Here is a 57671-nt window from a genome sequence, read left to right on the forward strand (position 1 = left end):
GACGACGAGCGATAGGCTGAGTTTGCTCTAAAGCTAGTAACTGGAGGCATTTAGAACCGATTCAGACCTACAATCCAGCGGCCAATTGTTGCTATGGTTGCGTCGTCAAGCTCGGGGCTGGGGGATCGCATAAGCTGGCTTACCGGATAACCCTCTTGGCGTAGCTGTCCGATATCGTGCTTCACCAAAGTGGCGAATGTCGAGTTTTGAGGAATGATAGACAGCACCGCTAATTGGCCAGAAGGTGCATTTTCTGGAATCTGGAGGGTCCGGGGGAGCGGGGCATTATCGGAGATCACGCCGCTGAAAATCCGTCGCGATTTAAAGGCCAGCGCGTAGGCTAATTGGCCTCCCTTGTCCTGGCCAGCCAATACTGTCTGTCGCGGATGAGGCCGGAAGCGGGATGTTGCTAAGCGAGTCAACTGTTCGAGATATTCCAGATCATCGGATTGCCAGCCGGAATCCGCTCCAGGTCGCGCCACAACTAAGATTATTCCTTCCCGTTGACAACTCTCTTGCCAAGATTCGAAAAGTGCCTGCTCTTCGTCTTCCTTGCCTGATCCGAGCCAGATAACCAGTCCCGGGCGCTGTGATTCCGGCGTCTTGGGCTCCAGAAAGTGAGCCTCTTGGGGGAACTCTGGTAATTTGAGCAATTGTGGTTCCAGCGGTTCCATTGGCTGAATGTCACCAATGGTCGCAGACAATTTTGCCAGAATCTGTTCGGGGAGGGTGGATAGCTTCGATTGCAGTGTCAGCTCGTCACTTCCACGCAAGAGCGCTATTTTGACCGCTTCTCCGGGTTGCAAGTTTTGCAGAGCGGCCCGTGCTTCGGGGAGCGAATGTATAGGGTGTATGCCGATTTTTCTGATGCGATCCAGGGGGAGAATTCCTGCCTCTGCTGCAGGGCTTGCTGGCCAAACTTCTCCGACTTCGACACCTTCGTCATCACTGCTGGTCGCCGGTAGGATGCCAAGAAACGAATGGCGAAATGGGGCAAGTTTGTCGGCTAGCGTGATTTCAGAATCAAATTCCTCGGCCGAGTCACCCGTACCGCGTCGCACGGAGAGGGTAACCTTCTCACCTGCATAACGTGGCTTAAGAAGGAACTGCAGTTGCGCCTGGGTTTCGACTGGGGTGCCATTCATGGCGATGATTGTGTCGTTCTGTTGCCATCCTGCTTCTGCAGCTGGTGATGATGGCCACACAGTTGTGATTGTCGGTGGCTCGACGTAGGAACTGCCGGACTTCAGGCCGACTCCCATCTTGCCAGGGAGGAGGTCACTTCCTTTTCGCCAGCGATTAAGAACAGAATTCACATGTTCCAACGGTACGGCGAATCCGATTCCTGAGTCGTAGAACTCTGTTCCAGCGACTTCGCTCTCTGGCCCTGTGCCATCTGACTGCGGAGACATAGGGACGAGCACCCCGTAAACTCGACCACGAATATCCACCAACGGCCCACCGTAGTTGGCCGCCGAGATGTTTGCGTCGGTTTGCACTACTCGGCCTTGCATGCGGTCGAGTGCACTGACGATTCCTAAGGAGACATCAACTTCGTCGGTCTGAAATGTCCGCCCCAGGGCGATGGTCCACTGGCCTACTGCCATTTCAGGGGTAGGAACAGCAGTGGGAACCGGCAAGGGTTCGTCTGCCGACACTTTCAAGAGCACCAGCATGCGATTGAAGTCGCGAGCGACTAGCTCGGCAGGCACCTGTTTGCCGCCGGGTAGTCGCACAAGTATCGAACTGGGCTTTTGCGCAAAGTTAAAAGCGCTAGAAACGATGAATCCGTCTTCGGAGATAATCAGTCCGGTAAGCGGGCCTTGGCTGAGCTGTGTCTTGCCAACACGATCTAGCCCCCCCACCGTAAGTATCTGCACCACCGAATCGGCCACAGCAGCGGTCGCCTGATGAATAGCTGCATCGAGAAGGGCATAATTTTGCTCTGACGCAGGGAGAGTATCCGAGCGCACGAGGCAAAGCCCCCAGGCCAATATCAGCACGTGTGAGAGCTTATTCTTCGGCATGCTCGCCTTCCGCTTGCAGAGTGACTACGACGAGCTCACCATCGCGAAGTAAGCTCACTTCGATTTCCTCGCGCTCGTCATGGTACGTCAGTTCTTCCAGTAATGCACGGCAGGAAGCGATCTGTCGACCTCCAACAAACACGATCAAGTCGTCAGCCCGTAGTCCAGCCTTTTCAGCGGGAGAACCTGTTCGCACGGCGTCGAGGTAGGGAGGGGTAATGGGCAAGACGTCGGGCACAAGTCGCATGCCTAAACGTTCGGTAGTAAGTGACTGCTCAGGTAATTGGGAAGGTGGCTCCCAGGTGGTATCATGCCCGGCAAGCAACTCGTTGACACTTGAGGAGAAGCTAGCCGTCGGGAGTGCGTAGTTGAGCCAGGTTCCTGTGACACGACTCTTGACTTCTTTGCCCAGCAGACCCAGCAGGCGACCCTGCCAATCAACGAGAGCCCCCCCAGCTGCGCCAGGGTTATTTGCGTAGGCATCCACCACATAAACGTTGTCACGATAAACGGTCGCGAATGCACCTCGCCGCGCATCAAGCGGAGCGATCGCTGTGATCGCCCCTTGCAAGACACTCACCGGCTCATCGCCCGTCGCAATGCCGTAAAGATTACTCAATGCCAGAACCCGATCTCCCACTTGGGCTGTCGCTTGATTTTGCAGATCGAAGTGGGGAAACGATTCATCCTCAATTGGAAGTTTGAGCAGGGCAAGTTCACGGATTGGGTCACTACCCAGATACTCTGGCTTGAAACTGCGGCCATCGTCCAGAACGATGGCCAGGTCGTCGGTATCGAGTACATAACTCCGGGCAGTCAGTACATGACCAGAAGGAGAAATCAGAATTCCCGTCTGGTATGCCTCTAGTTGTTTCAGGCCTCCCGCACCGAAAATCTTGACAACCTTGGTCTGCGCTGAACGAATCACATCGGATAGTGGAGTTTCGGCAGCGCACGAAAACATATCTACAACGGACATGACCACCAAAGTGGCCAGCAAAGTCGTGAGCTTTTTAGGTAAGATCAATTCGTTCCCCCCTCTTGTAAGGGGTGATCGCCATCCGTCTGCCAAGAATCTACGCTCAACTCAGCGAAGATCTTGTCGCCATACTTAACTTGCCAGCGTGCCGGTAGTCGCCTGCCAGAGAATTCCGAGAAATCGGCAAAACGAATCTCACAGGGATCAGAGTCATCGGCAGGTATCAGCTCCAGACCCACGAGATCACCATCATCTGGCAGAAACATAAAGCGGATTTCAACTCCACCATGAATCCCCACCAGACAATCGAGTAGTTCACCCTCAGGCCCGGATGGCAACTGCCCCAGGTAATAGACTTCGCCGAATTGCTGTAAGCCTTTGTCGATCATGCGCTGCCAGAGATGCACAGCTAAGAGTAATCCTCCCGAACCGGGAGGACTGAGTTGCGAGTCAAAACCACCGGTGAAGAGTGCCCCCGTCTTACCGGTCGGCATACGCATTTCACCTTGGGTGCCAGTGAGTCGAATTTCAAATCGATCGTCATCGGGGAGCGCACCGGCAAGCTGCCAGTTGGTCCCCATTTTTTCTAGGGCGTTTTTGCCGAGGTAGCTTTCCCAAAGCTGTTTTTGCCGCTGTTGGTTGTACCAATAATTGGCGTAACCGCGGACTTCTTCGTAGCGGGACTGTACAGCTAACGGCAAGTCAGGCTTGTCGGGCATCAAATCGCGGATGTTCGGAAGTGGCGATTCGTCTTCGTTTTCGTCCGGCTTGGGAGGCTTTCCTTCAGGTGGTTCACTTGGTTGCTCGGCCTGTTGCTGGATCAGATCGACTAACTGGGCAGGGTCATGCAGTCCGGGAAGCCGGAGTTGAACTGAGTAGGTCTTTCCATCACGCCGAAACACCAAAGGAACTATCCAATCGCGTGGATAGGTTCCTAGGGCCGTTTTCAGCGCGTTGGCCGTGCGAATCTCCCGACCGGCAAACCTCACTATCTGGTCGTTATAGCGCAACCCACGGCGGTAGGCATCGCAGTCCTCAAGAATATCATCGACAACGACGCGACCAAGCTCCTCGGTAGAGACGGTAAATCCGAGTGATGCGTGGTCAACAATGCGTCCGCTTTTAAGGTGGGTCACAAACCGTTTAATTTGATTTATCGAGATGGCATATCCGACTCCGACGTTTACGCGGCCGCGCTTTTCGAAGGAGCCGCGTCCGTTGATCCCGATCAGGCGTCCTTCAGCGTCAAAGAGTGCCCCCCCGGAGTTACCCGGATTGATGGCAGCATCGGTTTGCAGGCAGTCGGCATACTCCAGCAGCGTTCCCGCAGGATACTGATAGCGGTGGACTCCGGAGATCATGCCCCAACTAATCGAAGGGTGGAATTTATCGGCCAGCAGAAAGGGGTTGCCGGCCGTAAATGCCCAGTCACCGACCTTCACTTGGTCGCTGTCTCCCAACTCTGCAACTGGAAAATCTTCCCGTCCCAAGAGTTGAATCAAGGCGACATCTCCCACAGGATCAACGCCTACGACCACCGCGTCGTAGAGTTGGCCGTCGTTCAACCCACATTTCATCGCCGCGCCGCAAGGGGCGACAACATGAAAATTGGTGAGGGCAAATCCATCTGGCGAAATTAGTACTCCAGAACCACCTCCTTGTCCCGAAGACTCGAAAATCGCCACCGTCGCAGCAGAGGCTTTTGCAATGACTCCCACCCGCTCTTGCTCAATTGCAAGCAATTCTGGCGCAGGATTGGTCGGCGCTCCAGTGGCAACGGATTGCAGAGCGACGCAGAAAAAACCTAAGTGGGTCAAGATACGTATCATTTGACGAATCGCGCCTCCACCAGATGGAGACGATCTCCCAAATCCAGGTTGGAACCGTAGTCCACGTACACTTTCATTAGTCGCTTGCCGGCGATTTCCACATCGATAGGAACTGGGGGCTGATTTCCAGCTATCGTGCTTTCGAATAGGGTCTCCCCATCCGCTTCGACAACGAGTGTGACATTGCCCTGCGCGAGTGTTTCGGGGTCGATTCCTGCGATCGCCACAAAACGGCGCATACCTCGAGGCAGACGATATTCTGACTCGGTGCGGCTGCGCATTGCTAGTCCCTTGCGATATGCTTGCAGGACGCTGCTGTCCCCGTCACCTACCCTGGGCCAAGAAAGTGTTAGTGGCGAGCCTTCAAACGAGGTATCTCGGCGCGGCACGCCCAGTCGTTTTACGTGACTGTCCAATGTCGGGAGTTCGATCAGGGGAGTCCAGTCTTCCCGAATTGGCTTCAGGTCACTGAGGTAGGTTAATTTACCCACCGAGTAGTCCGCGGTTTGAATCGCACCCAGGGGAATCTGCAACGCAATGCCCATAGGAGTCGTGATGCGGAGTTCACCTGCTTCTCGAACAATTTCAACTGCCGGAAGCCGATAACCCTGAGCGAGATTCAGCCAACAGATTGGTACAGCTTGTTGCTTTCGGATTGCATGATAGTAGGTAATCGCGGCAACTTTTGAACGCTTGACGGGAATGGTATCCCCCTCCCAGCCAAAGTTGATTTCTGTGGAAGTGATGTTGTTGATCACTCCACTCAAAAAGTTCATTTCGGCAGAGTCCTTCTTCACAATGACCAACACATCCCCAGTAAAGTCCTTACTCTGCCAGGTCGGCAACCAAGATTCTTTCGAAATGTTCTCATTCGGAAACTCTACAAATCGTATCTGTTCTGTCGGAATCGAGAGTGGACTTGTTGCTAGAAGTGTTTCGACAGTTGCCATTCGCTCAGTAACTTCAAAACGAGAAACTGGAATTCGCGACCCATCGACTAGCTCCAGCGTCATTCCTGCGGCTGTCGGAGCCTTCCTCGAATCTTCAAACTCAACCCGCAAAAGTTCGTTTACTGGGAACTTTACAACTTGAGATGGCTGCCGGAGGGATACGGCTTCGGTTGTCCACTCATTAAGCTTCCCAACTGAATCCGATCCGTCCACAGTAGTTGCAATTGCCGTCGGCGGTTCTTCACTCCGAGCGACATTCATCCCTTGGAGCTTAATGAGTCCGAGCAGACAGCAATAGATTACGACTCTGAACATAGATTCTCTTTTGAAGTGCTACGGCTTTTGTTGCTTGGAATCTTCGTCAGCCAGATCTCGAAAATACTGCTCAATCAATTGCCTGTAGTGAGCTGGGAATTCACGCCCGATCTGCTGCATAGCTTCTTCACGCTCTTTGGGGGGAAGATCTCCCCAACCGGCCTGATGGCCGATATCCTTCTTGTCAACTTTTCCGGGGGCCTTGAGCGAGGGGAGTTGGCTGTCCTGCATCGGAGTAGAACTCTGTGCGGAGCCGCTGCCTGACCCGGATTGCTGTTGCTGCTGCTCTTCGATTTTCTTGATGAGACCATCAAGCGAATCAACGACCCCTTTTTCGACGACCTGGACCTGTTTGCCAGCTTGACCCAAGTTCAAGCGTCGTCGCACATCGTTCATGCGTCGAGAAACATGGTCCAAGGACTCATCCTCCAGGCCGGCAAGATCTTTCTCAACCAGTTCGGCAACCTGACGATAGCGTACAGGAATCGTTTCAGCTTGTTCCAGGAGTTCCACCAAGGCTGCCCGACTTCGATCTGGCTCAACTACTTGATGGTGAGCCACCATACGACAGAACAACAGACTTGCAGGGTCCACCACATCTTCAACTTGCAAGTCACCTAATAAAACTAGAACGTCGTCATACCTTGTGTGCTGTGTTAGCCAGCGCGCTACATAGAGTCGAACATTGTTCTGAACCATTTCCGGGAGCTGACTGGAAGAGAGCCAAAGCAAATCCGGAGGAAGTGGCTCGAAGGACTGTTCATTACACTGAGCCATCAAGTTAGCAATTTGAGGGTTCGTCATCGCAGCAGTTTCAACAACCAAATCCAACATCGCAGGGCCATCCAATTCCCGCAACGAAAGCGATGGCCACAATGACCGGGCTTCCTGAGCCAAGACCGGGTCAGCTGTCGTAGAGTCAATCCAGGTGAAGACTTGCTCTCGAACTGTCTCGTAAGAAGGTGGGTACCAGGAGGGTTCGAATGAGAGCTGGGCGCTTGCGATGGCAGTTGCGAAGAAGCAAGCCAGGCTTAGGATCACAAACAGGCTCAGTCGAATTGTTTTTGGTTTGTCGTTGTGCATGACTAACGATTGACCCCCTGATAGAGATCGCGGGTAGCCTCAAAGATGTGGTGCTGGCGCTCTGCGAGCTTGTCAAGCGCCTCGAGCAGTTCAAGGTCCATTGCTTGTTCACCTTTGAGTATTGAATCGTAAAATTCGGTACGGCGATTCACGCGGTTCTGCAATGCTCGAATCATACGCAATTCGGCTAATTGGTCTACTAGAGGTTGTTCTCCCGGCTGACCTTCTCCGGATTGTTGGCTGGACTGTTTCTCGCGAAGTTCTTTCAGGGCTTGCTGCAAAGCGGCCAGCATTTCCTCCAGAGTTTCAATAATATCCTGTTCTACCGCTTGGGTGATCTTATCAGTCTTGACACTTCTCAGGCGGCTGGCCACCGTTTGCATGTCTTCGCGGACCTGTTGGAGGGCCTCGGGAAAGGCCACCGATGAGCCATCTTCTTTGAGCAGGATTAGTGCACGATCTACTTCCCCGACAATTTGATCTTCTTTGCGACCCAGCGAGGCAGATGCGATTTCGAGCTCATGTTCGGCAGTGCGGCCGATAGATTCTTCGAGTTTAATTGTTTGATCGTAGATATTGTTCTGAGCCTCAAGCATCTTGCGCAAACGCGCCTCTAGCATGACCAACATCCGCTCCATCTCTTCCTCGCGGAGTTGTCGCAGTATCTTTTCCAACTCTGCTTTGGCTTGCTCCAGTTCTCGCAGTGCCTGCTCCTGCTTTTCTACGGCTTCGCTGCGTTGGGCTTCTTTGAGCCGCTCTTGGGCCTGCTGCATTCGTTGTTGTGCCTGCTTGAGTCTCTCTACCGCGCTGTCGGCAGGGCTCTGCTGTTGTTCCTCAGGTGAGTCCTGCGGCGTATCGCTAGATTCTCCTCCCTGGCTCTGGGATGGTTGCCCAGAAGATTTGCTTGGCTTTCCTTCTGAAGGTTTTCCTGAAGATGGTGATGACTGCGCTGGCGAAGATTCAGATGGAGAAGATTCAGATGGAGAAGATTCAGATGGAGAAGATTCACTCGGGGACGATTCACCTGGAGAGGACTCCGAACCTTCTTCGGGTTTTCCCTTGGGAGAGGAAGATCTACTTTCCGGGTTTTCAACCTCGGCACCGCTGGGCGACTTTTTTGAAGACCCTTCGGTCTCGGCAATCGTATCGCCAAGTTTGCCGGCAGAGTCCGCTGTCCGCTGCTGATCGTCGATAAGTTCGTCCTGCGAGTCGCCTCCTGCTGTGCGGGCTTTGATTCCTCGCTGCTGACGAATTAGCTTATTGAGCTCGGCCAGGTATTTCTTGATCCGTTTCGCCTCGGAATCGATCTGTCGGTCGCGGTCTTCCTGGAGCAATAATTCGAGCATCGCCTGCAATTCCGAGTGCAACGTCTTTTGAGTCGCGGTGGCTTCGCTGAGTCGATCTTGCTGTAGAGAGTCGACGATTGTCTGGAACTGTTCGGGCAATTCTTTCTCGCGACTCTTGGCAACCATTTGTCGCAATAGCTCAGCACGGCGAGGCTGAGTCGATTTCGACAATTCTGCTAACCGCCCAGCCAAAAGTTCCAACCGATCGTACTGCTCGGCGAGACTGGCTTCCTTTTCGGCCAGGGGCTCGTTCGCCTCGACCGCTAAAGCAGTGGAGGCAGTCGTTGCTGAAATTAGCACGAGCCAGACGAGTGGCAGACTAAAACGGCGAAGGCGTAAGCGATAGCTCATGGTGTACTCTGATATCACACTTACTGGAAAAAAGTTATTCATCGTCCAAGAGGCTCCGGAGTTTCTCCAGTTGCTTGATGCGTGTCGCCTCGTTCAGATCCTTTTGTTCGGCGACGATTCCACGCAATAACTCCACTAATTCATTGTAACTCTCTAATTCCAGCATTCGGTCTAAAATCCGCTGCATTGCCTCAATTACTACGTCGGATTGGATGATTGCCGCGGATTGGACCCGTGATTTCTCATCTCCCGAGTCGATAACAGCGGGTAGTTCTTGGAGTTGACTCTCAAGTTCCGACATGAGCTTATCAGCGATTTCATGCAACGGCGCAGCGATGTTGTTTTGCAAACGCTCGGTCAATTCTTCGGTGTCAATCCGATTGTTCTGTAGTTCCACGACAATATCTTCAAAACCTTCAGCCACTCCCAAGGTTTCGAATGTTAACTGCGTGATGTTTTGCAAGGCTCCACTGACGCGGAGCTTGTCACGTTCACGGCGCAAGTTTACTTCTTCGTTCTCGAGAGGCTCATCTTCCGTTGATTGGGGTTTAATTTCGATCCGGGTGAGCAAATCATGAGTGGCGATCATCTTTTCATGGATTGCCTCAAAGCGCTGGCGGAGACCCAGTTCGCGCTTTTCCAATAAAGAACGCAATTGGGATTCGGTCACTACGTCAAGCACGAACCGCTGACTCGATCCAACGTGGGGCTCGGACTGCAGGTCGTAAGCATCTTGGGCTTTTACGGAAAGTGTAAGTTGCTGCCCTGGTTCAAGAGGCAGGGCACGCTGCTGCGAATGTTCTGACGTTTCGGCCAGATCCAATCGTCCGAGCTCGGTGTTTTCTCGACCGCTGTAAGCTGAAGTGGAAAGCTTGCGTCGCTGGGGTTCTAGCTTGTCGGTCTGCCCTTCTATCCAGGCAGAAGTTACGGCGTAGTCATCACGAATGGTACCAACGAGGGGAATCGTGGCCTGCGGTGTAACTGCTGTTCCGATGCCTCGTAACTGTACCGAGACCTCGGGGATTTCGTCTGGAATCACCGAAACCATCAGGCGATAGGGTTCTCGATTGCTCACCCCGTCGGTGTCATGGACATCGAGAAGTAAGACACGGTCAGCCTGAGCCATGTCTAAGGGAATTGAAAACCGACGCGGGTTATCCGATGAAAGTTCTGCGATGAGTTCTTCCTTCGTTACCGAATCGTAGACCTGCACTTCGCGGAGGGGCTTATTGATTTCAACTAGGCAAACCGACGAAGTCCCTTGAGGGATCTCCACGCGTCCGCTGAATGGGATTGCCTGAGGAAAGCGTTGCAAGTAGTCAGGGAACGCGCATTCTAGCTCGGTCTTCACGATCTGTGGTCGCTCGACGACATGTAGGTGCAGATCGCGGATGCGATCGTCTCCCCCGATCACGTCGAAGCTGATATCTGCGGCGAGATTTTTGAATTCGTATTGAAAATCCTGCACGTCACCATTACCTGATGCGGCATCGCCAACTTGGGTCATCGAATCACGACCGCGACGGCCATCCGGCAATCGGTAGCGAATTTCTACTTCTGGGGGGGCAATGTGCCCCTCCTGGAGTGAGGCGAGGACATCGAGATTGAAATTGTCGTCACGCGCGACATTCATCGTCCGTTTGCCATCGACTTCGTCGAAACCCACGACCGTCAGTTCCACTTTGCGGGGCCAGGGAACATCTGATAACTGCACCCGTTGTAGAAAAAACTCAAAGGCTTCTGCCTGTAAGAGAGCGAAACCAACTAGCGAGCCGACGAGCAAAATGGCCAGAATTGCTTTCAGTATGAGGGGCCGGTAGCGAAACACCTGACTTAGTTCCACCTGGGAGAGTTTCTGGCTGGCTTCGGCGGAAGTATGTTCGAACAATTCGTTCTGTGTCTGAGAAAATGCTTTGGACTGGTGCTCGCCTTGGATGGTGGTCACCAAACTTTGTTCGATGTGGGGAAAGGTTCGCTCGACCAACAATGCGAGGCTGCTGTCCGAGAGGCGGGCGAATAACCTCGAAAAAAGTGCTTTCCAAGAAACAAACGCTAGCCCGGCGGTGATGCCGAGTCCCATCAGCATGCGTAGTGTCGTCGACGGTTCGAAGTACCAGTCCAAGAATAATGTCAACCAAAAAGCGATGCAGAGGAGAATAACCACTGTTGCGATCCCTTCGAGCAGGACATACCCGCGCACCAGCCACCGCAATGACCGCACCTTGCGGCGGACTATTTTGGGAATCGTAAATGGTAAAGCAACTGTTGACATGTGTTTATTCAAGCAAGTTTCATCAAACGGCGAAGCAACCATTCCAGGCAAAGCGCTCCACAGATAACCCCTAGCAAAATCTTGTTGAGCCACTCGGTAAAGTCACGATCTGGCGTGCCGTGAATGATGCGAGTTTCCGCACGACTTTCGATCAATTCGTCGATTGCACGCGAGTCGTTTTCTCCGAGGATAGCTTCATCTAAGCTGGTGTAGTATTTGCCTTTCGACACTTTTGCCAGTTGCGAAAGCAATTCATCGTTGCGCTGGGGGTTTTCAAACTCCAGGTCCGGCAAGATCGCTTGAATCCGGCGGACCAATAGATCGTCGATTGTGTCGGGCACGGCAAGTTCAATGCGAAAGGAGCCAGCCTTATTGACAGTGAACTGACCGATAAAATTCCCTGGGCGACTCTTGTCGGCTTTCAGCAGGAGTTTCTGTCCCTTACCCTGATCACCCACAACTCTTGCTAGTACACTGTCGGCCAGGAGTGGTTCGCGGCTTGCTGCCAGAAGTTGTGCCCTGACGATCACTTCGCTGCCTACCGTGTATCGGTCTTGTTCGACAAGCAGACGACCTCGCGTGGATCCTTTGAGGAGTCTGCCCTGGCTGATATGGCGTATGAGGCGGGTTGTGAGGACTTCAAAGTAACTTGGATCCAGCGCCCGCAGTCGCCACAGCTCGCCGCTTCCTAGATAAAAAACTCGTCCGCCACCATAAAACTGTTCAGCCATGTAGACTGGATACTCTGCGGTAATACTTGCGTCGGGATCGCCATAGTAACCCAAGACTCTTGCTCCTGGCTTGGGACCCTTCACAGCATAGCAACCATAAACACCGGGAAATTCTGCCCAAAGCAGGCCGCTTTCTGCCGCGTTCTCAGTAAGCGAAAGAAAGTCTGCTTCCTCTCCCTCACGGGTAAACAGAATAGGCCAGGGGGTTTTCGAACCGTAGAGACCGTCGTCGAGCAATGTCAACCTGCGCTGAAACTCTACGGGGTAGAGAGACCGAATCTTGGCGTGCTCGGGGCTTTGTGACCAACTCAATGTGTAGATAGGCCCCGCTACGACAATCAAGCCCCCTGCCTCTTCAGCGACCCAGGACTCCAGGAGATCAACCTGGCGGGCATCGAGGAATTCCCAGTTGGGATCAAATGCCACGATACAATCGTAGTCATACAATTCCTCTTTCGTTTGTGGAAAGCCGTGCAATATCTGATCCGCCTCTTGAGACAGGCCACTCGTGGCCGATTGCACCCAGACATCGACTTGCATATGTCGATCTCTGAACAACTGGTTCCGTAGGAACTGGTAATCACGGCTTGCTCCTCCGGCAATGAGTAGTACTCGTGTACTTGCTTCGACAACCTCTACCTCTACCTCCCGTCGATTGTCGCCCGCATATTGATCTCCCTGGGGGGCAACGACCTTGAGTTCCAAGATCAAACTGCCGATGGCCGCGGGCTCGATTTCAAATTCCACGGGGACGACTTGTTGTTCGTCGGTGAAAGTGACATTCTTTTCTTCGACCAGCGTGCTGAGAGCATTTTGCGAATCGGCTTCACGAGCGAATAGTTGCACGTGCACTGAGCGGCCCGCAAAGCCTTCTCCCTGCACGATGCCATTAATAGTGGTACGATCCTCAGGATAAACGCGAGCGGGAGCGTTGAGCTCTTGAATTCGCACATTTCGACGTGGCTCATTGGATCCAATTCCTACGGTGTAAATCGGCACCGAGGAGCGTTGCTCTGAGTCGAACAACGAGAGCGCATCAACTCCCGTGTTCTGATCGCCATCGGTGATGACGATCACACCGGCGAGCTGGCCTGTTCGCTGTTTCTTCAATGTATTTCGTAGAGCATCACCAAGCCGGGTTTCCCTGCCGCGAGGTTCGAGCATCACCGACCAATCGAGTTCTTCTGTGTTATCGGCTTCAACTTGTGGAAGCTGAGGGTCGAGAGTAGTTCGGGTCCAGCTTGCCACAGGATGAGATTCTCGATCAAAAGTTATCAGCTCCACTTTGTGCTTCTGACGCAAGGCTGCCAGGAATTCAGATTCCTTCAATGATTTCTCGACGGCTTTGCCTCGCGATACAGACTGCCCCTCGGCATTCTGTAAATCGGCAACCGACATACTCTGGCTGGTATCGACAAGAATGGCGACCTGTGAATCTGAGACGACTTGCTGATCAATCCGCTTTTCGAGGCCCAAGAAGAAAAGAATCGCTCCCAGCCAAGCCGTGATTCGCAAGACCGGAAAGAGAACTCGCAGCCAGGGAGAGAGTGACACGCTCTCCCGACGATAGAGCCAAGTCACACAAGCAATAATTAGTAACACGCCCACCGCCAACAAGAACCATAGCAGGCGAGGATCGTCAAACTGGTCGACTCTTCGCAGATTCCAAGTGACAAACTCGCGAGCAACATCGCTCGACCCAGTCGCGGCCGAGAACATAGATTGCACGAGCATCATCGACTGACTCCCTTCACTCGACCATGGTAACTTGCTCTATAAGCGAGCCACTGCTCAGCCACCAGGGCCGCGAGAAGTAATGCCAAAAGAGTATCACCGAGTCGGAAGCCGGCAAGTTGCTCATCGGCTGCCGTGAGTTGCGAGGCGAGCGAATACTGGTAGTCGATAGCTTCGAGTTGGGTAGCCAATTTATCGCGGTCAAGTTGGTTCAGATCTCCCTCAACCGAGTCCACGTTAACCGCGACGAGCTTACGGTCGGCTTCCTGCTGCAGAGGGGACAGTTCGAACTGCCAAACACCACTGACTTTGCTGAGGCCAGCATCAACCAAATAGTTGCCTGACTCGGCGCGGGCCGAAAGGTTAATGACTTCTTCTTGCCCACTCCGCGGCACCCGAACCATCACTTCTGGCTTGTATTCTGCTTCAGGGAGAGTGAAGCTCAGTTGGCTTCCTACTTCCTGGGTATCGAAATCGCGACGTGCAGAAGTCAAATAGCCCGCAAGTTCATTGGCAAAAACCGGGAAGACCGGATTCACACACCAATTACTCCATACTCCAAGAGAAGTCGGTTCGGGAGAGAGTTTGCAGAGTTGCACCACGACATGGCCCTTGCCCAGTTGCTTTTCGACAACGAATGGCGCGTCGTTCCGCAATCGAGCAAGTACTCTTATTTGTTCAGGGCTTTCTCCGAGGCCGGAGATTGCATAATAAAAGTTCACCCTCGCTACGGAGAGAAAACTGTTTCGCTGGCCTGCGAAAATACGAAAAACTGGATGGTCCTCGACCGAGACATCGGGCGTTTCTTCATCACCAACACTGAGCAGTTGAGTAGGCACATCGAGTTCAACGGGTATCAACCCCGTCCCATCACGATAGAGCCGCTCGTTATAAAAGGACGGCTGAACATCCGGCCCAAGGAATAGGGCGACTCCCCCTCCAGCTCGCACGTAGTCCTCCAATGCGGTGACTTCGGTTTCATCCAGGCGAGGAACATCGAGCAGAAAAATGGCAGCAAAATTGTCAAGCTGATCGTGGTTCCTGAGAAAGCTTGGCGGTTCGACCCGAGGACTCCAACCCGGTTTGGCCGAACCACCGGGACTCAAAGCGGTGCGGAGGTAATAGGCATCATCACCTGCTCCCGAGCCGTCGATCACAAGCAGCGGAAAACTATTGGGCACATCGCAAGCAAAGTAGCGGGAATTGTCGGTTGCCAAGGCGTCGCCGGGCAACTGAGCCGTGACTTGATGCGGACCAGCGTCAGGAAAAGCAACGCGAAAACGCCGGGTGACCGTTTGCCCAGGGCCAATCTCGTCGAATTCAACCGCAGGCAGTTTCTGACCATCTTGCGTCACTGCTACAGGCACAGCCACCGCTTGCTTATCGCTGAAATTGGTTACGCCAAGTTCCATCCAAGTCTCAACACCTGCCGCGCGAATCCCCGCTTCTGGCTCCAATTTACTTATAGCCAGATTAGGGTGGGTTTGGTTAATACATTGAACCAATTGCAGGTCAGCGACTTCCTGACGGAGTTGCCCCAATAGTTGCTTGGTTTGATTATTATCTAACCATTGGCGGCTGCGAAAATCAGAAATGACATAGAGTATTCGCGATTCACCAGGCTCTCTTTCCGGCAAGGCCAGCGCTGCTTGAAATGCCTCGCTGGGCCCCACTGCAGTTTCTGTCACCGATTCACTTTCTAGATAGGAATTGACTTCTTCAATAACGCCACGGTCGAGAGACCTACTGGCGAATTCCATTTCCTTTCCCGCTGAAAGATCGGTGGCAACGGAAAAACGTAGGAGTGTCAACTTCTGGGTTCCCGGATTGGCTGTGGCTTGTTCCAGAATCTGGCTGACAGCACCTTTGGCCTCATCCCAGCCAGTGGTATCCTGAGAGCGGTCCGACATCGAATAACTGTCATCGACCAATAAGACATGATGCGTGACGCCGCTTCCCAAGAGGCTTCCCCATTGGGACATAAGGATGGGGCCTGCCAACATTAGTACCACGAGAGCAATCGCCGTGGTTCGCAGCATAAGCAAAAGTAGCTGTCGCAGCATGATCCATTTTTTGTTTCGCTTCTGGCTTTCGAGCAGGAAATCCATAGCCGCCCAATTCACGCGCTGATGCCGGCGTAGGTTGATCAGATGGATCACCAACGGCAAGGCCACCAAGGGGAGGCCAATGGTCAACAGTGATTGAAACAAAAAACTCAAAACGGTACGTCCTCAGTAACACTCAGTCTGGATTGAAGGTCAGCGCATTCGCTCGGCTGCTGTGCGGTAACACAAAAAGGCTGCCAGTGCCGCATCCAGCGGGTCGCTCGTGCGAATGAGTGCATAGTCGATTTCATGTTTAGCGCAGCCATGCCGCAGGTCCGATAGGAATCGATCAAGCGCTGCTAGATATCCGTCACGCAGAGCGCGAGGGTTGCAATTCAAATGGTCGGGTAGTTCCAGCCCCTCAAATCGCGTGGGACCATCGAATGGGAAATCTAGCTCATCATCATCCATGATGTGAAGCACCAGTACGTCGTGTCCCCGCTGTCGCAATAGGCGCAAGCCTCGCAAGGTTGACTGAACGTCCCCCAATAGATCGGAGACAACGACCATCATTCCACGCCGAGGGCTGCTTTCCGCAATTTCCCGTAGCACCGCTCCGGCATCAGTCTTCTGGTCGGGCTTGTTCGCATCCAGAGTCCGGACGATCGAGTGCAAGTGTTTCTGCGAACTATTCAGCGGAGAACGCGCTCTAATGTGGTCATCAAACGCGATGCAGGCCACTGAGTCGTGTTGTTTGAGCAACAAATACGCCAGGCTCGTGGCAGCCGTCGCGGCATACTCGTACTTGTTTAAGGGGCCTTTGCCATATTGCATGCTGGCCGAGACATCGACCAACATCGTACACCGCATGTTGGTCTCTTCTTCAAACTGCTTGACGTACAACCGGTCTTGTTTCGCCCAGACCTTCCAATCGACATGGCGCAGATCGTCGCCAGGAACATATTGTCGATGCTGTAAGAACTCCACAGACTGTCCGAAGTAAGGGCTGCGATGCATACCGGTCTGGAGCCCTTCGACGATGTGCCGAGCGCGGAGTTCGAGTCGACTGATTCGCCGGATGGCTTCAGGATGCAAAAATCGCTTGGAATCGGGCGTCATTTGCGAATTCATCCTCCTGGGTCGGGGTGGCGTCGAGCAGAGAAGAGATCACATCATCTGACGTGATGCCATCGCTTTCAGCAGCAAAGTTTACGACGATCCGGTGTCGTAGGACGGGTTTGGCTAAGGCCTGAATATCGGCCACTGTGACATGCGACCGGCGATTCATCAGGGCCCGTGCCTTGGCACCAATTATCAAGAATTGCACAGCCCGAGGTCCGGCTCCCCATGCCAGTTGATCGGCAATGAAATCGGGGACCCCTTCTTCGCTCACACGAGTCTGACGGACTAGCGAAAGCGTATAGCGAATGACATGGTCCGACACGGGTACTTCTCTAACCAATTTTTGCAGAGCGAGGATTTCCTCGGGTGCAACGACGGGTCTGATCGAGTCGATGAGCGTTGAGGTCGTGCGACGCGCTACCTCAAACTCTTCGTCAAAACTAGGGTACGTCACCAACACCTTGAACATGAACCGATCTTGCTGGGCTTCGGGAAGAGGGTAAGTTCCCTCTTGCTCGATCGGATTCTGCGTGGCCAACACAAAGAAGGGGTCAGACAGTTGGTGTCGCACGCGCCCGACCGTCACCTGGCGTTCTTGCATCGCTTCGAGCAAGGCGGCCTGGGTCTTCGGTGGCGTGCGATTGATTTCATCTGCCAGGATAATGTTGGAAAAAAGTGGTCCTTCGAGAAAACGGAGATCTCGCTGGCCAGTCGAGCGATTTTCCTCAATGATGTCGGTCCCTGTGATATCAGCAGGCATCAAGTCGGGCGTGAACTGGATCCGGCTAAAGGAAAGGTTCAAGCAGCGCGATAGGGTACTAATCAATAAAGTCTTCGCTAGACCAGGTACGCCTTCAAGCATGCAGTGGCCACGGCTGAAAAGGCTGATCAAGAGTTGATCAACGACCTCATCCTGACCCACAATGACTTGCTTTAATTGCTGACGAATATCGTCGATCGCCGTGGCCAGTCGCTCGATAACCTGACCGTTTTCGTGTACCGATTCGGGGGAATTCATTCGGGGTGTAGCCTCTTTCCATTTACTAAGAAAACAAATTCGAACTATCGCTGATAGATAGGCAAGGATGCCTTATCGAGTTGCAAGATAATCAGGTTGAGCGCCGTTGTGTAAACCGGACCAACCATTCCCTGCTCCCAAACGGCGACCGTATCCTCACCTATTTTCAACAACTTTACTTCTCTCAAGAGTCGACGGGAGATGGAGTCCAAATAGTCCTCCCACTCTTCTCCTCCTTGACGATACTCAACTTGCGAATAGTAAAAATGGGCGTAATGCCAATGCCCAAAACTATCTTGCACGTCCGGCTTCAAGTTCTTCTCGCAATATTCCAACATGCGGGGAACGAATTCATCATCGTATTGACCTGCATTATACAAACAGGCGATCGCCGCCGCGGTGATCGCTGGACGACTGCCGCCCCCTTTGGAACTATACTGTACGCCGCCATCGCTTAACGTGCAGCGATGGATATACCCGATTGCCTTATCGATAATTTCTTTCGGTACAGCTATTCCGGCGTTACGGCAGCCGCGCAAACCTTGGACTTGTGTGATGGTTGTGGAGCCTTCGTCGAACCCGCTTCCATCTTTAGCACTAACGTATCCCCAACCTCCGGCATTAGTCTGAGCCTGGCCGGTAAAGACCACCGCCTGAGATAATACGCGAATAAGATCCTCACGGCGTTCGATATCTTCCTCCTCACCGAGAATCTGTGACAGAAATAACATGGCAAAGCCATGGCCATAGGTGTAGCGATCGTCATCCTGGTCCCCAATGAGTCCGTTGGGTCGACTTCGGCGGACGAGAAAGTCAACAGCACGGCGCAAGTTTTCCGAGTACTTTCCTTGGGTCGTGGTTGAGCCTTCGCATAAGAAAGCCAGTCCGGCCAATGCAGTCATCGCTGCGGGATAGCGGCCCTGTGCCGACCAATGCCCGAGCTTCTCTTGTTGGAATGCCAGCCAGTCCAGGCCTTGTTCGACGCGTTCTTTCACCTGCGGGGAAGTGTTACCGGAAACAAGTGTTGGAGGACAGCAAGCCAGTACGATGATCGGCACCAATGCCCAACGCCACTTTCTCGCAAGAAGCGATATGTCGATTGAAATTGGTTTGGCTTGGAAGTTCATTGTGGCTGGTGATCTCTGATGGGCTCGATCTGAGCAGGGGTAATCCGTTAGTAATTTATATCCCTGCATCTAAAAGAAGAAAACGGCGGTTCGCAATGGTACTGAATATCTCGGTGCTATTCGGCCTTAGCTTCCTTGCCAAAGCCTTTCAAATATGCGTTCCAGACCTTGCGAACCCCGCTTGTCACCTGCATTGGTTTCTACGGTGGCGGGAGGCTCTGGAGGACGCGGCAAATCAGTGAATTTCAGTTTTACCGTACGACTCACCATTTCCAGCGTAACTTCATGAGCTAGTTCATCGGCCGATATGAGGCACAGATTCCCAGCATTCTGCATTCCCTCGTCGGCAAACAACATCCTCCCGGACGCCTTCTCTAAAACCAAAATGCTGGCCAAGGGCTTGGTTCCCCGGCCGTCCTGACCATGATAAAAACCCGCAAAGGAGATCACTGGTGAGTCCATCGGTTGAGACAGCATCAGGGATTGTTGACGAACTTCGGCAGGTCGCGACCACATGGGTGCCCCAGTGGAGATATTGAATGCCATGAGGTCGCCATCGAATGCGGCTGAGTCTGCGACATTAAACCAGTTTCGGTTTTCCTTCGCCTGAGACTTTGGTTTACGCCCGGTGGCAACAACAAAGGTTTCTGATCCGACAAAGAGATAGAGCTTTTTTGCTAAAGTCTGTTCGCTACCGAGATAGTCAACTAAAACCTTGCCGTCGTAGGCATCCACAATCTGATAGTGCCCATCAGGCTCCACGATTGCGATATAACGTCTCTGCTCGATATCAATTTTGGAACCAGCGGGATACACTTTCTTCCAGTTCGTTTCTCCAGATGACGCGTCGAGTGATTCTAATTCAAATCGACCCGCTTTCGTCCGCTGCCAGGAAAAGACATCCGTGCCGTGCGTAGCCAGTTGGTCCCGCCAGAGTGGGATTTCAACCTGTCCCAGTTCACGCCCGTCCATCAGGTTGTAAACCTGAGCTTTTGTGCTCGAGTCTTCCACGGCGATTACTACCCGATCGTTGCCAAAAAGATTGCAGGCGTTCGGAGTATCTTTGCGAGACCATTGGGGCTCACCGGTTAACGGATCAACACAATGCAGCCCTCTCTGATCCTGATAGACAAACCTGTCCCGCGTTAAGGGGCCGATAACGCCGATCCATTTACCATCGACTTGGACTCGCGGTGTGCCAGAAGAATAGGGAATAGCCATTTCGGTACGGACATTGTAGCCCCCATAGACCTGTCGTTGACTCGGATTTCGAAGAACTCGCTTCCGCCACAAGACGGCATCTCCGTTCTCTGAGCGGGGAGCGAGTGTATCCACGGCGACAATTAATTGGCCGAGAGAGAGGATCAATAGATTGCCCCTAGCCACTCCATACACACCTCCGTGGAAAACTTGGCGTTCTTGCTCTCCCAGTATCTGGTGCGACACCTCATTTCCTAGCTGGTCATGAATCCTTAATTCTGCAATTCGCGAAGAATAGAAGATATTGCAGTGGCTCAAAAGTTCGTCTCCGTGTTCGAGACGTACCTCTGCCAAAGGAGAACGAACGTTCACTCGGGGGTTAACTGCTGACTTAGTAGTAAGTGGAACATCGACTTGCACCTTGCCATACGGCCAAGGTAAGCCTTTTACATTATCAAGGCCGGTCCAGCTCTCGACACATTCTCTGCCAGTCTTGCCATCGAGGCATTCGAGATTTGCGAGTGGACCCGCCAAGGCTCGATCGTACGGAAGTGCCAATCGATCAAACTTGGCTTCATGGAGTATCTTGGCAAAGCTCGCTATGGTTTCACCATCGAGTGTAGAGATCGCTTCGGGTGTGTTGGGAAGGGAAGCGTAATCCACCAACCATTGTTGTGCAGCTAACAACTGGTCCTCTTGCATATGCTTACGAGCCATTTCATGGGCTGGTCTCTCAGCAATCTCATCAATGCCACCGAAACTGGCAAGATAAATCGTCAAATCTGGTTCCCGTTGATCGGAGTCCAGTTTTGATCGAACCTCTACCAATCTAGAAGCGATGTCTTGCCGTAATTCCGCAGTGGCAAGCTGCCATATCAATGCAGTCTGCGCCTTCAGCCAACTAGTTGTACTGGCTAGGTAATCAGAATCCATTTGATGTAGTTCGCCGTTGTAGAGATTACCATTGAAGATCTCGAGGCAGACTTCGAATGCCTCCTCGAGTTTGTCTAGCTCTACGAGACCACTAGCTTCGAGGCGTTGAAGTTTCTGCAGTTGTTCTGGAGAAATTGCCAGCAATTCTCGCAGTTTAGGAATGCGATCTCGATAGGTGGAATAATTTTTTTCGATTGCTTCCAGCAGGCACTCAGCGAGCACTTCATGGGTCCGTAGATTTTCTGGAGAAATCGCATCTGATTTTTCCAGGTATTCTATGGCTTTCGCCAGTTTCCCCTCGTTGTAGGTAATCTCCCCGAGAGTGCGAAGTGCCTCAGAGTCGGAAGGGTTTTCTGCGAGTTTCGTTTCCGTCATCCGGCGCAGAACCTCGATTTGATCGAAGCATTCCAGAAATCGACCACTCTGTGACAAAATAGCTCCGCGATGAGAAATCAGATTACCCAGAATCGCTCCAGAACGAGCAACTACCTTTTCGGCTATCTTGCCGTTTGCTAATTCAACCGCGATCACTTGTCCATTAGATAACGGAAGGAAGTATTTTTCTGAGCTAAGAAAGCCTCGGCCACTTGGGTTTGCTCCGCTTGGCAGAGGCATTTCCTGTTGTTCCCATACCGGGCGACCTTCGAGCAAGGAAACCGCAAATAGACTCTGATTGCCTACGATTAATACCTTTCCCTTGTCGACGCCGGCAACGAAGATTCCGTCCTCACGTTGTCTCTCCCACAGCAGCTTCCCGGTCGACAATTCGAGACAGTAGATCGAATCTGATTCAGGGGGAGAGAGCAAAACACAGCCTTCTGCCAAAATCACACTTCCATCGATCCATTTTCCAGTTGTCTCACGAGTTCGTCCTCGAGATCGCCTTAGGTACTCCAATGCTGTGCGATTATTTTCATAGCGAAAATGCCAGGCGAATGAATTTTTTTCGAGATTGAACCCCACAAGCACACCAGCCGCAGTGGGACATACCATCATGCCTGCATCATACGAAGGGACCGCACCTTGCATTCGACGTTGCGGATCAAGTGGTATTCCCGCATGTAAATCCGCTAGTTGTTGTAGCCACTTTAGTTGGCCCGTCTGACGATCTATCGCCACCAGATGAACCGAACTCTTGATCTCGGCTAGACAGTAGAGAAGTTCGTTGACCGAAATTGGGGCCCCTAGGAAAAAGGCTCCTGCCAATTCATCTTTTCTAGCAGCTCCGTCGATTTCCCAGACCAGTTTTCCTTGCGTCGCCAATTCATATGCGCACAAGCGATTCGTAGATTCTGAGGTTTGTCCAGGTGTTCCACCGCCTCGGAATGGCAACGCCCAGATGTCGTTATCTGCGAGCTGTGCAATTGAGAGGTCTCGAATGACGAAAACACGATCGCCATCGCTACTAATCGAGTTGTAAAGATAATCGTTCCAAATTCGATGCGAAAACGTTTGTGCTAAATCCAGGTTGGGTTCGTTCAGTGAATTCTCTTCATTGAGACTCAAGAGCTCCTCGAATTCCGCAACTCGCTGTGGCTGAGTTTGCCATATCCGCTTACCAGTACCGAAATCAAAAGCGACCACATTGTGAGCAGTTGTGGTTATGATTGTATTTCCAACTGCCAAGGGTACCCCAGCCGGCGGGAGTGGCATCTGACGCTGTTCGAGCGAGACCAAGAGATCATCGTAGACTTCTTCAAATTGCGGGCGATTCAATAATCTTGCCTGCCAGCGAACTCGCGTATGAGGAAGACCTCCATCACTTCTACCGTTGCGAGCAGTGTTTCCTCCAGATAGCAGCCATTCCTTTTCAAAGGGCGTTTGTAACTGATCTGGAATGCCAATCCCCTCTTCAAGCCAGTTGACCGTATTGCTCGTGAGTTGTTTTTCTTGGCCGCCTATAACTACCTTCTGACCCTTTGCTCCAGAAGAAGCCGCAACTTTACTCAAAAGAGTTTCAGCTCGCTCTGTGTTTCCGATAGCGATCCAACTTTGAGCGGCAAGTAAGCTAAGTTGGGGATTTAAAGTGGCGGCTGCCCGAGGAGTGTCCAGCAATTGTTGATAAAGTATAACGGCAGATAGGTGGCGGCCCGTGTCGGCTTCGTGTTGTGCTAACAAGATCGCAGCATCAAAACCTGCTGAAGTATAAAAATAGCGCTGAGATACTGTTCGAACTTGCCCAAAATCTCCTGCCGAGATCGCTTCGCTCAATTTTTTCCGAGCTAGTGGTCCAAACATGGACTCATAGAATTCAATCCCCTCAGGAGAAAGATCGCGAATCATGTTGCTCGCAGTTTCTTTCAGACCACGATAACTCCCCGGATCGGAAGTCGTGACAAAGGAATCTTGAGCATCGGCCAAGACTTCGTCCAGAAAGCGAATGGCCTGCGAAAACTCACCACTGGCAATCCGCTCTCGCGCACGCTCGATACCACGCGAGAGCTTGCGATCGGAATATAAATCGACTGTATCTGATCCCGATTCGGAAGAAACAACGAGTGGTTGTTGGGCAGACCCCATATTGCAGAAAGTAACTGCCGAGAAGAATGCGAGGACAATCAAGATAAGTCGCGTAACACTCGCTCCATCGATACAGATCTCTCGCAAAAGAGTCTTATTAAGTCTGAATCTCATATTCTGATGCACCAATCCTTACGATCGACTTGAACCGACTAATCGAACAAGTGTCAGAGGACTGGTTTCCCTTAGAAGTAGGATTCTAGGGATTGGACCAGTCGTGTTTAGCTGAGAATTAGACGTTTCTGGCACTAAAATCGTTCCGATCCTCCCAAAACAGGGTAAATCCATGCCGCGGGAGTGTACCAGGATCATCCTAACCCCTTGCAGCATTTAATTTTAGCTCGATCACCAAATAGGGCAACTACGTTGTTGCGGGGGGAAATTGCCGCCGAAAGGCAAGTCAGACAGAAGGCTTGCCAGTCACCAAATAGGGTCGTTTATTAACTATTTTGCCAAAAAACACTATTATTCTAGTCAAAAAGGACAAATACGGCTTGTATTTTAATGCCAGCAGTCTTTAAATCAGCACGTTGAACAAAGTTTTGGTGCTAGGATTCATGGTAATCCTGACATCCCTTTCCACTTCAAAGCACTATGGAGGGTTTCCTAACATGGCGAAAGTTGCTGCAAAAAAACCACCGACTAAGACCGAGATCTATGCCAGTATCGCTGAGACGACCGGCCTGACGAAGAAGAACATCAGTGAAGTCTTCGATGCACTTAACGATGAGATCACCAAGGCACTCGGCAAGAAAGGCCCCGAGACCTTTACGATTCCCGGACTGTGCAAGATTGTTGTCCAGAAGAAGCCGGCCACACCAGCACGTGAGGGTATTAATCCATTCACTGGCGAAAAGACGATGTTCAAGGCCAAGCCGGCTCGCAACATTATCAAGATCCGTCCCCTGAAGAAACTCAAAGACATGGTCTAAGCTGACCGCTCTGAGTGCTGTGACAGACCTCTTGCGAGGTATCGTTCACAGTCGTCCAAAATTAAGAGCCCGCTGAATCGTTCTCGTTTGTCTGCTCATTGGGCAGTTCAAAGTGTCGAACCAGCGGGCTTTTTCATGCGCGACGTATTTCAAATAGAAATTCGGCAAGAACAGGGAGATTCCCAAACCCAGGCTGCTCAAGGCGATAAGAGGGAGTGGTCAGGGCCGGGATCGAACCGGCGACACTCGGATTTTCAGTCCGATGCTCTACCAACTGAGCTACCTGACCCCACCGAAGTGAACAAGCAATCACTAGAGGAATTCCCATGGTAAAACCGGCTTAGAAGCGTGTCAATTGGCTCAGCACAAGCTTTGCGCAACTTGACAGTGCGGAAAACCTCAAACTAATATGTCACGTAGGTAAAGATTGGCTATCGAATGGCCAAACCAGCCTACGGAACAATAACCTGAGGGGTGGCGAGTCTTAAATGTTCGGAGTAACTAGCTGCGCATTGAACGACCTCAAGCCTCTTCGTGGACGCCATTCTGGCTATTTATCCGTTGTAATGCTTCTCTTGTTGGCGCCTTACTGGACTCTTTCGAAGTGTCAGGCAGTCACCCCAGATAGCCCTGAAGTCAGAGAGTTGGTCAATCGAGGTCTTAAATTCCTAGAATCTCACACCGACGAGCGACTCGGTGGCCGTTGTCTGGTGGCTTTGTCCTTCGTCAAGACTGGAGCATCTCCCGAGCATCCCCGCATTAAAGAAGCTGTCGCTGCGTGTGAGGCCACGACTGCCGAAAAAATGCGAAACGACAGCGTCTACAGCAATGGTTTGGCGATCATTTTTTTGGCAGAACTTGATCCGGTCAAATACCGCAGCCTCATTGAAAGATTCGCTGGAGCATTGGCAAATCGTCAGAAACCCCATGGTGGCTGGGGCTATGAGGTTTACCAAACAGGTGATACTTCTCAGACACAGTATGCGATCCTGTCCTATTGGGAGTTGATGCAAATCGGTTTGGCTCCCAGTGTAAAATCTGTTGAATCAGCTGCGAACTGGTTACTGCGTACTCAGGATCCCAGCGGGTCGTGGGGATACCAGGGCAAAGACCCAGGTGATTTCAAGCTGATAGAACAAACCGACACTACGGTAAGCATGCTGGCGGCGGGACTTGGAAGCACTCTCATTGCCGCGAATATCTTAGGGACAATGCAACCAGGCGAAGATCCCGATGCAGACACCACGGCAAAAGAGGAATTACCTTCAGCCTTGCAAGAGGCGAAGAGCGAAGTAAAAAAGATACGCACGCTATCCGGAGGCAATCTCGATCGTGAACAGGTGCTTAGGGCTACCGAAGCGGGGAATACCTGGTTCGGCAAGAATTTCAATAAGAATCTAGAGGCTGAGTATCCTTACTATACGCTGTATTCCATCGAACGATACAAGAGCTTTGAGGACTTCTTGGCGGGAAATGTGGACGAAGAACCATCATGGTATCAAACGGGTTACGAGTACATCAAAAAAAAACAGAAGAAAGACGGTTCCGTTACCAGTCCGGCTGAATCTCCTTGTGCTACTGCATTCGCTATCCTGTTCTTGATTCGTTCTACTCAGCAAAGCATCAAAGCCAGTCTCGGTGAGGGAACCTTAGTTGGAGGGCGCGGTTTGAGTGCAAACCTGGCGCGAATGAAACTTCAGAAAGGTCGCCTCGTTAAGGAAAAAAAGCCTACGGAAATAGATAACTTTCTGAGTCTACTAGAATCTACGGCTGGACCAGAGCTAGACGCCTTGCTGAGTGAAAGTTCGGGGATCGATGTGAATAACATTAGTCCCGAGGAGATTCGCCACCTGGAGCAGTTGGTTAAAACGGGATCGCCCGAAGTTCGGCTCATGGCCGTCGAAGGACTCGCCTCGCTGCGCAGCCTGGACTACGTTCCGTCGTTGCTTTATGCACTGACAGATCCAGATAAGAGGGTTGTCCGTGCTGCCCGTGATGGTTTGCAATTTGTCAGTCGACGTTTCCATGGCTTCGGGCCGGATGACAATTTTACTGACAAGGAGCGCTACGATTCTTTGGAGCAATGGAAGAATTGGTATCGTAGTGTGCGTCCGAATGCCCCAATCGCTCCCTGACCACGATTGCATGAATTTTAGCTAAGAGTATCAATGCCCACTGCTCAATCAACTTCTGTAACTGAGAAAGTCCAGCGGGGCAAGAAATATCAATTATCGGTCAATACCTATGACCGCACTGCGACGATGATCATCGCGCTCTTGATTTTGGTTGGATTCGCAGTCTTGGGTCTGATGATCGTTTTTTTTGCCGACAAGTTTAAGTCGTCTGTGCAGCCCATCCCTGTGGTGCCAGTTGAGGCCACGAGCGCCAATGCTAATCAGGGCTTGGCTGCTGAACCCGATCCACCTGGAAGCGAAGAAGCGGAAGAACTCGAAGACCCTCAATTGGAAGACATGCTCGAGACGCTCACCGATGCCGTCACAGCCAAAGAGGTCCTGCTTTCGGATCAAGACCTCGAAGCCGAAGACATTGCAGGCAAAGGAAAAGGGCTTGGTGACGCCAGGATGGCAGGGACCGGGAACGACGGAGTCATCGAGCGAGTCCCCCGATGGGAACGCTGGAAATTTCGCTTTGAACCGAAATCCCCAAGTGAATTCGCAGAATGGCTTGATTACAATAAGATCGAGATTGGCGTGCTTGGTCGCGACAATTTGGTCCACTACGCATTCGATCTGAGCAAAAGCAACAAGCAGACACGCGTGGGTGAGCCCACGAAGGATTCGCGGGGATACACTTCCGCGGCAGATGGCCCGATGCCCGCGCTCACGGAACGGCTCGCCAGAGAAGCGGGTGTTGCCAAAGAAGGCAATATCGTGCTTTTATTCTATCCATTTGAAGTAGAAAGCATTCTCTGGACCTTGGAAAATAAGTATTCTGATGGACGCGATGTGAACACAATCCGTGAGACAGTTTTCACGGTGGTCCATGATGGGTCGCAGTTCGTTTTTGAAGTCGTTGACCAACGATATTTTTGAAGTTTAGTCGAAGGTGATTGCCCGATATGGAAACTCTCTTTGGAATCCTGAACAATTGCGTCTATGGCGTATTGGCCATGCTGGCATTGTGGGGCGCTTATTGCGTCATCCTCGTCTGGCGACGCGTGGGTCAAACCCGTTTTGCTGATGAAGAAGATCAAGATGAGTTTCTCGTCGAATTGGAGCAGGCGCTCGAAATGAAGAACTACGGGGCAGTTACCGAGCTATGTGAAGATGATCGCCGAGCCATGCCTCAACTAGCTTTGTACGCGGTGAACAATCGTAATCTTGGATACGACAAACTACGCCGACGCGTAGCAGAGCGGTTTCAGCAGGATGTACTTTCTGACATCGAACATCGCCTGAGTTGGGTAGGGACCGTTATTAAGAGTGCCCCGATGATCGGTTTGTTAGGGACAGTAATGGGCATGATGGGTGCTTTCGCTAATCTTAGTAGCGGTGACAAAGTGGATACCGTCCAAATGGCTTCGGACATTCAGTTTGCTTTGATCACGACTGCCTTGGGGCTGGCTATCGCCGTTCCATTGGTTCTGTCTACCGCCAGTATTAATATCCGCATTCGCAAGATGGAAGATCTTGTGGGTGTCGGCATGTCGAGATTGTTTGAAGCTTTGAAGTTTGCCCAAGCTTAGATGCCGTTCGAATGTAGTTGACTACCAGCATTAAATGAAAAGATTCAATATCCGTGAATGATTCAATAGAGACAGACGATTGGACCGCTGGTGGAGTCATGCCGGCCAGGAGCTCGCGGGTAGAAGACGCGGAGATGGACATCACTCCGATGATCGACATTACCTTCCTGCTGCTGATATTCTTCCTTGTCTGCTCGACCCCTGATCAGAAGACAGCGATTGAGCTGCCGAAAGCGAAGTACGGAAAAGGCGTGGGGGAGCGAAATTCAGTAATTTTTACCGTCAGCGATGAAGGGGTCGACAATGCCCCGATTTACCTCGGTGACGGCAAGATAGATGCGGCTCGGTTAAGCGACGACCCTGACGAGCAGAGCGATCTCATTGTGGAAGCCGTCGAGAAAGGACGTCGAGAAGAGAACAAGGAGAACGTCCTCATCAAGGCGGATCGCAATGTGGCCTACCGAGAAGTCGAACGCGTGGTGAAGGCGGCCTCGCGGGTCGAAGGTGCCAAGATCTACCTAGCTGTTATGGAATCCAATTAGCAATCGCTCGGCTTACGTACCCAGAAGTTGAAGAGAATGGCAGAAGAAGTTCATTACAGCGAAGACGCGATCACTCGCCACCGCTCGCATCGTGGCGAAGATGAGATGGACTTGACCCCTATGGTCGATGTGACGTTTTTGTTGTTGATTTTTTTCATGATTACCGCCGCCTTTGCCCTGCAGAAGTCGTTGGAGATTCCACCTGTTAAAGAACAGGAGGGAGCCGTCACACAAACTGTCGATGACTTGGAAAAGGACTCGATTGTAGTGAGAGTCGATGAAGACAACGTTTTTTGGATTTCTGGTCCTTCTTCGCCGGAAGAACAACGGGCTACGAGCGCGCAAGAGATGATCGTCAAACTCCGGAAAGTTCGCGAGGAAAGCCCGTCGGGGGCGGCAAAGATGCTGGTGCAAGCGAACGGCGATGCGCGCCACGAATTCGTCGTGGCCGCCCTCGATGCAGGGACTGGGGTGGGCATGGAAGAAATACGGTTGATGAGCTACGAAGAAGGCGATTTTGATTTTTAATGCGTAAGCGAGCATTTAAGTGATAGGAAGTCCTGCTCGGCTACAACAGTAAATACAAGACTCACCATGAAGACATCAGATTTTCTCGACATCTTGGAACATCGCAAGTTGGCGCCAACCAACGTAATTGCCAAGCTCCGCGCTAAGGCCGAGAAAGACCAGCATCGTGTGACCCCTCAAGCGATCCTAAAGTATCTAGTAAAAAAAGAGATCATCCCAAGATCCGTGGCCTATCAACTCTTGAAGACCACGCTCACGGTATCGTCTAACGCAGAGTCGAGCATTATGGGCTTCGTTCCCTTGCCAGAGACTCCTCTTGCAGGTCAAGAAACGTCGGGCTCGGTCCTCGATGATGATGTTGTCACGCTCGCGCCGGTAGACTCACGGCAAAATCTGAGCATTGACCAAATCGAGAATGCAGTGTCAGCGTCCAGTGACGTCCGAGACGAGGCTCCTGATCCTGGAGAACCAGATAGTCCACATCTCTCGTCGCTTGCTTCCATGTCAAGCGTTGCCAAAGCACAGGAAGATTCAGAGGCAGTCTTTGACGAGATTGCTACTGAACCCACTAAATCGAAGCCTAAGAGAAAAAAGCAGAAAAACAAAAATGAATGGGACTCCTCACTCATCCTTTATGGTGGTGGCGGCTTGCTCGTGCTGATTATCTCGGGGGTTGTGATCTATTACCTTCTCAATCGAGAGAATGCTGACCTCGTTCTCCAGCAAGCTGGTGACTACTTTGATAGCGGGTCTTATACGCAAGCGATAAGTCAGTACGAACACTTTCTCGAAGTCAATAAGGGCCATCCCCAGTACAGTGACGCCAAGGTCAAGCTGGGCATGGCTCGACTTTGGAAAGATAGTGGCAGTACAAGCGACTACGAGAATGCCTTGGAAACTGTACAAAGCGTCCTAGATGACATTCAAGATGAACCAGAGTTTCGCTCTGCGCAGCGGGACCTTGCCTCGCTCATCCCCAAGATTGCCCAAGGGTTGGCAGGTCAAGCTGAAGAGGCGACTGAACCGGAGCTGGCCCAACAGCGAGTAGAACAAACTCGTGCGGCGCTCTCCCTCGCGATGAACACTAAATACATTCCTAAGCAGTTTCGCGATGAAGTGCAAATAAGTGAGATTGAGCAATCGCTGTTGCGCGTCGAACGTGCCCGGCAGCAAAATCTCGATCTTGCCGAGACACTCGAGAAGGTCGACAAGGCACTTGCCGAACAAGACATTGCGGCTGCCTATGAACTTCATGGCCAACTTTTGGAAAAGCATCCAGCGCTAATGCGCGACGACACCTTGGCTGCAAAAGTAAAATCAATATCTGAAGCTGAGGCTCAGGCAATAAAGTTCGTCTCAGAATCGCGGGAGGCCGAGTCGGGACCGCGCCAAAATTCCATAGTCGCTACACTTACTCTTGCTGACCAGCAGGTCAAGTCTGTCAGCGAAGCAGAAGGAACCTTAGCGATCCGCCTCTCTGGTGCTGTCTACGCACTGCGGGCCAGTGATGGCAAGCTTCTCTGGCGTGAGTACCTGGGTAATGGCCCAGATTGTGCACCTATCCAACTGGGTAATGGGGACTATTTGGTCACTGACATCCTGCACCGGGAAGTTGCGCGCTTAGAAGGGGATTCGGGAAAGGTGCTTTGGCGGCTGGCATTTGATACGCCTTTGATGCAACCTGTTCTCTCAGGAGAACAAATATTTGTTGCGGATCAAGATGGCAAGCTGCATGTCGTTGAGGTCTCTACGGGGAAGTCGGTAGGATATATCCAGTTCAGTCAAAAGCTGGCCGTACCGCCGACCATCGACGAAAGTAAGCGCCGATTGTACGTTCCAGGAGCTCACTCGAGTCTGTATACGATATCAACGGACGACTACACTTGTCTGGGTGTCTACTATCTAGGACATAGTGCGGACAGCATTGCAGTTCCCGTAGCTAAAATATTGAACAAGGTTCTAGTCGCGGTTAACACAGGACTTACCACAAGTAAACTTTCCGTTCATTCGATTTCTGAAAAGGGCCTTACCCAAAAAGTCGAAACCGAGAAGAGGCTCACCGGTACAGTTGATACGCCACTATTGGTCGATGGGAGGCGTCTTGTCGTACTCACCAGTCTTGGCCAAATTTCCGCTTATGATGTGGCAAGTAGCGAAGGAGATGCAGCCCTGAGCCGTATCGCAGAACGCGATCCAGAGGGGGATTCTGCGATTGCTCGCTTCGGGCTCCTTCACGATGGCAATGTATGGGTTGGAGGTCGTGAACTGAGCAAGTTGGCGATTCTTCCGACCGGCAATCGTATTCAAGTACGAAATCTAGACCAAGATTTTGCAGGGGATATCTTCGACAACCCACTGCTGTTGATTGACGGCATGGTTGTTCATGTGCGACGGCCTGCCGATCAGGCAGGTGGAATAGTAGCTGCCGTCGATTCCACGTCCGGGACGACACTATGGCAGACCCACCTCGCTGTTCCCTTGGCAGGAGCCCCCGCAATCGATCCCGTTGGGGCTCAGATTAGCGCAATCACCGCAACTGGAGCTGCCTATTTGCTTGATCGAGAAGCAATGTCCGAACGGGTGCAAAACAAAGCAGACCGTTTGTCCGGCAGACGCATTTCGTCATCGAACTTTTCAACGAGTGTTCCACTTGGTCAGAGTCGCCTTGCGGCAGGCGAATTAGGTTCAAAGAAGATCTTGCTTTTTCGTCCTGGTGTGCCTCGAGGTCCTCTGAGTTTGGTCGAACTTTCTTCACCCTTGAGTGCAGATCTCATATCTTGGGGCGAGGGGTTTGTCGCTCCGACCCACGTGGGACAGGTCTATCTTTTCTCCAGTGAAGATGGCGAACAAATTGGCTCGCCATTTCAGCCACCGCTAGAAGCAAACGAGAAGTTAGTCTGGCTCACACCTGCCGTTGTCAGTGAAGGTGGAGATTCTCAATTAGTTCTCTCTGACGAACAGAATAGTATCTATCTGATCCAACAGGAATCTGTGCCCGCCCCCCATTTGCAAGCGATTAAAAACGAAGCGTTGGGTGAACATAAACTTAAGTCCCCGATTGCTGTTAGCGGTACGGTTGCCATTGCAGGAACGAAGGGGAACTCGGTGGCTCGCTTCGAACTACCTTCGCTCGCGGCTGACGACCCCATCGACGTCGGTGGCCAAATCGTTTGGGGGCCCTTTTCTACAGGCAGTGGTTTTGTATTCAGCACGGATGTGGGTGAAATCGTATACATGCAAGGAGATGGCAAGATCACGTGGAAAACACCTCTAGGCGATAGATTACCAGCCGGAGTTCCCGTGGCTGACGAAGCCAGCCTGCTCATTGCGTGGCAACTTCATGGTATCTCAAGACTGAATCTTGCCGATGGCCAGGAACTAGCTAGTGTGTCACTTGACCAGGCAATTGTGGCGGGACCAGTGCCATTCGGTCGTCGTCTTGTACTTGCTGCCTCGGATGGCACGCTCCTGATCGTAAATCAACCAGAACCGTGAAATGCTGTACTTTAATGTCGAATCGTTTCGCCCATTACTTCTGGCTCAATTGCCTGAGCAACCTGCTCACGACGCTTTTCCTGTTATGCGCTTGCGATTGTCTAGCTGTTGCTGAAGATACCAAAGAAGAGAAAGTTCAGACACGGCTGATCGATCAATATCCCTTTGACCGAATCATACTTGACGCGACTAATAACAACACAGTTCTCAATCTGCAACTCTTGGACTTCCCTAATCGGAAAGTTCCCAATCCCTTTCCGACCAGTGGCACATTGGAGGTTCGGCGACTTAGTGATCCGACGAAGCTATACACGATCAATTGGTCAGCCATTGCTAAGATTGAGCTCTACGAAGACCTTGTTCTGCAGGAAGCGCAAGCTTACGTCAGCTCTGGTAAATTGGATGAGGCCTACGCTAATTTAGAATTTCTGCACAAGAATTACTCCGATTTAGCTGGCTTACAGTTAGTGACAGAAAACTATCTCCAGCAGGATGCCTTATCCTCTTTTTCTGACGAGCGATACGACGAGTCGTTGGCGATCCTCTCAGCCTTGTACGATGTCAATCCCCAGAGGCAAGGTCTGACGAAAGCAGTCGAAGGCGTTTCCAATCGGTTGATCCGCCAATTAATGACGAACAAAGATTATGGGGCAGCCAGAGCTGTGCTCGAATCGCTCTCCAAGAGCTTCTCAAAGTTAGACCTCTCCAATTTGTCAAGCTGGCGCAAGAAGTTTTCCTCCGACGCCGAAGCTCAATTGGCGATTGGCCGTCAAGCGATGGAGAAGAATGATTATGAAACATCACGGCAAGCAGTCCGTCGTTCCTTAGCCATTCTTCCAGATCTCGAAGCTGCCCAAAAGCTATTGACAGAAATAGACCGCCTTTCGCCCCAAATGATCGTCGGGGTAGGACAACTTTCTCTGGCTCGTAAATCGGCCCCTCTGCAAGAGTGGGCAGAGCAGCGAGTTTCGCGGCTCTTGTCTCCCTCTTTTGTAGAACTCGTTGGAGTCGGCGCCGAAGGGGGCGAGTATGCTTGCCATTGGGCTGATATTGAGGTTGATGATTCTGGCATGAAGACAAGTGTTATCCTTAAAGATAATGCCCTTCACCTGGGTATTACACCAGCTAGCATGGTGCTTCAGTTATTAAGGATGGCTGAGCCTTCGAACGAGTACTACCGGGCTGATTTCGCGGTTGCGTTTCGTCAGGTTGAAATAATCGACGGCTTGGAAGTTTCTATAGGGTGGCGATTTCCCCCTGTGAAACCCATTGCCTATCTGCAGATTCCCCTCTCGCGACTTGTGAAGGAGACTGCTGCTCCCCCTTATCGTGCTTCATTTCAGGATGATGAGCCTGACATAGTACGATTTGAAGCATCTGAGGATGACAAGTTCCACGGCCCTAAGATAATCATCGAGCAGAAGTTTGAGGATGACGAAGCCGCCATCCTTGCGTTCAGTCGGCGAGAGATCGAAGTACTCGAAGATATTGCCCCTTGGAATTACGTTCGGATGGGTCAAATCCGCGATATTGTCGTTTCGGCGTATCGTATGCCTACCGTTCATGTTCTGCTTGGTAACTACGAGTCACCGATAATTCGCCGTCGTGAGTTTCGCAGGGCATTGTGTTATGGAATTGATCGAGAGCGATTGCTTTCCGAAGTGCTCGCAGTAGGAAGCAATCGTCCTGGATTCCGAGTGCTAAGCGGCCCAATCCCCGCAGGCTTCACTATCGGCGATTTCATTGGTTATGGATACAAACAACAGATTCAACCCCATCCCTATGAACCAAGGCTTGCTGCAGTTCTCAATGCTACGGCCAAGGCGGCTGTGGCTAAAAAAGCAGCTGGGGGTAAAGACGCCAAGAAACCAGACGGTGAAAAGCAGGACGAAACCAATGTCAAGCCCGATCCGCTCATTCTGATCCATCGAGAAAATACAGTCGCTCGTACGATGTGTCAGCTCATCAAGCGACAACTTGAGGCGATTGGAATACCGATCGAAGTAAAAGAGCTTTCACTTACGGACGATATCAACGAACTGGCTTGGGACCTGCGCTATGCGGAACTCAGCTTCGATGAACCCTTGATTGATGCCCAGCGGCTCTTTGGGCCTCATGGTCTGGCGGGGCGATGCAGCCCCAGCATGAATTTGGCATTGGTTGAACTCGATAAAGCCACCAACTGGAACGATGCCCGCAGCAGGCTTCAGGAAATACATCAGATCGCTTTCAACGACCTCCCGGTGATTCCGCTATGGCAGACTCCGAAGTTCTTTGCCACTCAAAAGACCTTGACCGGTGTAGGAAAGTCCCCGGTTACCCTGTATCAGAACATTTCCGATTGGCGTAACACGTTTCAGCTAGGGAGTCCTTAGCTATGCATTGGGACTCAAGCAAAATGAAGACTCGCTTATCACTTCCCTCGAATAGGCTGGACTGGGTTGTTTGCGTGGCCTTGTTATTCAGCATCGCGGTTCCATGTTGGGCACTCGATGATAAGTCGTGGGAATTGGCTCCCTATCGCGTCCAATTGCTCGTCGTTGTTGATTCTTCAGCTAGACCCGGAGCAATCACTGCCGAACAGTTCTCGGCAGATCTCAAGCAGCGAATTCGGACGACGCTTTATCCTTTATGGAGCGTAGAGCTCGTATTACCCCAGGCAGCAGATCGCACGCGCCAACTTAGTGGACTTGGCAACTTGGAGGACGAATCGGAGCAGTCGGAGACTGTCCGATTTGATAAGAGAATTTATATCACAGCTAAGGTAAGTCCTCTGGGAATCTCGCTAAGTAGCCGAGAACTCGACATCTACACTGGCCGGTGGACGCCTGTTCTTAACAAGTTAGTTCGCCAAGATCACATGGTGACGCATGCGAGCTTGGAACTTCTATGCCAAGTTTTTGCTCCGCTGGCAATGATTCATGCCGACCCCAATGACGAGGAGCATGTATCGCTTGTGTTTAAAGGCGCGGATCTGCCGCGACAAACGGACGAGCCGTTATTCGTTCATAGAAATGATCTTTTCCAACCGCTCTTAGTCAGGCTAAGTCGTACCAGCGGAGCAGCACCCGAGACGATTGTCGACGTCCCCTGGACCTATGTCGTTGCAGAAGAACCGGAGGACGCTGGTTGGCTTTGTCGTGTTTATACCGGTACGCGTCGCCCTTTTGGAACTCGCCGACGTGGTCGCGTTGAACTCATGGCCATCGCGCTCAAGGCCCCACTTTACGAAACCCAGGTTCGCTTTCACGCCAGCCATGATGAGTCGCAGAGTTTACGTGGTTACGAAGTCTTTGAGCAAGAGCCAGAAACAGGTGAATACAAGCTTTTAGGAGTGACGAACTATCAAGGATTAATTCCTGTCACGAGGACCGATGCACCTGTGCGGATGCTCATCTTGCGGAGTGACAATCAACTCCTGGCTAAGGTTCCCGTTGTTCCAGGCGTTCGTACACTGGCAGAGATACCCATCGCCGACGATATGGCCCGCCTGCTCGTGCAGGAGGATCTTGAAGCTCTTAAAGAAAAGTTAATTGACGTAGTCGCTCGTCGCAATATTATCATGGCAAGAGTTCGGGCTTTTCTTGAACAAGACAACCTTGACGAGGCACAAAAACTATTGACCGAATTGAACGCTCTTCCGAATCGAGGTGACTTTGCCCAAGAGATCAAATCGCTTCAAGATCTCACTGGGTCGGGAGCGAATAGCCAATATCACTCTGACAATCCTCGAATTCAGGCCAAAATTGGCAAGCTCCTGGACAATACTGGTACTCTCTTGGGTCGCTTCCTCGGGGTAAGAGAGATTACCCAATTAGAAAACGAAGTCCGGGAGTACCAGCGAAGCCAACCAAATTAGTCGACACGCAATTGTCCCTTTGTGCCAACAACGACATTCTCATTGATTTGCTAGAAAATTCTGGGCGATCTCATCTATCCTGAATAAAAAGGGTTAGTGATCTGCACTGGTAGGTGTAGAATAGTATGGGGTGTTTCTAAATGGCTTCTCACAAGGCAACTTCTGTGTTGATTAGACGACTGTTTCTTGCTGCACCGATCTTGGTCTTTATTCTTCTCGATCTCAGAGCTCATTCTGCTGAAGTGCCAATGATGGAGATGGGCTCCGCAGAGATGCAAGACACCGATGGCATGGGAGGGGCTGCGTCACCCGAAATCGGGGCGAATTCCACTTCTTCGCAATCTTCTGCGAATCGCAGGCTAAGCCCAACTCAAGTAGACCCTGACCTCGCCAGAGAAGTCGCCGCTTCAGCTGCTGAGATTGATCGCATGGTCTTGGAGAAGCTCAAGGCTGAGAAGGTTCGCCCGAATCCCAAGTCTAATGACATGCAGTTTGTGCGGAGAATTTATCTTGACATCACGGGGACCATACCGACCGCTCAACAAGCGTCAGCGTTCCTGAATAAACCGCGCAGCGGCAACAAGCGGGCTGAGTTGATTGATGAGTTACTGAATTCCACTGGCTACGTAAGCCATAGTTTTAATTACTGGGCAGACATCTTGCGATTGAAGGACCAGCCGAATGGAAGGGTCTTCAGCCAGCCCTACAACGAGTGGATCAAGGACACGCTTGCCAACGACATGCCATATGACGCGTTCGTGCATCAACTTCTCGCTGCAGAAGGGCGTACTTGGGAAAATCCGGCTGTCGGATATGTCTTAAGAGATGCGGGAATGCCACTGTCAAATCTCGATAACACCATTCGCATCTTTCTCGGTACGCGGATTGGTTGCGCTCAGTGCCACGACCATCCCTTCGACAAATGGACACAGCTTGAGTTCTATCACTTGGCGGCGTTCGTGAATGCCGTTGATACCAATGCAGCAAGGCGTCAGGTGAATCCGGTCGTTATGAATGCAGTCGCTGAAATTCAAGAGATTGCCAAGAAAGACGAAAAGAAGCGGAATCTGCCTGGACGTATCAACGGCGTGATTGGATTTAACCGTACAGCCGTGGCGGAAAACCGCAATCGACCCTTGCGATTGCCGCATGACTATCAATACGACGACGCCAAGCCGGGTGATATCATTGAGCCCAAAGTCTTGTTTGGCCAGCAACCTCAGTTGACCAAGAAGGGGTCCAAGCGGTCCGCCTTTGCTGAGTGGCTCACTTCGCCCGACAATCCACGATTCACCCTTACGATTGTCAATCGTTTGTGGAAGCGAGCACTAGGCGTCGGACTTATCGAACCTGTTGATGATCTCACGGACGAGACTGAAGCGACCAATCAGCCACTTCTCGATCATCTTATCGCCGAGATGAAGCGACTCAATTACAGCCAACGTGAGTTGCTCCGCATCATCTACAACACGGAGACCTATCAGAGGCAAGCCACAACACGCGATCTGGCCGCAGAAGAATCCTACTATTTTCCTGGCCCAATCCTTCGCCGCATGACTGCTGAGCAGATCTGGGATTCCTTGCTGACGCTTACCATGGACGACCCAAATGCCTATCAGCGTCCCCGGAGTGATGCCTTGATCGCAGCGGTGAAAATCGAGTCCGATCAGCCAGTGAGTAGTGAATTTTTGCTGAACAAGGCGACGCAACTTGACAAGGTGCGTCGAGAAGGCCCCGAGCAAAAGCTCAATAAGAAATTCACTCACCAAGGATCCCTCATGGCACGAGCATCCGAGTTGCCGTTGCCGCTGCCTCCGTCACACTTTTTGCGCCAGTTCGGGCAAAGTGATCGTGAGTTGATTCAAGGAGGGAGCACCGAGGGGCACGTCCCTCAGATCCTCACAATGTTCAATGGTCCCATTTCGCACAAATTACTTAATGAAGGCACGGTCATCTACGATGAAGTGGTTGCCTCCCCAGTCCTACGTGACCAGATTGACGTTATTTTTCTAAGTATTGTGGGACGCAAGCCAACTCGAACGGACTATAAGACCGCACTAACAGAAATTCAAATGAACGGCCCCGCCGGATATGGAAACGTGATCTGGGCATTGCTCAACACACGTGAGTTTCTGTTTATCCAATAGGGATTAGCACAAGCAGAAACACTAGGTGATAGCAAATATAGAGAACTGGAGATAACTAAGCCAACAGAGAAGTTAGATTGAGCTAAAGTCACTGATTCTTGCTGATAGAATAGATAGAGATCGGTATGAATTTGAATTTTCTCAATTCCTCCGTATTTCCTTTATTCTCCTGTTCACAAATTCACGTAGTCAAAGACATGTCTGGCGTAAGCTGCACAGTTCAATTCATTGTTCACTGAACGGCGATGGAAAATATGTTTGAATTCAACACAAAAAAAGCTCAGCCCTCCACTCGCCGTCGATTCATGGAACAAACGGCCCGACAGTTACTTGGCGTCAGTTTTCTGCCTTTGATGGCACCTCAGGCTCTAGCTGCGTCTTCCAAGGCGAAAGGCAAAGCAACGCAGGTCATCTACCTGTTCATGGACGGCGCTATGAGCCAACTCGACACTTTCGATCCCAAGCCAGGCAGCGATGTTCAAGGGGATACGAAAACCATCGATACCAATGTCGCTGGGGTAAAGTTTGGACAACACCTCCCTGAGTTGGCCAAGATGATGGATCAACTCGTTCTCGTCCGTTCCCTGAGTACTCAAACTGGTGATCACGACGGCGGCAAATACTTGATGCGAACCGGCTACAAATCTATCGCATCCACTCGGCACCCATCGCTCGGAGCCTGGATCCAGAAACTAGCCGGCAAAGGAAATGAAATTTTACCCGGAAGTGTGGTGATCGGCGGAGGCTCAGGTCACCCTGCAGCAGGCTACTTGGGAGCTCAGTATGCACCGGTTCCAATCGCTGATGCTCGGCGAGGAGTAGAAAATACGAAGCCCCCAAAATATCTCTCTGTCGAGCAATTTGACAACCGTATGGATCTCGCCCAGCGTTTCGACAGAGCATTTCAAAACAAATACCGCACGGCCCAGGTTTCGGGCTATGCCGATCTCTATCGTGAGGCAATCTCCTTGATGCGAAGCGACGAGTTGGCTGTCTTTGATGTCAACCTCGAGCCAGAAAACGTTCGCCAAGCGTACGGCAACGACGGATTCGCATTGGGATGCTTGTTGGCCCGTCGGCTCGTTCAGCACGGGGTGCGATTTGTGGAGGTGAATCTTGGCGGCTGGGATATGCATAACGATCTGTTTCGAAACATGGCGGGCCGCGCCCAGTTGCTCGATAAAACCGTATCAACGTTACTCAAAGACCTTAAGAGCAACGGTCTGCTGGACGAAACGCTGGTCGTCATTGGGACGGAATTCGGCCGGACTCCTGACATCAACCAGAACGCCGGTCGCGACCACCATCCAGGTGCTTTCACATGTGTGCTGGCAGGTGGAGGTGTCATCGGCGGTAACGTCTATGGATTGACAGATGGCCAGGCTCGCAAAGTCGAAGAGGACCCTGTTTCTGTGCAAGATTTTAACAGCACGATTGCCTACGCAATGGGGCTAGACCCCAGCGAGGAAATCTATTCCCCGGACAAAAGGCTTTTTACCTTGGGCCACGGTGGCGAACCGCTGGTGAAGTTATTTGGTTAGAGGCGAGGGGGATTCGCGGGCTGGCTTACAACGAACGAGTAATAGAATTCCCATCAAACCTTTGAGCCCCAAACGCTTCTATTCTGGTTTGCGTCCAATGAGGAGTGCGAGTTCGCGCCACTTCCAATAGCAATCTACATCCGTGAAGCCGATTTCTCGTAACCATTGGAGTTGACACTCTACATCCAGCAGTTTGTTGGAAGGGTCTTCTTCCGAGGGCAGGGTGTCTAACTCTCGTAGAAAGCGATGATGGACTCGTGTGGTTGGCGAAGCGACATGCTCCAGATTGCAAAACACTCCAGCAGACTCTAAGAGATTCCAGATTTCTTGATAGAGGGTGCGTTTACGTTCGTCTTCACAGTGATGAATCGCAAAGCTTGAGACCACGACATCGAACATCCCTAATTCGGGAAGTGGCTCGTCCAGATTGTGTTCGGTCAGGATAACTCGAGAATTGCCGGCGAAGCGATTGTTCGCTTCCAGTAGCATGGGTGGAGAGAAATCCAATCCCACGCCATGTGCGTTTGCACAGTGAGCCAACAGGAGATTCAAGAGATGGCCATTTCCACTCCCCAAATCAAGGATGCGGTTTGAGTCGGGGGCTACTTCGGAGATCAGCGTGGCCTCTCCCTCTTGTCGGTGAGGGATTTGAGTTAATCGTCCGAGATACTCCAAAGCATGTTCAGGCTTGGACCATTCATTGCTCATTTGTCAAACTCCGATTCATTGCCATTGACTGGCCACTGTCGTATTGTTGCGTTTTGGTTGAGCAATTTCTACTGAGTTTTTTCGCCATTTATCCAGGGCCGCGATGAAGCGATCCGCTTCGCTGAGCGGGACTTAGTTGCGCGTCGTCGCGAAATCGGTTCGCCATGCGAAGACCGAGTGGCGAAGGAATCCCTTGTCTTGAAATTAGTGTAAGATGCAATAAGTTAGATAAGTTAAGATTTGCTATTCTATCCTCCCCTTTGGTTTGTTCATGCCGCATCATTTGAATATGTCTTGGCGCTTTGTTCTTGCCCAGTTGGTATTGATTCTGCTATGCGGTGATAGCCGGACATTGTCGGCAGCGAGTCCGCCTAACGTCCTTCTGATCTTGGCAGACGACATGGGTTTTTCGGACTTGGGCTGTTATGGCGGAGAAATCGCGACGCCGAATCTTGATGCTTTGGCCGCTCAGGGCTTGAGATATACGCAATTCTACAATACTGCCCGGTGCTGGCCGACGAGGGCATCTATATTGTCAGGCTACTATGCTCAACAAGTCGGTCGCGACGCATTACCGCACGCAGGTAATCGGGGAACACGACCGTCCTGGGCGCGATTGCTTCCGGACTTGCTACGCCCGTTAGGTTATCGTTCTTATCATTCGGGAAAATGGCACATTGATGGCAATCCATTAGGCACAGGTTTCGATCATTCCTATCGGTATGAAGATTACGATCGCAATTTTACGCCGAAAGCGCATTTCTTGGACGACAAACAACTTCCCACGAAGACACTCGATGACAATTATTATTCGACGACGGCCATAGCCGATTATGCAATCTCGTTTTTACAAGGGCATCAGCAGCATCACCCTGACCAACCGTTTTTTGAATACTTGGCATTTGTGGTTCCGCATTTTCCCTTGCAGGCGCCTGCGGAGGATATTGCTCTCTATCGGACACGCTATGGGCAAGGTTGGGACGCACTGCGCAATGAGCGTTGGGCAGCGGTTCAAGAAAAACTGTTGATTCCGGGCGAACTTTCTCCACTTGAGCCGGAGATTGGACCTCCTTATGATTTTCCCAACGCAATTGCAAATCTGGGGCAGGGAGAAGTCAACCGCGAACTCTCGTGGAACAGCCTTTCACCTGCACAGCAAAGGTTTCAAGTCAGAAAGATGGCTATCCATGCCGCGATGGTGGATCGAATGGACCGAGAAATCGGACGTGTCATCGCCCAATTGCATGAGATGGGTGCCTTGGAGAATACACTAATCCTGTTCCTCTCCGACAATGGGGCGAGTGCGGAAATTATGGTCCGCGGCGACGGGCACGATCCGCAGGCCCTGGCCGGTTCGGCCAATTCATTTCTTTGCCTAGGCCCAGGTTGGTCACGGGCTTCCAATACCCCTTTCCGCCGCCATAAGACGTGGGTCCATGAAGGAGGAATTGCAACTCCGCTCGTCGTCCACTGGCCGGCGGGAATTAAGAGCCATGGTGAGCTACGCCATACCCCCGGTCACCTAATCGATCTGGCGCCGACGATTGTCGAACTTGCCGGGGGAGTCTGGCCCGAACGCTTTCAAGGGCTAACAGTTCCTCCCACCCCAGGGAGGAATCTGGCGAATTCCTTCGCCAGTGATCAGACCATCGAGCGGGATTGCCTGTGGTGGCTTCATGAAGGAAATCGTGCCCTACGCATGGGTGATTGGAAACTGGTTGCGGCAAAAGGTGAGCCATGGGAACTCTACAATCTCGCCATCGACCGTCCTGAGAATAACAATCTTGCTGCCGAGAAGCCTGAAAAAGTCCAATTGCTCCAATCGCAGTGGAATGAAATGACGAACGAATTCGAGAATTCATTCCGGAGAAAGAAATAGCATTGTGGCTTGCCGACAAACTCTTTGAGCGGGTGTTTTTGGGGAGGGTGGGCCGTGCGTGGACGTGCTCCGCTCCGACTCGCAGGACTCGGCAGCCGCGTCGAGGCTAAGGATTAGTCTACTCGCCGAAGAAGAGTAGATAGATTGCCGCACCGGCTGTGAAGACGGCGGCGGCCGCTGTGGCCAGGATAATTTTTTCCAGAGGCCATACTTTTTCTTCTTGTTTTGCTTGCTCTTCTTGTTGCCGAACTAGCAGAGAACGTTCTGTTGCGACAATTTGAGGCAATGTCATCCCTCCCAGAGACCCGGCGTCAGTTGTGTCCTCATGGACGTCTTGCGTCTCACTGGATTCGTACTCGACTGGCAAGGTGTCAGCCAGATTTGATTGGTGATCTAAGGTCCCTGAAAGCTTGGTCATTGATCCAACATGCTGACGGGCTTCAGTTTCCGCCCCAGTCACCCAGGGGCTTAGTAAGACAACCACCTCCTCTGCAGTTGCTATACGATCTGCCGGTCGTTTTTCCATGAGGGCAGTGATTACCCGGGCAAACTCATCACTCACATTGGAATTCAGCTTTTGAGGAGTCAAAGGTGTCTCTTCCAAGTTGCGACGCAGCTTGTCTGCAGTGTCTCCTCCTGGGAATGGAACTTTGCCTGTTACGGCATAGTACAACGTGCAGCCAAGTGAATAGATATCGCTGACGGTCTGCAACTTCTCTGGCGATACGATAATCTCAGGTGCTACATAGTCGGCAGTCCCGACTATGTGTCGCGGTTTCTTGCCGCTCGGAGTTTGGTGGGCATTGTGAAACGCCGCCAGCCCCAAATCCGCCAACTTGATAGCCCCTTCCGGCGTAATCAACAGGTTCCCTGGCTTGACATCACGATGCACCAGGCCACAGCGGTGCGCGTAAGCCAGTGCTTCGGCTGCCTGAGAAACTATTACCGCCGCTTCACTCATCGATAAGGGACCGTGGTTTCTGACCAACTTTCGCAAGTCAGTCCCCGGCACGTATTCGGTGACCAGGAAATAGGTATCCCCTTCTTTGTCGGCATAGGTCAAGTGGACAAGATTAGGGTGCGTAAGCTGCGCTTGTGCGCGAATCTCTTGCAGGAAACTCGCGATCGATGTGGGATTAGTTAGGTTCTTGGGCAAGACCTTGATCGCTTCAATCCGGCCCAGCAGTACATGCTCGCACTTGAAGACCCATCCCATGCCCCCGTGGCCAACAGCATCGAGAATACGATAGGCCCCCAGCGTAAATTTTGTCCGACCCAATCGCAGTTGTTCAGCCTGCCAACGATTCAAATAGCCGAGCGCAATCATTTGTGCCGATAATTGCTCGTCAGATATCTCGTCGAGCCCTTGATTCTCCGCAGGCAACGATTCGACCAGCACTTGCCAGGCGCGATCGATCTGCTCCTCGGTCAACAGACCGCTGGCCAAGCCCGCCCGTTCCAAGATGGATCGTTCAGCACGCAATTTGAAAACTCAGAAGAGGATGCTAGAGATAAGTTATTCCGGATCGCTTGTTCTCATTTTATGGTCACTATTTCTCGCTGATAAGCGAGGACCCTCGAGAAAACTTCATTTTCTACTCAAACAGCCGCATGAAGACGGATAATTCAGAAAAGTCCGGCAAAACTGGGTGATTCAAGCCAATATCTGGGCATGGGGGCAGTGAACGTTATGGTCTTATCCAAGGTCGGATGCGAGATTTCGAGCTCGCGAGCGTGTAGAGCGATGCCTTTGAAAAAATTCTGCTGGCTGCCATATTTCTTGTCCCCCACGATGGGAAAACCCAGTTTTGCCAACTGGACACGAATCTGGTGCTTTCTGCCGGTCTCCAGTTCGATCTCTAGTAAACTCTTGCCAGCCGAGACCTTGAGAACCCGGTATCGCAACCGAGCTAACTGCGCGTCAGGACAATCAGCATGGGTCACATGTACTTTGCGATGTCGCTCGTCCTTACGAAGATAGTGTTCCAAAGTTCCTGATGCATCGGGCACTTCACCAGCTACCACTGCAAGGTAGGATTTTCTTACTTTACGATCTCGAAAAGCAGCCGACAGGCGCGCGGCTGCCTTCGACGTGCGTGCCAGCAAAGTGACTCCCGTAACAGGTGCATCTAGACGACTCACGACTCCCAAAAACACGTTCCCCGGCTTCTGGTACTTCTCACGAATATACTCTTTGGCAATCTTGATCAGGCTAGGCTGGTCCTCTGACACTCCCATGGTCGGCAGCATCGCCCGTTTGTTGACAACCAGCAGATGATTGTCTTCGTAGAGAACCTCAAGTTGATTCGCAGATATTGCCATTTGCACGAAAGGTTGCAGCGACAGTCCAAACCGTGGTACTCTCGCTTTATATGATCAAGGTGAGCAAAAAGTTACTCACCGACTCAATCACTCACTTACTAAATAACCACACAATCAATGTCTCAGTTTCGCATTATACTCGCTAGTGGCTCCCCGCAGCGCAAATTACTCCTTGAGAAGGAGGGTTACGAATTTAAAGTCATTCCACCCCATGAATCCGTCGAGAGTGGCATTTGTAGCAACTGTGGTCCGGCAGAACTTGTACTCGATCTTTCCGCGCGCAAGGCGGGTCATATCGCCAGCCAACTGCTTCCCGAACTGACCGAACCTGCTTTGATTGTTGCTTGCGACACGGTGGCGGAATGCCAGGGTACGATCCTCGGAAAACCCCGAGACGAAGAGCACGCGCGTGCAATGCTGGAACAATTGCGCGGCACGCGACACCGAGTCTACAGTGGTCTCTGCCTGTGGCTTCTGTCCAGCCAGACCAAGACCGCCCCACGAACCAAAATCGCAATGACCACGTTGGAAATGCAAAGTCTGACTGACGCTGAAATTGACGACTATCTGGCGACGGGACTGTGGCGTGAGAAGGCAGGAGCTTTTGGGCTTCAAGACCGACCTAGCTGGCTGAGTATCGTCGAGGGGAGTGAATCCAATGTAATCGGCCTGCCTATGGAACTGTTGGCCGAGATGATCGCTGAAATGTGAGCGGGGAGGCAGGAACGTCGCGTAAAACGTGGCGAAGTTTCACGATTGAGTCTATTGGCCCCTTCTCGTTATACTTGCTAGTCTACTATCGGTATCTCACTTTCTACAGGGCGGTCATGAAACTGCGGTTGGGCATTATTGGCGTAGGGGCCGCTTGGGAGTCGCGACACTTACCTGCCTTACGCGCACTTTCTGACCGGTTTGAAGTTTGCGCTGTCTGCGATCCAGTTCAACATAGGGCAGTTCAGGTTGCCAAGACATTCGGAGCAACCGCTTACGATGGCTTCCGGGCACTGATGGACCGCGAAGACATCGATGCCGTGCTACTGCTATCTGCCCAATTCTATGGTGCCACTCCCATTTTTGCTGCATGTGAGTATAGCAAAGCCATCTACTGCGCGGCTGCCCTGGAATTGCAGGACGATCAGGCAACCGTGTTGCGAGAACGCGTGCAAGAAGCGGGCATCGCGTTCATGGCTGAATTCGCCTGCCGCCTTTCACCGGCCACTTTAAGACTCAAAGAACTGCTCGCCACCCGGCTAGGTGCCCCTCAGCTTCTGTTCTGTAATCGCCGCAAAAGTTCGCCAACAAAGAGCGAGAACGGCGATCATTGTACACGTGACTTGGTTGAGTTAGTTGATTGGTGTCGTTATGTGGTGGACTCTGATCCTACTTCGCTGTTAGCTACGGCACACCTCTCTCCGACCTCTCCCCATCACGATTATTTCGCCGTGAGCCTGGATTTCTCACCGAATGCCGAGGTTGGCATCGGTCCCGTGGCAATTATTGGTTGCGGCAATTACGTTCCCGAATCATTTGAAGAGTCCCTGTCGTATCGTCGACCTGCGGACTTGAAAGTAGTTTGCGAAAAGGGTATTGCTTTTCTTGATTTGCCTAGCACAGTTGCCTGGTTTGACGGGGCAGGGCAGCACTTGGAGAAGCTTGAACATGATCGCAATGTGGGTGAGCAGCTATTGCTTCATTTCCATCGGGCCGTCCAGAGCCTCGTCTTAAAAAGCTCCAGCCTAGAAGATGCTCATCGAGCGATTACGATCACGAATCAGGCCAAGACAAGCTGTCGGACAGGACAGCGTATTTTTTGCAATTCTCAAGACTAATTTAGCAGCTCGGCTTGAACGGCTAGTGACTTGTTGGGCCGTTTGACATTTCCCCTCTTAGACCCTTATATTGCCCGTACATTTCAGTCGAATGGGATTCCGTTTTCTCACCAAACACTCAGAAAATATGGCAATTACTGCAAACGATCTTTCTCAATTATCGATCAACACCATTCGCACCCTAGCAATGGATGGGGTAGAAGCAGCCGGCTGCGGCCATCCTGGCACGCCGATGGCTTTGGCGCCAGTGACCTATCAGCTATGGACCGAAACTCTTAATTACGATCCTCAGTCGCCACATTGGCTCAATCGCGACCGCTATGTTCTGTCCTGCGGTCACGCTTCAATGTTGATCTACTCGATGCTGCATCTGGCAGGAGTTCGCAAAGTCAGTGCGGATGGCAAAATTACCGACGAGCTCTCCGTCTCGCTGGACGCACTCCGAAATTTTCGTCAATTCGACAGCGCAACACCCGGGCATCCCGAGTTTGGTCACACAACTGGAGTCGAAACAACCACCGGCCCACTGGGACAAGGCTGCGGCAATAGCGTTGGCATGGCCATAGCCGGCAAGTGGCTCGCGGCTCGCTACAATCGTCCTAAGTTCGAACTTTTCGACTACAACGTCTACACCCAATGCAGTGACGGCGATTTGATGGAGGGGGTCTCGTGCGAGGCCGCATCTCTGGCGGGTCATCTCAAACTCGATAATCTGTGTTGGATTTATGACGACAACTCGATCACCATCGAAGGTCGCACTAAACTTGCTTTTAGTGAAGATGTGGCAACTCGGTTCGAGGGATTGGGTTGGAACGTGGTGCGTGTGGATGATCCCAACGACCTCGGTGCACTTAGCGTCGCCTACGATGCTTTCCAGAATTGCAGCGATGCTCCAACACTCATCATCGTTAAAACTATCATCGGCTATGGGGCACCCAATAAAGCTGATACCTCTAAAGCCCATGGCGAGGCCCTGGGTGCGGAAGAGGTAAAACTTACCAAGGAAGCTTACGGTTGGCCTGCAGATGCTCAGTTTCTCGTTCCACCAGAGGTAACCGAGCATTTCCAAAACACCTTGGGCCAGCGGGGCCGAGAAGCGCGTGAAACATGGGAAGCTCTCTTTGCCGATTACCAGAAGGCGCATCCTGCCGAGACCAAAGAGCTTCTCCAGATGCAGCGTCGAGAACTCCCTGCTGACTGGGACGGCGATCTCGTCGAATTCCCCGCTGATGCCAAGGGTGTCGCCACCCGCAATTCCGGTGGCAAGGCGCTTAATGCCTTTGCCAAGAAAATTCCTTGGCTCTTGGGTGGCTCGGCTGACCTAGCCCCTTCGACCAAGACCCTTTTGGAGTTTGACAACACGGGGAATTTTTCGTCGGAAGATTACGCCGGCCGCAATTTCCATTTCGGCATCCGCGAGCACGCAATGGCAGCAGCCGTGAATGGCATGGCCCTCTGCGGCCTGCGTCCCTACGGTGCCACTTTCTTCGTCTTCAGCGACTACCTACGCCCCGCGATGCGGCTCAGCGCCATCATGGGCATTCCGTCGGTACTGGTCTTCACTCACGACTCCATCGGTGTGGGAGAGGATGGCCCCACCCATCAACCCGTCGAACAGTTAGCCGCCGCCCGGGCGATTCCAGGCTTGGTGGTGATCCGTCCCGGCGACGCCAATGAATCGGTGTACGCCTGGAAAGCTGCCCTGGAAAACAGCCATCGGCCCACGGCGATTGTTCTAACTCGCCAGAATTTGCCCACTCTGGACCGCACTAAGTTTGCACCCGCAGCTGGGCTGCTGAAAGGGGGCTACGTTGTAAGTGATGCCCCTGGGGGGATACCAGAAGTCCTTTTGCTAGCAACTGGCAGCGAGCTGTCTCTGGCAGTTGCAGCTCAGGAAGATCTTGCCAAAACGGGAGTCATGGCGCGAGTGGTTAGCCTGCCTTCCTTCGAGTTGTTCGACGAACAACCGCAAGCCTACCGAGATGAGGTACTCCCCCCGCAGGTTACTGCCCGCGTCGCCGTCGAAGCGGGAGTTCGCCAGGGCTGGGATCGCTACCTGAGCGGAAACGGTGCGTTTGTGGGCATGAACGGCTTTGGCATGTCAGCCCCCTTCGAGCAGATTTATGAAGCGGTTGGAATTACATCGGCCAACGTCGTGGCTGAGGCCAAACGACTCCTTGGTAAATAGATTCACGCGCTGGTCGCGCCCGACCCCCCAGGACGCACCCTTGGCAAACGTGATCTCAATCACTGGTTTCTCCGATCCGTTTAGCAGTCTCTCGCACTTGTTGGGTGCATTTGTATTTGCGGTATTGTCAGCATTCATGCTGCGGCGCGGTCGGGGAGATTCCTGGCGAGTGGCCAGTCTTGCAATGTTCTGCCTTGGTGCCGTATTCTTGCTGACCATCAGTGGCGTGAACCATTTGATCGCCCGTCAGGGCGCGGCACACCTCGTCATACAGCGACTCGATCACGCTGCCATTTTCGCCCTGATTGCCTGCTCGTTCACTCCCATCCATATGATTCTCTTCCATGGCTGGGGCCGTTGGGGAGCGTTAGCATTGATTTGGGCTATTGCATTTTTGGGAATCATATTGAAGTCCGTTTATTTCGACTCGATCTCCGCGAGTATTGGCACCGCCATGTATATTGGCATGGGGTGGATCGGGCTCGGTTCGTGGTTCTCCGTGGTTCGCCGCTACGGTTTTTACTTCGCTCAACCCATCATGTGGGGGGGAATCGCCTACACGGTTGGAGCCATCCTCGACATCCTTCAATGGCCCGTGCTAATCAGCGGTGTAATCCAATGGCACGAAGTCTTCCACGTCGCCGTACTGATGGGCCTCGCATTTCACTGGGCATTTATCTACCAAATCGCCAATTGGCCACTCGACAAATGCATGCTATCTAGTGTCACCAAGCAGGAAGTCTCTGGATAACTCTTTGAATGCTGCTTGTTCTATTCGATCCCCGCTGGATAATGAAAGCGAGCAAAGTCTTCATAACTAGCTACTATCCGGAACCTTTGATTATGCATCACTCCTGTAAGCCGCGTTACTTTGCCTTGTGCCGCCGCACACTGACGATGGGCTGCCTGCTGGCAAGTATGCCAAACATTTTGCTGCACGCGGCAGATATCGTATCTCTTTTGCCGCCAAATACGCTTGGCTATGCGGTGGTTAGAAACATTGCGTCGAGCGACCAAAAAGTTGCGCGGCTCACCACGCTTTTCAATCCCGGCGTTCCTACACCCCTTGGATTGGCCAAAGCGATAACCGGCATCCCTGAGGGCATTGATTTGGAGGGGGATGCGGTGTTCGCTTACTTGGCGAACAGTAATAGTCCAGCCAATCCTACTCCACTCGTCTTGTTGCCAGTGTCGAACTACCAAGCCTTTGCGGCATCCATTCAGGGAGATGCAACCGGTGAAATCTGTCGAGTCACAATCGCCGATGTCGATTTGTTGGTCGCAAAGCTAGGTGACTTTTCCCTGGTGATGAATGTCGAACATCGCGATCTGATGCGGCAGGTCCTGGCAACTAATAATGAAGCTAGTGCGAATTCCTTTTCGGATTGGATGGCAGGCAACGATGTTTCGCTGGTGCTTACGCGACTCGGGATGGCCCATATCGCCAGGCATGGCTGGTTCCAAGAAAGCATAGAAAGTGAAGATGGTTTCGCGGAAGACGAGTTTGGTGAGATCGCCGTTTCGAATGGGCTCACGCAGCAAGAAGCCTTGCCTTTGGCAGATTTTGCTCGCAGGAATTTTCGAGCGGTGGGTCTCGGCCTAGTGATCGATAAAGCGGACAACTCGCGACTCCGCTGGAAAGCTGAGTTTCTCAAACCGTCGGATTCTTTAGAGCAACGACCTGGAAGTATCCAGGAGCAATTGTCGGGATTGGTAGCAAGACCCTTTGCAGTGGCGGGGGGAGGAGCGCTTCCTCCCAGGGCCAGTGATATCATCGCAGATTACATGACGATTCTTTCTCTCCAAGAAGCCGAGCAGCAGGGGAAGACAGATTTCACACGCGAGGACTGGGCTGCCGAGCGGAGGTCCTGGGACTTGACCTTGGAGGGTGTCCGCGAAGTGACGCTGCTGATGGTTCCCCCTACAACGGGTGAGCCTCTCTTAGCCACATTTTTTGCTCGAATAACTGTTGACGATTCCGCCAAGTATCTTGCATCGCTCAAGGAATCCTTTGAATTAGCGAACGAATTAACATCACGATCTAAAAGTCCGATCAAGATGCTTTATGAATTCACTCCCCAAAAAATTGGCGACTTCGAAGGGGTGGCAATTACGACGGACCTCGACAAAGCAACAGGTGACCAGAACGTTGATGTCTGGCAAGCGATGCTCACTGCCTCTCTCGGCAAAGAGCATAAATTCAATATCTTTTGTTCGCCAGTCGACAAGGAACACGTATTTGTCGGCCTTCAATCATCAGACAAGCTTCTTGATTTTATTGAAGGATTTAGCAAGGGAGAGACGGGTTTGGCCAACGAAGTATCTGTGCAGAAAACAATTTCTCTACTGGATACAGAAAGTCCCCACGCTTTGCTTGTAGATCCCCAGGGGATTGTGGAAATAGCGCGTGCTTGGATGAAGTCATTCCTAGTATTCGGCATGGTACCGGAGTTGCCCCTTTATCCTACGGTTCCCCCAATCGCTGTCACACTATCGGGGGATCAACTCGGGTGGCAGGGAGAGGTAACACTTCCACTGGAAACCTTACAGTCCATGGCAACGTTTGTCGCTGATCTGAAAAAGGTATTCGGTCAATGAGCCAATTCGCAATTTTCGCCACGAATCCAAACCGTTTGAGGGTTGGCGTTGGTGCGTAATAGCACCTCGTAGGGATCGGCGTCCGCAGGGCAGGGGAGGGCAATAATGTCAGCCCACTTGCCCGGGGTCAGCGAGCCTGTTTCCTGGGCAAGTCCCAAGGCCTCGGCACCATTCAATGTGCCGAGTTGGATGATGCTAGCAGGCGAAATCACCGGAAATTGCTCTGCGATCCAACGCAACTCGCTTAGTAGGTTCAAATCAGGATTCGAGGCGCGGCTATCCGTTCCTGCAGCGACACGCACGCCAGCATCTAACATCCTCTGAAGGGGATAAGGATCGTGGCCAAAATAGGCATGGGTCCTAGGGCAAAAAATCACTGACATGTGCGCTCGATGTTCGGCGAGGAACTGAATCTCCACATCACTTAGATAGTTCCCATGAATTACCAGAGCTCGCGGCGCTTCGGAAAGCATTCGCAAGTAGTCTAAAGGCATGCTCCCATGAGGAATGGCTTCAGGATCCCACATGCTGCGATCTAAGAGCAGTTGCTGAAAAGGTCCGGTTCCCGTTGCAAGCAATTCCAATTCCTCGCGCGACTCCGCCAGATGCATGGCTACGGGCAGGCCCTTGTCGCAAGCCAAGTCCACCAACCGCTTGAGCAGCTCTGGATGAACTGTATAGGGAGCATGAGGGCTAATTCCCCGTGAACATCTCACACCCTGAGCTTCCATTAGTTCGACTCGATGGGCCACATCGATGAGTATGGATGTAGTGCGCCCCGAGGAAAATCCTATCACTTCATCAAATGCAACTAGATGAGCACCCTGAAATTTCTTGGAGGCCGAAGAGCCAGCGGTTGAAATTTCCCCGATCGTCGTCACGCCTGCACGCAATGATTCCGAAATGCCTTTCTGGACAGCAGTCGCAGCATCGCGGTCTCCCCGTTTGCGGTTGCCAATAACCTGGCGAATCCAATCGGGGAGCGGCATCGCAGGCCCACCCAGTGGCCGTGCCAGGTCGCTGAACTCCAGGTGGGTATGAGCGTTCACCAGTCCTGGCAGTAAAATAACATCGCCAATGTCCTGGATATCTTTAGTGACCTTCGGAGATTGCTCAACAGCAACGATTCGACCCTGGTCAATCGAAACGACTCCATTTTTCAAGGGGGAGCCATCAACAGGTAGAACCCAACGTGCTCGTAGTGAAAACTTCGACATGATTGGTCGGCTCGGGATCAGAGTGTAACCAGCGATCCCATTGTGTCGCTTTCAAGCAAGTCTCTCAAGCACCGACGAACTGCTTGTCGAGGTTCTCTTGGAGCTGCTCTTCATCGGTTCGATGATACGGAATCCGATGAAGCCACCAGAGAATTCCCGCAGAGCCACAGAGACAGACTAGGATTACCCAATCTTGGAAAAACCCCTGGTTGTCGGTGCGAAAGAAAATATCTAGCTTGGGCTGTTTCACCATCCAAGCTTCGAGATTCTCAGCCAGCTTTACTGATAGCACCGTGAGGCTGTTGTAAATTGCGTGAAAGACGATGCAAGGAATGAGGCTTCCCGTCTGGACGGCCAGCACGCCGATGACCAAGCCGACTGCGGCGGCGGATACTTTTTGTTGCAAGATAAAGTGGGCCATTCCAAAAGCGATAGCTGAGATGCTAATTGCCCACCATTTATGTCCCAGGTGTCGCAAGCCAGAAAGTATGAATCCCCGAAAGGCAATTTCCTCGCAGATTGCCGGGAGCAAGCCAATCAAAACCAATGGCAACCACCAATTGGGTGCTGTTTGCATGACGGAGCTAAAGGCCGCGATCTGCTCTTTGACTTCGTTACTAACGGGATAGAGCAACTCGACCCATTGGGCAAACTGCTGGCCCAAAGGAAACATCAGCACTGCCAAACCAGCCGCCGCCAAGACATGCGAGATACGAGGCCAACGATCAAGGAGCAATGTGCGTGCCGGACGACGCGTAAACAGGAGAGTCATAAGACCCGCCGGGAGTGCGATGCAGACCACTTGGCTAATGAACAAAAGTTGGGCCAAGGAGTGAAAACTGGTGCCCGCCCCTTCTTGAGCCGACAAGGACAGGCTCACAAAAAACTGTACGATCGACACGACCACGATACACAAAATCGCTTGAGCAAGCGTGGGCGTATCTGCTCGATCTCGAAAGAGGTGTGTAAGCCACCGCCCCAGGTCCAGTCGCTCGCTTTCCCGAAACAATACCGACTCACGATTGAACTGGTCTTCTGCCCAGCGGATGGCCAACAGACAGCAACCGAAAGTGACTCCGACTACTGGAATAACATATTTCAGTGCATGAACGTATTGCCCTTCAATCACGCTGCGCAGCAGGAGCACAACACCAGTCACGGGGATGAGACTATTACCGAGCGTTAACTCGACACCAGGCGAAAGCGGCAGCATCATGAGCGGCATGACCACCAAAAGCAGAGGCATCAGGTAGTACTGGCCTTCCTTTGTACTACGTGCGAATGCCGCGCAGGCCAGGCACATAGCACTAAAAAATGCAGCAATCGGCAACAGCGCAACTACGAGCCAGATCAAGGAGCTCAGCGGAGGCAGAGTCAATGCACTCGCTCCCGGTAGCGAAATGATTTCACTGAACTGTGCCAAGATAAATTTCGCTGTCACCCCCAGACTGGCTAAGTTTAACAGGGCTGTGATGACGCTGAATGTCATGATCGTAAGCAACTTGCCCCACACGATTTCACGGCGCTCGGCGGGACTTACCAACAAGGTCTCCAAGGTCCCTCGTTCTTTTTCGCCAGCACACAGATCGATGGCCGGATAGAATGCACCGGTCAATGCCCAGATGAACAACACGAATGGCAATACCTTCGACCAGACGGCCGCATGGCGTTGCTGCTCATGCGACACATCGTTTTGTTTAATCAAAAAGGGATTGGTCGCGGTGATCGGGACATTCCCCTCAGCAAGGTTGGAGCGAGTTACTTCGGCCCGCCATTGACGAAGCACATCGTCAACTCGTAACTGAGCGATACGCGACTTCTCATTCGCTGAGATGAAAATGATCTCCGTTTGGAGCAATTCGTCATCAAGGACCACAGGTTCTGTTTGAGAGCGATTCATGAGAGACTCTCGCACTGCCTCAAGTTGCGCTTCAAACCCCCGCGGGAATCGAAGCACGACTTGTACTTCCCCCTGGCTGATAGCTTCGCGAGCCGCCTCGTCGAGAGCATCGCCGATGGGAACCCCCTCGGGCCAGAGCGTATCGGGTCGCACTAGCTGCAAGACGTCTTGCTCTTTGGGAGTACTGAACCAGGAAGAGGCGAAGTGGTCCTCGTCGAACAATTGGGGGAGCCAATCGCTGCCGGCGAGTTGTTCCTCGCCCAGAACAAGTACTTTCGACGCGTTGTTACGCATGAATTGTGAAAGCTGAAAGAAGCTCATTCCCAGCAATGGGTAGAGTAGCAGCGGCAACACGGCGATTAGGAACAACGTCCGCCGGTCGCGAAGTTGATCCCGCATCTCTCGGGCATACACCAATTTGACATTATGTAGATTCATGCACCGCTACTCTTCCTTAGCTTGCCACAGGTTCCTGATCCTGATCTTGAATCAAGGAAAAGAAGACATCTTCCAGGTCGGCACCTTGATGCTCAGCAAGCATCCCGGCCACACTTCCTTCGGCCAGTATTTTACCTCGATGCATGATAGCTACTCGGTCGCAGAGTCGCTCGGCTTCTCGCATAATATGGGTGGAGAACACAATACATTTCCCTTGGTCTCGGAGCTCCGCGACTGTATCCAACAGGGCGCGAGCGACCAATACATCGAGTCCGCTGGTCGCTTCGTCGAATATGAGCACGGGTGGGTCGTGCACGATCGCGCGGGCGATCGACACCTTTTGCTTCATGCCGGTGGACATTTTTGCACCCAACAAATCACGAATCGCTTGCATCTGGAGACGGTCAAAGAGGCTTTCCATGCGATCATGCAGGCGGTCATCCTCCATCCCATAGAGTCGGCCAAAATACTCCACCATCTCCCACGCGGTCATTCGATCGTAAACAGCTGTGTTCGCCGACATAAAGCCGATATGGTGGCGGACCATTGAAGGCTGCGTGACGCAATCGAACCCGTTGACGCATGCTGATCCACTCGTGGGCTGCAGGACTGTGCTGAGGATTCGCAGGGCCGTGGTCTTTCCCGCACCATTGGGGCCTAGCAACCCAAACACTTCGCCCGCAGATGCGGAGAAGCTCAGATCGTCCAGGGCAACGAACTCTCCGCGCCGCAAGTCCGCGTACACCTTGGTCAGAGAGCGGGCCTCGACAACTACGCTCTCTGTTGACATCTTCGTGTTCCAAGGGAAAGTGGGGGGGGAAGTCCAATTCGCGAAAGGGTTGTTGCCAAACAACCGCGAGATGGGGACCTGTCTCAAGGATACCAGCAGGGGCCCGTTATGCGAAGTAAGTTCTTTGCCAGACTCAATTTACGATGGGCAACATGTGCTGGTTTTGGCGACTGTGAGGAACAATTGAGGTGACTTCGTCGTCGATCAGTTCGTAGAAGACGTTTCGCTGCCGCGGTTGGTATCCCAAGTCACTGATAGCAGTGCGAATCTGATCCAAGCTCAAGTGATGAACCGTCCCCGCTTCGGCAACCACATTTTCCTCAATCATCAAGCTTCCCATGTCGTTCGCACCGTAGAGGAGTGCCATCTGTCCGATCTTGAGTCCCTGAGTCACCCAGCTTGACTGCAAATTAGCGAAATTATCGAGATAGAGCCGAGCCACGGCATTGGTTTTCAAGTACTCAAACGAACCGGCTGGTGGTATGTCTGCCATATCTGTATGGTCTGGCTGGAAGGTCCAACAGATAAAAGCAGTAAAGCCACCCGTCTCGTCTTGCAGTTGCCGGAGTCGCTCCAAATGCTCAATGCGTTCGGCCAATGTTTCAACGTGCCCAAACATCATGGTTCCCGTGCTCCGCCCTCCAAGTTCATGCCAAACACGATTCACATTGAGCCAATCGTCGGTGAGTACCTTGCCACGAGTAATGGCATGGCGAACGCGGTCGACAAGAATCTCGGCGCCCCCTCCTGGCAAGCTGCCTAGCCCCGCTGCGCGCAATCGACTTAGCACTTCCCTGAGAGAAAGTTTCGATATCTTCGTAAAGTGATAAATCTCGGGTGGACTGAAGCCATGTACGTTTACCTGGGGGAAATGCGATTTGATATCCTGCAAGAGTTCTTCATACCATTCGAGCTCAAAGTCGGGATGAAGGCCACCCTGCAGCAGAATCTGGTCGCCACCGATCTCGACGGTTTCCTGAATCTTGTTCAGCAGTTCTTCCCGCTCCAGGACGTACCCCTCTCCCGATTTAGGTGAGCGATAGAAGGCACAGAAATCGCATACAGCGGTACAAATGTTCGTGTAATTGATATTGCGATCAATATTGTACGTACGATAGTTCTCAGGATGCAGACGACGGGTAACTTCATCCGCAGCGCGACCAATGGCGGCCAGGTCATGGGATTCGAGCAGACGCAACCCTTCGCTGGGAGTTAGCCGCTCACCAGCTACGGCCTTATCGAGAAGATAGTCAGTAGAAACTTCAGCAATCATTGTTCACACACCGCGGATGCAGCACCCATTATCTCGGGGACGAGTCCGCACTCGTATGCCCGCTGATAGAATAAATCCAAACCACGTTTCTCGCGATTTCCCAATGTAAAATACAAGTTTCTGGAGAGATATTCCAGAACCAATTCGAAGGGGAGTCGCATCTCTGCCGATTGCTTGCGAGCGACAGCCGCAAGATT

Annotated in this window: 38 protein-coding genes and 1 tRNA gene (1 of these 39 running past the window's edge); 17 read left to right on the top strand and 22 right to left on the bottom strand. The window is 52.1% G+C overall.

Features of this window, described 5'->3' with window-relative positions; translation table 11 throughout:
* Positions 1-50: 50 nt before the first annotated feature.
* The 13 genes from Pla144_RS09575 to Pla144_RS09645 all read right to left on the bottom strand — a co-directional run bounded on the left by Pla144_RS09575 (position 51) and on the right by Pla144_RS09645 (position 23696).
* Complete coding sequence (locus Pla144_RS09575) at positions 51-2027, bottom strand: PDZ domain-containing protein (RefSeq protein ID WP_146450462.1); 1977 nt, start codon at positions 2025-2027, stop codon at positions 51-53.
* Positions 2014-3054, bottom strand: coding sequence for a S1C family serine protease (locus tag Pla144_RS09580; protein WP_231936287.1), 1041 nt, complete (start codon positions 3052-3054; stop codon positions 2014-2016). The genes Pla144_RS09575 and Pla144_RS09580 overlap by 14 nt, the downstream gene beginning before the upstream one ends.
* Complete coding sequence (locus tag Pla144_RS09585) at positions 3051-4835, bottom strand: S1C family serine protease (protein ID WP_146450463.1); 1785 nt, start codon at positions 4833-4835, stop codon at positions 3051-3053. The genes Pla144_RS09580 and Pla144_RS09585 overlap by 4 nt, the downstream gene beginning before the upstream one ends.
* Entirely contained in the window at positions 4832-6100 is a 1269-nt protein-coding gene (locus Pla144_RS09590; protein ID WP_146450464.1) for an NPCBM/NEW2 domain-containing protein, read from the bottom strand. The genes Pla144_RS09585 and Pla144_RS09590 overlap by 4 nt, the downstream gene beginning before the upstream one ends.
* Before the next feature lie 18 nt (positions 6101-6118).
* Positions 6119-7183, bottom strand: coding sequence for a hypothetical protein (locus Pla144_RS09595; protein WP_146450465.1), 1065 nt, complete (start codon positions 7181-7183; stop codon positions 6119-6121).
* Positions 7184-7185: 2 nt separating this feature from the next.
* Positions 7186-8922 (bottom strand): hypothetical protein, encoded by a 1737-nt coding sequence (locus tag Pla144_RS25670; RefSeq protein WP_231936288.1) that lies wholly within the window; start codon positions 8920-8922, stop codon positions 7186-7188.
* Positions 8915-11152, bottom strand: a complete 2238-nt coding sequence (locus Pla144_RS09615; RefSeq protein ID WP_146450469.1) for a DUF4175 domain-containing protein — start codon at positions 11150-11152, stop codon at positions 8915-8917. Before Pla144_RS09615 ends, Pla144_RS25670 begins: the two co-directional genes overlap by 8 nt.
* A gap of 8 nt (positions 11153-11160) precedes the next feature.
* Positions 11161-13620 carry a vWA domain-containing protein gene (locus Pla144_RS09620; RefSeq protein ID WP_146450470.1) on the bottom strand — a complete coding sequence of 820 codons (2460 nt, stop codon included), beginning with the start codon at positions 13618-13620 and terminating at the stop codon, positions 11161-11163.
* Positions 13617-15836: a BatA domain-containing protein gene (locus tag Pla144_RS09625; RefSeq protein WP_146450471.1), complete on the bottom strand. Its 2220-nt coding sequence runs from the start codon at positions 15834-15836 to the stop codon at positions 13617-13619. Before Pla144_RS09625 ends, Pla144_RS09620 begins: the two co-directional genes overlap by 4 nt.
* Before the next feature lie 39 nt (positions 15837-15875).
* Positions 15876-16781 carry a DUF58 domain-containing protein gene (locus tag Pla144_RS09630; RefSeq protein WP_146450472.1) on the bottom strand — a complete coding sequence of 302 codons (906 nt, stop codon included), beginning with the start codon at positions 16779-16781 and terminating at the stop codon, positions 15876-15878.
* Positions 16747-17802: an AAA family ATPase gene (locus tag Pla144_RS09635; protein WP_146450473.1), complete on the bottom strand. Its 1056-nt coding sequence runs from the start codon at positions 17800-17802 to the stop codon at positions 16747-16749. Before Pla144_RS09635 ends, Pla144_RS09630 begins: the two co-directional genes overlap by 35 nt.
* Positions 17803-17846: 44 nt before the next feature.
* Positions 17847-18929: a prenyltransferase/squalene oxidase repeat-containing protein gene (locus tag Pla144_RS09640; protein ID WP_197530548.1), complete on the bottom strand. Its 1083-nt coding sequence runs from the start codon at positions 18927-18929 to the stop codon at positions 17847-17849.
* A gap of 126 nt (positions 18930-19055) precedes the next feature.
* A complete protein-coding gene (locus Pla144_RS09645; protein ID WP_146450474.1) occupies positions 19056-23696 on the bottom strand; it encodes an outer membrane protein assembly factor BamB family protein in 4641 nt (1546 codons plus the stop codon).
* Between the two features lie 497 nt (positions 23697-24193).
* On the opposite strand from Pla144_RS09645, the gene Pla144_RS09650 reads away from it, so the two are divergent.
* Positions 24194-24514 carry an HU family DNA-binding protein gene (locus Pla144_RS09650; RefSeq protein ID WP_146450475.1) on the top strand — a complete coding sequence of 107 codons (321 nt, stop codon included), beginning with the start codon at positions 24194-24196 and terminating at the stop codon, positions 24512-24514.
* A 216-nt stretch (positions 24515-24730) separates the two neighbouring features.
* Here the strand turns inward: Pla144_RS09650 and Pla144_RS09655 are convergent.
* Positions 24731-24803 (bottom strand) — tRNA-Phe (locus Pla144_RS09655).
* Positions 24804-25002: 199 nt separating this feature from the next.
* Here Pla144_RS09655 and Pla144_RS09660 point away from each other — a divergent pair.
* The 10 genes from Pla144_RS09660 (at position 25003) to Pla144_RS09705 (ending at position 40332) form a co-directional block, all read left to right on the top strand.
* Positions 25003-26649, top strand: coding sequence for a HEAT repeat domain-containing protein (locus Pla144_RS09660; RefSeq protein WP_146450476.1), 1647 nt, complete (start codon positions 25003-25005; stop codon positions 26647-26649).
* Positions 26650-26682: 33 nt separating this feature from the next.
* Positions 26683-27567, top strand: coding sequence for a hypothetical protein (locus tag Pla144_RS09665; RefSeq protein WP_146450477.1), 885 nt, complete (start codon positions 26683-26685; stop codon positions 27565-27567).
* A 26-nt stretch (positions 27568-27593) separates the two neighbouring features.
* Positions 27594-28220, top strand: coding sequence for a MotA/TolQ/ExbB proton channel family protein (locus tag Pla144_RS09670; protein ID WP_146450478.1), 627 nt, complete (start codon positions 27594-27596; stop codon positions 28218-28220).
* A gap of 53 nt (positions 28221-28273) precedes the next feature.
* Positions 28274-28762: an ExbD/TolR family protein gene (locus Pla144_RS09675; RefSeq protein ID WP_146450479.1), complete on the top strand. Its 489-nt coding sequence runs from the start codon at positions 28274-28276 to the stop codon at positions 28760-28762.
* 36 nt (positions 28763-28798) lie between these two features.
* Entirely contained in the window at positions 28799-29290 is a 492-nt protein-coding gene (locus Pla144_RS09680) for an ExbD/TolR family protein (RefSeq protein ID WP_146450480.1), read from the top strand.
* Between the two features lie 66 nt (positions 29291-29356).
* Positions 29357-32785, top strand: a complete 3429-nt coding sequence (locus Pla144_RS09685) for an outer membrane protein assembly factor BamB family protein (RefSeq protein ID WP_146450481.1) — start codon at positions 29357-29359, stop codon at positions 32783-32785.
* A gap of 14 nt (positions 32786-32799) precedes the next feature.
* Positions 32800-35160, top strand: coding sequence for an ABC transporter substrate-binding protein (locus Pla144_RS09690; RefSeq protein WP_146450482.1), 2361 nt, complete (start codon positions 32800-32802; stop codon positions 35158-35160).
* 23 nt (positions 35161-35183) lie between these two features.
* Positions 35184-36644 (top strand): hypothetical protein, encoded by a 1461-nt coding sequence (locus Pla144_RS09695; protein ID WP_146450483.1) that lies wholly within the window; start codon positions 35184-35186, stop codon positions 36642-36644.
* A gap of 140 nt (positions 36645-36784) precedes the next feature.
* Positions 36785-38791 (top strand): DUF1549 domain-containing protein, encoded by a 2007-nt coding sequence (locus Pla144_RS09700; RefSeq protein WP_146450484.1) that lies wholly within the window; start codon positions 36785-36787, stop codon positions 38789-38791.
* Positions 38792-39045: 254 nt separating this feature from the next.
* Complete coding sequence (locus Pla144_RS09705) at positions 39046-40332, top strand: DUF1501 domain-containing protein (protein WP_231936289.1); 1287 nt, start codon at positions 39046-39048, stop codon at positions 40330-40332.
* 78 nt (positions 40333-40410) lie between these two features.
* Here the strand turns inward: Pla144_RS09705 and Pla144_RS09710 are convergent, their stop codons facing one another.
* A complete protein-coding gene (locus Pla144_RS09710) occupies positions 40411-41040 on the bottom strand; it encodes a class I SAM-dependent methyltransferase (protein WP_146450486.1) in 630 nt (209 codons plus the stop codon).
* Between the two features lie 289 nt (positions 41041-41329).
* On the opposite strand from Pla144_RS09710, the gene Pla144_RS09715 reads away from it, so the two are divergent.
* Positions 41330-42919 (top strand): arylsulfatase, encoded by a 1590-nt coding sequence (locus Pla144_RS09715; RefSeq protein ID WP_146450487.1) that lies wholly within the window; start codon positions 41330-41332, stop codon positions 42917-42919.
* Between the two features lie 118 nt (positions 42920-43037).
* On the opposite strand, the gene Pla144_RS09720 is transcribed toward Pla144_RS09715, so the two are convergent.
* Both Pla144_RS09720 and Pla144_RS09725 read right to left on the bottom strand, forming a co-directional pair.
* On the bottom strand, positions 43038-44402 hold the full coding sequence (locus Pla144_RS09720; protein WP_146450488.1) for a serine/threonine-protein kinase: 1365 nt from the start codon (positions 44400-44402) through the stop codon (positions 43038-43040).
* 143 nt (positions 44403-44545) lie between these two features.
* Positions 44546-45241, bottom strand: coding sequence for an RluA family pseudouridine synthase (locus Pla144_RS09725; protein ID WP_146450489.1), 696 nt, complete (start codon positions 45239-45241; stop codon positions 44546-44548).
* 117 nt (positions 45242-45358) lie between these two features.
* Here Pla144_RS09725 and Pla144_RS09730 point away from each other — a divergent pair, with 117 nt between their 5' ends.
* The 5 genes from Pla144_RS09730 to Pla144_RS09750 all read left to right on the top strand — a co-directional run bounded on the left by Pla144_RS09730 (position 45359) and on the right by Pla144_RS09750 (position 51856).
* Complete coding sequence (locus Pla144_RS09730) at positions 45359-45952, top strand: Maf family protein (RefSeq protein ID WP_146450490.1); 594 nt, start codon at positions 45359-45361, stop codon at positions 45950-45952.
* Between the two features lie 116 nt (positions 45953-46068).
* Positions 46069-47070 (top strand): Gfo/Idh/MocA family protein, encoded by a 1002-nt coding sequence (locus Pla144_RS09735; protein ID WP_146450491.1) that lies wholly within the window; start codon positions 46069-46071, stop codon positions 47068-47070.
* A gap of 127 nt (positions 47071-47197) precedes the next feature.
* Complete coding sequence (gene tkt, locus Pla144_RS09740; RefSeq protein WP_146450492.1) at positions 47198-49258, top strand: transketolase; 2061 nt, start codon at positions 47198-47200, stop codon at positions 49256-49258.
* A gap of 49 nt (positions 49259-49307) precedes the next feature.
* Complete coding sequence (trhA, locus tag Pla144_RS09745; RefSeq protein ID WP_231936330.1) at positions 49308-50009, top strand: PAQR family membrane homeostasis protein TrhA; 702 nt, start codon at positions 49308-49310, stop codon at positions 50007-50009.
* 92 nt (positions 50010-50101) lie between these two features.
* A complete protein-coding gene (locus tag Pla144_RS09750; RefSeq protein ID WP_146450494.1) occupies positions 50102-51856 on the top strand; it encodes a hypothetical protein in 1755 nt (584 codons plus the stop codon).
* On the opposite strand, the gene Pla144_RS09755 is transcribed toward Pla144_RS09750, so the two are convergent.
* The 5 genes from Pla144_RS09755 to Pla144_RS09775 form a co-directional block, all read right to left on the bottom strand.
* Positions 51850-53073 (bottom strand): amidohydrolase family protein, encoded by a 1224-nt coding sequence (locus tag Pla144_RS09755; protein WP_146450495.1) that lies wholly within the window; start codon positions 53071-53073, stop codon positions 51850-51852. The genes Pla144_RS09750 and Pla144_RS09755 overlap by 7 nt on opposite strands.
* A 64-nt stretch (positions 53074-53137) precedes the next feature.
* Positions 53138-55411 (bottom strand): ABC transporter permease subunit/CPBP intramembrane protease, encoded by a 2274-nt coding sequence (locus Pla144_RS09760; RefSeq protein WP_146450496.1) that lies wholly within the window; start codon positions 55409-55411, stop codon positions 53138-53140.
* Positions 55412-55427: 16 nt separating this feature from the next.
* Positions 55428-56201, bottom strand: a complete 774-nt coding sequence (locus Pla144_RS09765; protein ID WP_146450497.1) for an ABC transporter ATP-binding protein — start codon at positions 56199-56201, stop codon at positions 55428-55430.
* A gap of 133 nt (positions 56202-56334) precedes the next feature.
* Entirely contained in the window at positions 56335-57474 is a 1140-nt protein-coding gene (gene mqnC, locus Pla144_RS09770; RefSeq protein WP_146450498.1) for a cyclic dehypoxanthinyl futalosine synthase, read from the bottom strand.
* Positions 57471-57671: the 3' end of a menaquinone biosynthetic enzyme MqnA/MqnD family protein gene (locus Pla144_RS09775; protein ID WP_146450499.1), read on the bottom strand. 624 nt of this gene lie beyond the right edge of the window; only the last 201 of its 825 coding nucleotides appear in the window; its start codon lies off the right edge, out of view; it ends in the stop codon at positions 57471-57473. The genes mqnC and Pla144_RS09775 overlap by 4 nt, the downstream gene beginning before the upstream one ends.

Source organism: Bythopirellula polymerisocia (assembly GCF_007860015.1).
GTDB lineage: Bacteria > Planctomycetota > Planctomycetia > Pirellulales > Lacipirellulaceae > Bythopirellula > Bythopirellula polymerisocia.

Bases quoted from the DNA above. Each gene is read 5' to 3' on its own strand.
- Pla144_RS09575 (WP_146450462.1), bottom strand. From the start codon at position 2,027: ATGCCGAAGAATAAGCTCTCACACGTGCTGATATTGGCCTGGGGGCTT.
- Pla144_RS09585 (WP_146450463.1), bottom strand. From the start codon at position 4,835: ATGATACGTATCTTGACCCACTTAGGTTTTTTCTGCGTCGCTCTGCAA.
- Pla144_RS09590 (WP_146450464.1), bottom strand. From the start codon at position 6,100: ATGTTCAGAGTCGTAATCTATTGCTGTCTGCTCGGACTCATTAAGCTC.
- Pla144_RS09595 (WP_146450465.1), bottom strand. From the start codon at position 7,183: ATGCACAACGACAAACCAAAAACAATTCGACTGAGCCTGTTTGTGATC.
- Pla144_RS25670 (WP_231936288.1), bottom strand. From the start codon at position 8,922: ATGAATAACTTTTTTCCAGTAAGTGTGATATCAGAGTACACCATGAGC.
- Pla144_RS09615 (WP_146450469.1), bottom strand. From the start codon at position 11,152: ATGTCAACAGTTGCTTTACCATTTACGATTCCCAAAATAGTCCGCCGC.
- Pla144_RS09620 (WP_146450470.1), bottom strand. From the start codon at position 13,620: ATGATGCTCGTGCAATCTATGTTCTCGGCCGCGACTGGGTCGAGCGAT.
- Pla144_RS09630 (WP_146450472.1), bottom strand. From the start codon at position 16,781: ATGACGCCCGATTCCAAGCGATTTTTGCATCCTGAAGCCATCCGGCGA.
- Pla144_RS09635 (WP_146450473.1), bottom strand. From the start codon at position 17,802: ATGAATTCCCCCGAATCGGTACACGAAAACGGTCAGGTTATCGAGCGA.
- Pla144_RS09640 (WP_197530548.1), bottom strand. From the start codon at position 18,929: ATGAACTTCCAAGCCAAACCAATTTCAATCGACATATCGCTTCTTGCG.
- Pla144_RS09645 (WP_146450474.1), bottom strand. From the start codon at position 23,696: ATGAGATTCAGACTTAATAAGACTCTTTTGCGAGAGATCTGTATCGAT.
- Pla144_RS09650 (WP_146450475.1), top strand. From the start codon at position 24,194: ATGGCGAAAGTTGCTGCAAAAAAACCACCGACTAAGACCGAGATCTAT.
- Pla144_RS09660 (WP_146450476.1), top strand. From the start codon at position 25,003: ATGTTCGGAGTAACTAGCTGCGCATTGAACGACCTCAAGCCTCTTCGT.
- Pla144_RS09665 (WP_146450477.1), top strand. From the start codon at position 26,683: ATGCCCACTGCTCAATCAACTTCTGTAACTGAGAAAGTCCAGCGGGGC.
- Pla144_RS09670 (WP_146450478.1), top strand. From the start codon at position 27,594: ATGGAAACTCTCTTTGGAATCCTGAACAATTGCGTCTATGGCGTATTG.
- Pla144_RS09680 (WP_146450480.1), top strand. From the start codon at position 28,799: ATGGCAGAAGAAGTTCATTACAGCGAAGACGCGATCACTCGCCACCGC.
- Pla144_RS09685 (WP_146450481.1), top strand. From the start codon at position 29,357: ATGAAGACATCAGATTTTCTCGACATCTTGGAACATCGCAAGTTGGCG.
- Pla144_RS09690 (WP_146450482.1), top strand. From the start codon at position 32,800: ATGTCGAATCGTTTCGCCCATTACTTCTGGCTCAATTGCCTGAGCAAC.
- Pla144_RS09695 (WP_146450483.1), top strand. From the start codon at position 35,184: ATGAAGACTCGCTTATCACTTCCCTCGAATAGGCTGGACTGGGTTGTT.
- Pla144_RS09700 (WP_146450484.1), top strand. From the start codon at position 36,785: ATGGCTTCTCACAAGGCAACTTCTGTGTTGATTAGACGACTGTTTCTT.
- Pla144_RS09705 (WP_231936289.1), top strand. From the start codon at position 39,046: ATGTTTGAATTCAACACAAAAAAAGCTCAGCCCTCCACTCGCCGTCGA.
- Pla144_RS09710 (WP_146450486.1), bottom strand. From the start codon at position 41,040: ATGAGCAATGAATGGTCCAAGCCTGAACATGCTTTGGAGTATCTCGGA.
- Pla144_RS09715 (WP_146450487.1), top strand. From the start codon at position 41,330: ATGTCTTGGCGCTTTGTTCTTGCCCAGTTGGTATTGATTCTGCTATGC.
- Pla144_RS09725 (WP_146450489.1), bottom strand. From the start codon at position 45,241: ATGGCAATATCTGCGAATCAACTTGAGGTTCTCTACGAAGACAATCAT.
- Pla144_RS09730 (WP_146450490.1), top strand. From the start codon at position 45,359: ATGTCTCAGTTTCGCATTATACTCGCTAGTGGCTCCCCGCAGCGCAAA.
- Pla144_RS09735 (WP_146450491.1), top strand. From the start codon at position 46,069: ATGAAACTGCGGTTGGGCATTATTGGCGTAGGGGCCGCTTGGGAGTCG.
- tkt (WP_146450492.1), top strand. From the start codon at position 47,198: ATGGCAATTACTGCAAACGATCTTTCTCAATTATCGATCAACACCATT.
- Pla144_RS09750 (WP_146450494.1), top strand. From the start codon at position 50,102: ATGCATCACTCCTGTAAGCCGCGTTACTTTGCCTTGTGCCGCCGCACA.
- Pla144_RS09755 (WP_146450495.1), bottom strand. From the start codon at position 53,073: ATGTCGAAGTTTTCACTACGAGCACGTTGGGTTCTACCTGTTGATGGC.
- Pla144_RS09760 (WP_146450496.1), bottom strand. From the start codon at position 55,411: ATGAATCTACATAATGTCAAATTGGTGTATGCCCGAGAGATGCGGGAT.
- Pla144_RS09765 (WP_146450497.1), bottom strand. From the start codon at position 56,201: ATGTCAACAGAGAGCGTAGTTGTCGAGGCCCGCTCTCTGACCAAGGTG.
- mqnC (WP_146450498.1), bottom strand. From the start codon at position 57,474: ATGATTGCTGAAGTTTCTACTGACTATCTTCTCGATAAGGCCGTAGCT.